The following is a 43,342-nucleotide window of genomic DNA, read 5'->3' as shown; positions in this document are numbered from 1 at the left end:
GGCGGGAGGAAGGGGGGACAAGGAGAGGGGGGGACAAGGGGAGAGAGTTGTTTGTTTTTCCTGGCTCCGACTTTTCCTGTAACTCATCAAGTCCACTCACATTGCTAGCAGCTAGCCAAAGAATTTGTTCGGCATGATCTAAAATGGCAAAACAATCGGGTTCGTACCAAAAAGCTACAGGAAACGGTAAGCGATCGCATTTATTTTGGGGTAGTTGTTCAATTTCCCACGCTACGTCGTAACCCAACCATCCCAACCAACCACCAGTAAAAGGAAGGTGGGGAGGAGATGAGGGAGAAATGATTCCCCCTTGTCCCCCCTCTCCTCTACTTCGCAGCAACTCCTCCAAAAACGGAAAAACCTTTCCTAGCTGCGGTGTCCACATTTGAGGAACACCATCAACTATGCGGGGAGCACCAGCACAAATAGAATAACGATTGAGTTGTGAATGTTCTTTTGGCGTTGGGTAGGTGCTTTCTAATAAGGTAGCGATTCCAGATGGGGTAGTGGGGCGAAATAGAGCAGCGAAAATTTCAGAACCAGTACGATGTTCTAAAGGAAGCGCTCGCCAGTACCAACCTTGGGTCATAATTCATCCAAAATCTCTATTCCAAAATCTTCACACATCAGTACCAATTGCCAGCCGCACGCCCCAAAATAGAGTTAATGTGCCAATAGCCAGCCAGTCCCACCTTTTTAACCGTAAGTCATGCCAAGGCACTCTATGCTCATTTGGACTGGTAAAACCGCGCACCATCATTGCACTCGCCATCTGTGCTGCTCTTAGTAGCAGATTTTCTAACAGTCGCTCTGCTACAATCATCCAAACTTTAACTGCTCCTTTGAGTCCCAGCTTTTTCCAATTAATTGCCCTAGTCATTACCGATCGGATTAAATTCTGTACTTCTTCTAAGACTAGAGGTATAAACCGCAAAGATAAAGTTAAAGTTAGAGCAATTTCTGTAACAGGTAACTTGAGCCGCCGCAATGGTTGCATCAAGCTTTCCATCCCGGCTGTAATTTCTTCTGGTGCTGTGGTCAGCAGATAAAGGTTGGTGCTGTAAATGACAGTAAACAAAATCGTACTCAGCCGCACTGCCAAATCTAAGGAACGACGACTGACTTTAACAGGCCCTTTGTGAAATAGTACGTATCTATATTCTTTATTACCAAATGCTGCTTGTTGATCAATATTGGCAGTATTTGTAGTTGTTTGGGGGCTAAAAACTTGTTCGTTGGCTGGTAAGCGTGGCTGATAATTGATCCCCAATCCATCCGGACTGATAGCTGCAATTGCAAAGACAAAAAAGGCCAAGATCAACAACCAGCCCATTTGCTGCTGCCATACTCTTTTGGGAATTCTCGCAATTAACGTCACAATAATTAATAGCGTTACTAATAGTAAACGCCATTCGTTCCTGGCAAAAGTGTAACTTGTGAGAAAGCTCATCAACCAAGCAAACTTGACTCTGGGATCAATTTTATGCAGCCAAGTTTGAGGTTCTTCTAGGTAAAGTCCTAGTGGTAGCGATCGCAGTAAATCCATTTCTAAGTGCTGAGTGCTGAGTGATAGAAAGTTTCGATAGAGCAACTAAGAAGTTAAGGCTTTGTCAGCTCCAAAATCAAGATTTTGTTCTACCTACTGATTCTTGACTATTGTGCCTTGACATTAGAGACTTAGCACAATCTACTTCTCCTTACTCAGAACTCAGCAATATCACACGCGGGTAGCACGATTGAGATTACCACTTTCGACATCACGGACTTTCTTACTGCGCCACAATAATCGAATCGGGGTGCCTTTAAATCCTAATTGTTGCCGAAATTGCCGTTCAACATAGCGGCGGTAGTTTTCATTAAAGCGTTTGGCATCGTTGACAAACAGAGCGATCGTTGGCGGTTGAGTACTAACTTGTGTCCCATAATAAATTTTGCCCTGACGTCCGCCACGTGATGTTGGTGGAGAATGCCAACTCACCGCATCTTCTAGAACTTCGTTAATTACAGCTGTACTTACACGGCGTTTGTGTGACTCAGCTGCTTGATTCACCAATTCTAAAATTTTCTCTACCCGCTGTCCTGTTAAAGCACTAACAAAAATAGTGTCTGCCCATTCGGTAAAATGCAGCCGTGCTTGCATATTTTTTTCGTAGTCGTAGATTGTGTAAGAGTCTTTTTCGACTGCATCCCACTTATTGACTACAACTATACAAGCGCGACCTTCTTCAAGAATCCGCCCTGCTAATTTTTGGTCTTGTTCGGTGACTCCATCTAAGGCGTCTATGACCATTAACACCACATCGGCGCGGCGAATCGCTTTAAAAGCACGGTTAATACTAAAGAATTCTGTGCCGTAGTCTATGCTTTTCTTTTTACGAATACCGGCGGTATCAATCAAGCGATAGGTTTGCCCATCCCGCTCGACCACTGTATCAATCGCATCGCGTGTTGTGCCTGAGATAGGACTGACGATCGCCCTTTCTTCCCCAACGAAAGCATTCAATAAACTAGACTTACCCACATTTGGTCGTCCGATTATTGCTACTTTGATCTCGTTAGTTTCCGGTACTTCGGTTACATGGGGAATGTGCGTAATTAACTCATCAAGGAGTTCTCCCGTACCGCCGCCATGAATTGCAGAAATGGCGTAAGGTTCACCTAATCCTAATTGCCAAAATTCCGCCGCTTGGATTAAGCCTTGTTCTGGGGATTCACATTTATTTACAGCCAACAGGACAGGTACAGGTTGTTGGCGTAACCACTCAGCAATTTCTTCATCAGCGTGTGTGGGGCCTGTTTGACCATCGACAACAAAAATAGCAGCACTAGCTTCGGTGAGTGCTGTCATCGCCTGTTGACGAATCAGGGGTAAAAATTCGGTGTCATCATTAAAGACTAAGCCACCTGTATCCACCACCAAAAACTCGCGATCGCTCCAGTAAGATGGCAGATAAGTGCGATCGCGTGTCACTCCCGGTTCATCGTGGACAATCGCCGTTTGTGCCCCGGCGAGACGATTAACCAGGGTGGATTTGCCCACATTTGGGCGTCCGATAATAGCAACAATTGGCAGTCCCATAAACTCAGGGTAACGTAGAGACGTAATATATCATGATCATGTCTCTACATTTTAGCTACTTTAAGTCTTTCTTTAATTTATATATCGCCAAGATAACCGTCAGCCAAATTTGGAAATAGCCGCCCATGAGCCAGAGTTTGCTTATATCAGCGCTATGACAAAGCGCTTTAATTTGCCACTATCAGGAAATTCTCACGGTGGACAGGTGCGCCTACATTCTTTCAAAGCTTTGATTCTACCACCTCTAGGTGAAAAGTATTATTTACGGCGCTATCAAGTAGGGGAGATGATTCAATACACTAATCGCGGAGTAAGTATGAGTGGATTGCATCTGCGATTAGGTGCGTGTCTTGAGATTGCTGTATTCACTTTGGTTGCACTTAGAAAGTAATATCATGTCCGAATGAACATTTGTAATTAAGACTGACGCGGAGAGTCGAATTCTAATTTAGTCTTCATGAGAGGACTTTAGCTATTAGCCTTGGAATTTATTTCAAGGCGGGTAAGCTACAAAAATATTACACAATCAAATCAATTCTGCTTCTGAAAAAATCTGCCTAACTGTTAATTCCAAACCAGGAAATAACTCATCAATAATAGGCATATCATCTGTATAAACTTGACGTTTATCCACAGATAAAAATACCCTCATGCTCATTGCTTCGGGATCTACAACCCAAACTCGTGACACTCCCGCCTCAAAGTAATCTTTCGCCTTTTCTTCAAATTCCTTCATCATTTGGTCTGGAGAAATAATTTCAATTACTAACTCTGGAGGAACAGGACAAGCTTCATTACGCTGCCAACTTTTGGGTAGACGTTCATAGGAAATATAAGTCAAATCTGGTACAGGTGCCCAATCTTTTCCTTGACGTTTTAAAAGGATTGCCCATTCCGCAACGGTGCGACCTTTGCCTTTAGACCAGGCATAAATTAGGAATAGTAAAGCTCTTTGTAAAGCTGAATGAAAAAATTTTGGTGACACCTTGGCTACTGCAAAACCATCCACAAACTCATAGTTTATATCTCCCTCTGGCAGCGCTAAAAATTCTTCTAAGGTGAGTTTGTTTCCTGTGGTTGCCTTAACCATAAAAATTCACACAATTACCTGATGCTATTATTTTAAGCTACCAATAAGCTTACTGATTAGCTGGAATTAAGACTGGACCGTTATCAATCACTTGATATCTAGCTTCTCTAGTGAAAATTACTCGACAATTGACACCGCCAAAATTATGGCAGGTTTGAATTGCATAACGTGCAGCAATCGACCTACCTTGACCAGGATGATTGGTATCATATCCCCAGCCTGTACCATAAGCACCGTTAGAACCAACTGCTAAAGCTCCCCAAGAATTTTTAAACCATAGTGGAACTGAGCAATCTTTGGCTTGAGATTGTTGCTGACAATTATAAATAGCGCTACGCTCAGCTTCTTGGCGTGATAAACCTGTTGCTCCCGTGGTAACTCTGGTAGAGGGAGAATAAGCGATCGCACCAAATAAATCTGGTTTAGACTGAGCTTGGGCAACTTGTGCTAACCCAGGCAAAATTGATAATGCTGTAGCTACTGCTAATAAACTTTTTTTAATTGTATTTGCCAACATAATTTTTGATTGAACTCTAGTAAAGAACTACAGTTCTATATGTAGGCATTACATAAATTATGCAGTTTGTTCTGGCTCTGTCGTTACCTGCTGTCCGATTCTTGGCTCAGTTCCTGCAAGCAGCCGTTCAATATTACTGCGGTGGCGGAAAATCACATACAACCCACCGAGAAAGGCATACAGAATGCAAGGTAAAGGTTGATGGAAAACTACCATGAAAATTGTTACAGCGATCGCGCCTGCAATGGAGCTTAAAGAGACAATCCGCGATAGAGCTATGACAATGGCAAATACACCTGCTGTTGCTAAACCTACCTGCCAACTAATTGCCAACAAAGTTCCTAAACCAGTAGCGACAGATTTACCACCGCTAAAGCCTAAAAAAATTGATTTGCTGTGTCCGAGGACGACTGCAAACCCTGCTAAAGTTACTAACCAAGGTTGCCACAGCTTAGCATCTACTGTAGGGGGGATGAAATCGTGAACTGGGACAAAGTTGAATAACTGGTAAATTAGAGCGATCGCTAATACTCCCTTCAAGCAATCAATTAATAACACAAATGCCCCAGGCCCTTTACCCAAGGTTCTAAGAACATTGGTTGCTCCAGTTGAACCAGAACCAACTTCTCTGATATCAATACCCTTTAACTGCTTCACGGCAATGTAGCCAGTCGGGAAAGAACCTAGTAGGTAGGCTACAACTAAAACTACACCGCACAAACTTAACCAAATAGCCATAAAAAAGTCAAAAGTTAAAACAGCCAAAAGTCAGTAGTCAATAGTCTATAGTCCAAGATTCTTTAACCAATGACAAATGACTAATGACTAATGACGAATAACTAATTAAAAATCATCATCATAGTTTCTCATCATTTTGGGGTCAGGAGCAAAGGCTAACCACAGAGGAAATTGCAGTAGTGCTAGGCTAATTTGGTCTTCAGAATCGTCGATGATAATTAAAGGCAGTTGATTTGCTTTTACTAATCGATCTGCTTTCTGAGCCAAAGCTTCCGGTGCCTCAAATAATACTACGCCTCTATCAGGACCGAAATCTGGGCGACCTATACCTAGGCAGTCTTGCAAGCCGCGCCGCCATTCACCTAAACGTTCCGGTGTATTAGCTAATACTAGAGTGCGAACGCGATCGCCATACAGCTTGTTGAGTATAGAAATCACTGCCGAAGAAATCAAGATATTCTGCAAGCGGCTACCCATTGTCCGCAAAGCACCTCTTCCACCTTGGCTGAAAAACCAGTTAGCAACTCTTTCCGCGTGCACTGGTTCAAAGGTACGGCGCAATTGCCATGCGGGACCATAGTAATCTGGTTTGCTGCGATATTGGTCAATTAGGCGGCGAATTTGCTTTGTAGTATCTTGAAACTGCTGTTGGGCAAATTGTGGGATACCTGGCTGTGATTCAGCTGGCTTCACCTCTTTCACCACTGCTGGTTTTTCTCGTTCGATGACAGGCGGCACTAGTTGTAACTGCTCTGCTGCTGCGGCTAAATCCTGTAAGCTGCCTGTGAGATAATCTTTAAAACCCTGTACCCGAATTGCCAAGTCTTGGGATGTGCCGGCAAAAGTGGTACGCATTTCATTACGGATGCGTTCTTGGCGACGTTCTAACTGTTCTACAGAAATTTGCAGCGCTTGTTTGCGTTGCTCTAACTGTGTTAGCGACTCTTGCACGAGTCGTCCCAGCGTCAATTGAGTTTCTCCAACTTGCGCCTGAAGAGTTTTGTAAGTTCCTTGCAGATTGGCTATTTCTGCTTCTAGAGCTTCTTTGGCGCTTTGTAAATCTGCAACTTGTTGTGCTGCTTGTGCGTATAGGGAATTATCTTGTGATTCTGAGTTTATTTGTGACCTTGGTGACACAGTTAAGGCTGCTAATGGCGTAAATAACTCAGCAGTTGCATCTGCTTTTGACTCAACTGTAGAACTTTCTTCCTCTGCATGAGGAATGGGCAATTCAACAGTTGCATCATTTTGTGGCGTGTCATCTAATAAACTCTGAGCTTCTGTTTCTACCTCTGACTCAATAGATGAGTGTTCTGAATCTTCTACTTTAGGATTTTGTTCTTGTATTTGCGCCAACCACTCATCAATCGATTCTGGGGTTTGAGATTCCTCTGGGTTCATAAACAATAGTGTAATTCCTATGACGCGAATAAATAGCTTTCAGAAATATACAATTGACCTGTGCTAAAAGTCCTGGGTAGTTTGTACTGTTTTCTGAGTCTGTATCTAAAGCAATCAATGCTAAATCCGTGGGCAACGTTCTTCCAGGCAGGCTTTCAGGGTGTTGGGGTCAAATAAAATCGGCAAAAAGTGAATACTTTTGATTTCTTTAAAGTAAAACAGTATAGGAATTCGATCCCAAAAGATCCGCCAATTTTGCCACTCCTGATAAGGAAACCGCCGAATTAGTTTTTCGCCTCTGTAAATATCTAAGTCAGTGGCAGTAAATAGCAACCGCAATGTGCCTGCCTGAAACATGAGAAATAAACCAAACAATCCGATAACTCCTCCTACCACAGGTTGAGCTAACAGCAATGGAATAGAGGCAATTACCAAAACTACAGGGATATTGTAGTTAGGTTTGAGTTCCACCGTAGATGTGGTGTGGGGTGCAAATGAACTAGTCACAGTCTCAAATCCTGCTTTGTTAATAGACACATTTCCTATTTTAGGATTTTGGGGGTTAGGAGGCGGGCAATTAAGAGTTATGGCGAGGATTGTTGATAGTAGCTTTAGGGCTACATGCCTTTGAGCAATGCACTGCCAGTACCTTGAAACATTAACCAAGAAAGGAAAAAGTTACTCACAAATATAATCAGCAAGGCTGTGACAACAGCAGTTGTGGTTGATTGTCCAACTCCTTTGGCTCCTCCTGTTGTCGTTAGACCCCAGCTACAACCAATTACAGCAATTAAAATTCCAAAGCAAAATGCTTTAATCATGGCACTACAAATATCCCAGATACCAAGCAGGTTACGGGCTGAGTCTAGAAATGTAGTATCGGAGATGCTGTATAAGTTCGATGCAATTACCAACCCCCCCAGCATCCCTGTTACCAAAGACAAGAGAGTTAAAATTGGCAGCATTAAGCAGCAAGCTAAGACGCGGGGAATAACTAGGTAATCAATTGGATCAGTTTTTAACATCAACAGAGCATCAATTTGTTCTGTTACCCGCATAGTACCAATTTCAGCTGCAAAAGCAGAACCAACTCGTCCTGCCAAAATCACTGCTGTCAGTACGGGCGAGAGTTCTCTTGTTAAGGCTACCGCCAGCACGCCGCCGACGAGATTTCCTGCCCCAAAGTTAATAAATTCTCGCGCTACTTGAATGGTAAACACTGCGCCCACAAAAATAGCCGTCAATAGAGCAATAAACAGAGAATCTGGCCCAACTGCTGCCATTTGCTCTTTAGTATTTCGCCAATGAATTTTGACTCTCAGTAGGTGAACTAGTACTTGTCCACCCAGGAAAATCGCCGCCAGCAAACGCTGACTCCATGCTCCTAAACTGGATTTGGATGTAGTCTCACTCAATGTTTTGTAGCTAACTCGGTAACTGCCTTAAGAATAGCGAAAGTCAATGGGCAATAGTCAAGAGTCAAGAGGCAATAGACAATAGTTGTTTCTTTCTTCTTTTCATCCCCTGCTCCTATGCCTCTGGTTTGGGTGAAACATTAACTTAGTTTAAAGCTCTTCTCAGAAAATGAAGGCTAATGCCACCAAGCTTTATATTAATTTATCAGGAAAGCTGTTGAGCCAGTACTTTATTTAGCAAAGGTTTTGCCGATTACAAAGCTTACTTTTGTTTCAAGCATCTAATGTAACCAAAAGCAGATTTTTTTAATGAAAACTTAAGATTTTTGACATCTTCACTGCTCTGGAGCGATCGCACGTATTGTAGAAAATGACATATTGCGTTTCGGCTATTGTCCACTTTCACCACGGAGTGTCGTCTAAATGACTATTTTCACCAACTTTCTCCGTTCTCTGCTGCTCACGATTATTTTCAGCTTTGTTGTGCCGATGTTTTTAGTCGGTGGCTTCTTGCTCCTCCTATCTCTGGTCGGACACATTCCCGGTTTAGATGGGATAACTGAAGCGATCGCTACTCAAATTATACATTTTCTTGCTACTTTTGGTAGTGGTACTCCCCTGCATGGCTTAGTTGTAATCAGTTTGACTTGTAGTTTTGTTGGGGCGCTGTTTGATATTTACGTTTATTATCGGTGTCAAATTTTGCGAATTGATTCCTGAGTAGCTTAAAAAATTTATCTTCCAAAATTAGAGGATCTTGCTATTTCTAACTAAGATATAGGAATTGGCATTGCTGAATTTTGATCAATTAAATTTGAGTAGATCAATTAAGATTGGTTAAAAATAATTACGTCTTACTCAGTCCTCAGGCCTAAACTTGCTGAGGTTAGGTTCTTGTATTTATAATTTTAGGTTCTGCACAGCAGTATTATTTACTCTGCTAGTAAAATATAGATTGCTACAGCCAAAAGCACCATCAGTGCCTGTAAGAATTGAGATATTCAAAAAGCTACAGTCTTGCTTCAGCCTAAATTGGGTTAAAAAGAGCAAATAAACATCCAGATCAATATAAAAATTTCCTTAAAATTCTTCCTAGCGCCAGGCCTGTACACTTTTTGTGTGGACAAAGCAGGTCGTCTGACCTCTTGAGATCTTATATTGAGTTTATTACGAGGTTTTATGAGCGCATATGGTTTGGCCCTTTAAGCCCAGGTTTAGTAAACAAATTGCTCGGATTGAAATTACTGGTGCAATATCCACCGGTACTCGCAAACGTGTGCTAGAAGCACTAAAAACAGTAGAGGAAAAAAAGTTTCCAGCATTACTGCTACGAATCGATAGTCCTGGCGGTACAGTGGGGGATTCTCAAGAAATTTACAGCGCCCTGAAACGTCTACGGGATAAAATGAAAATTGTTGCCAGCTTTGGCAATATTTCGGCTTCTGGAGGTGTCTACATTGGCATGGGAGCTGAACACATCATGGCAAACCCAGGTACAATTACGGGCAGTATTGGTGTAATTCTTCGGGGGAATAACTTAGAACGTTTGCTGGATAAAATCGGAATTTCCTTTAAGGTAATTAAATCTGGCCCTTACAAAGATATTTTGGCATTCGACCGAGAACTGACGGAACCAGAACAAAACATTCTGCAAGAGTTGATTGACATAAGTTATCAGCAGTTTGTGCAAACAGTTGCTGAAGCCCGTTCTTTAGCGGTAGATACTGTGAAAAGTTTTGCAGATGGTCGAATTTTTACTGGTCAGCAAGCCTTAGAGTTAGGAGTGATAGATCGTCTGGGAACAGAAGAAGATGCGCGGCGCTGGACAGCAGAACTAGCCGGACTCGATCCTGAAAAAACACCATGCTTCACCCTAGAAGAACGTAAACCCTTGTTAAGTCGATTTTTACCAGGAAATCGTCAGGTTTCATCAGGAATTGGGGCTGGTATTGACTGGCTGGAATTTGAAATGTCTACCAGTGGATTACCCCTGTGGTTATATCGACCATAAATAATCAATAGTCAGAGGTAAATCAACAGTGGTAAAAACTAGAAAGTGAGAAATCACAGTTGAGCTAATTTAAGGAGGATTGGGCGTGGAGTGGCAAATGCGGGCTATTCGTGGAGCAACAACCGTTTCAGAAAACACAACTGAGGCGATTCGAGAAGCGGTAACAGAACTACTAGATGAACTGGAAAAACGGAATCATCTCCAGCCAAAGGATATTATTAGTGTTACATTCTCGGTAACACGGGATTTGGATGCTATTTTTCCAGCTGCGATCGCCAGAACTCGTCCTGCTTGGGATGGTGTAGCAATGTTAGATGTGCAGCAAATGCATGTAGAGGGTAGTTTACAGCGCTGTATCCGCTTCTTAATCCACGTCTACCTGCCAACCTCCGCACCAATTTACCATACATATTTACGTAATGCTGCCAACCTGCGTCCTGACTGGAGTTTACCCCAGCCTTTACCAGGATCGCCGCAAGTAGTAGAGTCAAAAGTCTAAAATATGTGCGTAAATTAGTCGATAAAATAATCTACGCTAAAAACCCAGGGACTGAAATTAGAAATAAAAAGATAAAAGACTGAAGATAGTAGTTAGTGATACATGGAAAGACAAAGATTTTTAATTATCTTCAATTCCATTTCATAATTTACCACTCAGCACTTTTAAAACAGCTTTAATTTAAAACGACTGATTTAAATAACAAAAGAAGTTTTGAATTCATCAACCAAAGCTTTTATTCTTTTATGAGGTACTGCAAGATTCCCGACTTTTTGAAAGAGTCGGGAATCTGATCGTTACAGTTCAAAGTTCCTAGACAATAGACTTCTTGCAGAAGTCGGTAAAAGGGAAAGGGGAAAAGGGGAAAGGAACTCAAAACCCTTTCCCTTTAACCTTTTCCCTTTCCCCCCTCTTGCAAAAATATATTTTTGCAAGAGTTTTATTTTCAAGGCAGGTCTAATCTATGCAGCTAGTTCCAGTTACCAATTACAGTAAAGGCCGACCAAAAATAAGGATGAGATAGATTTATATTTTCTGCTACATCTAATTCTGGAGGTAGCGGCACAAGATTGTTTTCCGAAAGGCGTAAATTGCCATTTTGTATCCGAACTTCTCCTTTGAGCATTCCTAATTGAGCCTGTCTAAGTGCCAGCGATCGCAAGGAAGTAGTCTTTAAGTCATTATAAAATTTAGTCATTAGTGCTAAAGAGCCTTCATCGCTGACATACCAGAGGCTACCAAGTGCTGTTTTTACCCCTGCTTGCACAGCTAAACCAGCAAATCCTAATTCTGCCTCGTTGTTACCTAAAGCAGTTGTACAAGCACTCAAAACTAACATTTCTACTTTAGGATTGGCACTCCATTTTAATTCCTGAGATAAAGTTCTTAGCTGATTTAAACGAATTTTTTCATTCCATAGCTGAATATAAGACTTAGTCAGTTCTCCAGGATTAAATTGTCCATGAGTTGCTAGATGAATAATTCCAAAACGTTGTTTGCTGCTGACAGATTTGAGATTTTCTATTGTAGATGCTTTGTTCAACAATGCCTGAGCCTGACCTGGCCAAATTTTGCTAGTTAACGTATTTACTTCTACACCTGCAAATGGTAACGGTACTTGGTCTTCTGTACTTTCTGAGACTCCCATTGCCAAGACTTCAGATTTAGCAATCGGGGCATAACGAGTATCTGTGAGGCTGAAACTAGGTATAAGTGCAACACCATATTTTTCAATGATGAACTGTTTGCCATCATGTAAAGCAGCAATAGGAATAGATCGCAAACCGCTATCCATTGAGAAAATTAAAGTGTTGATTTTGTTAGCTTGTAAAGCAGGTTCAAAAGGAGTAACTATCCATTGATAAAGTTTTTGAGAAGCCACAAGATAATTATTTTTCTCATTTCTGTAATTAGTAATTTTCGAGCGAAATTCTTGGGCAACTTTTTGGACAGTGCTGTGTTTTGCTTCTAGGATATCTTTGCGTATAGGTTGAATGTTATCCGATGCACTGTTGAGACATTTAGAATTGCTAGAAGGGCTTTGTTGCGCTCCACTAGGAAGGATGAGAATGAGGTTCAGTTTGTCTTTTAAAGAAGCTACATAAAGAAGAGCAGCATTTTGCCCAGTTTGCTGACAAAGATTTTTTAAAGTTTGGGCAATATCTGAAGTTGAAGCAATTTCTCCAAAGAAGGATGTACCAAATCTTTCCCCAATTTCTACTGCTTGTAACTCTTCAAATTGCTCAACAGCTTGCTCAACTGGTGCTGATTCAAAACTCTTATCAAATGCAGTACGATCTATTTCAACGTTAGTGCCCCCTGTAGTATTATCATTATTTGTTACACCCTCTTGCGGATCGGGACCAGTTACATCCGAAGGATTTACAATTTCTTGAGGATCAGAACCACCATTATCTGATTGATTTGCTGATTGCGCATAAACAGATTTAAAAAAAATTAAAACCAAAGCCACTGATAATACAATTACCAAAAATGAACGAGGTAATTTCATAAAATAGATTCCCCATGTTGAGATAGATATAAATTAAAAAGAAATGCCATAACCAATACCAAAGATAAAGCGGCTACCATCACCCGCATTGCCAGTAATATCAGTAACAGCTGGCGTGATGACTAAAGGAGTTTTCTTAAATGGTGTGATAGATAATCCTAGAGTTAAATCTTGTCCAGTCCATTCTGCGATCGCATTCACTGGTTGAGCGACTCGTAAAGCTAAACTACCAAAAACACCGATAGAATCAACTTTATTTCTAATATCTGATTCTGAACGAAACTGACCGCCACCGATACCAGCAGAAACGTAAAGGCGACTAAAAGATTTGCTATCACTATCTTGTAGGCGAAACATTTTTGTAACTACACCGTAAGCACTTGTACCACCGTCAGTCTCACCAAAAGTCACAAAATTCTTCACACCGAAAGCTACAGCAAAATCATCTGGAAGTCTGCGATGTAGTTTAAAGCTTAGCGTACCATCCTGGAGATTATCTAGATCCACAATGCCTAAACTTACATCTAAACCAACTGACTTTTGAGCATCACCTAAACCAATACCAAACCCGATCACTCCATCGGCTGTGTCAGTAAAGCGAGTTCGAGATTGTAGCCCCAAGCCTACAGAAGCACTGCCCCAAGATTTACCATAACCAGATGGCGTTTGGATAGTAATACCAGGAGATGGAACCGAACTCGACCGCTTTTTCCTAAAGACTGCGGGTATTCTTTGTGGTTGAAACGGCTTTTGTTCTGGGTAGGCTGGTTCTATTTGTAAAGGTTGTTGTCCAACTGGCTTTGATGTTTGATCGCTTGTGATTCCAGTATCCTGAGCTACGGAAAAAGGCGATATCTCTATCATTGTGGGAGGAGAAATTGTAGGATTTACAGACTCTCTACTAAGTTGTTCTGTAGTATTAAATGCTTTTAAATCCTTTGAGCCTGAAGACTCATCAGTAACAAATTCATCTGCATAAATAATTCCATTAGAGAAATTAGTACTATCCGTTTGGATAATGGGATATTCTCCTAAAAAGTAAACCATATTTATCCTATTTAATTAATAATTGTGTTCGCGATAATAGCATTACCTACCGTTTAAAAGGTGAAGAATTCGATGCTTGTAACAATTTGATATATGCAAAATTTAATATTTAATTGAATATTTACTATCTAGTAAATAACTAAATATTTTATAAGTCTTTACACTTGAGGTTTACTTGCACATAAAAAGAAACTAGGCAGCGATGTCTGGCGACAAGACGCGAAGCGCCTACGCTTAACGCAAAACTCAAGTTAGTGGTGGGAATGAATTAGTCATTTAGCCTTGTTGGGTGATGTTCTAAAATTACGTTTCCTGTCAAGCTAGAAAAGTACAATTGCTGCAAGAACTGTTCTTGGATGAATCAAATTAACCTCTGGACTTCTGCTGACCATGCCTTGAAATATCTAGCTCAGGCAGACTCTATACCCCACCGTACTGAAGGTGAAGCAGTCTTACTAGAACAAGTCCCAAAGACTGTAAAGCGCATTCTGGATTTAGGTACTGGTGATGGTCGTTTACTAGCACTACTCAAGCTTGACCGTCCCCAAGTGCAAAGCATAGCCATTGATTTTTCTGCAACTATGTTAGAGGCGGTAAAAACGCGGTTTGCTGGTGATACGACAGTGCAAGTAATTGCTCACAACTTAGATCAACCTCTGCTAGAATTAGGTTTTTTTGACGCAGTAGTTTCCAGCTTTGCTATTCACCACCTCACCCACGATCGCAAACTTTCCCTATACACAGAAATTTTTCAAATATTGGAACCAGGTGGTATTTTTTGCAATTTAGAGCATGTTGCCTCACCCACACCAGCATTGCACGAGCATTTTTTACAAAAACTCGGTATTGCACCAGAAAATGACGACCCATCCAATAAACTTTTAGACGTAGAAACACAGCTGAGTTGGCTGCGAAATATTGGCTTCATTGATGTAGATTGTTATTGGAAGTGGCTAGAACTTGCACTGTTAATTGGCGTAAAACCTAACTCAATTAATGTTTGAGTTAGGATGTGAAATGATGAGAGCGATAAAAAAGCGATCGCGATGGTTGTAACTACAGCTAAGTGGACAATAGATGATTACCACCGCATGATTGCAGCCGGGATCTTGGATGATCGGCGTGTGGAACTATTGAAGGGAGAGATTGTAGAGATGTCACCCGAAGGCGAACCCCACGCCTATTTTAGTAGTGAAGCAGGGGAATATCTTACTCGCTTATTGGGCGAACGAGCTACAATTCGTCCAGCAAAACCGATTACACTTTCTAATAACTCTGAACCAGAACCAGATATTGCCATTGTGCAACGCTTGGGGCGTGAATACTTAAATCATCATCCTTATCCTGAAAATATTTTCTGGTTGATTGAATACTCCGATTCCAGCTTAGACAAAGATTTTGAGATTAAAACTAAAATCTATGCTGAAGCTGAAATCCCTGAATACTGGGTGGTGAACCTCAAAAAAAGGCAGCTTGTAGTATTTCGAGAGCCGCAAGATGGTGAGTACGCTTCTAAATCTACACTCACAGACGGAACTATGTATCCAATATCATTTCCAGATATAGCTGTTGCAGTAAATTTGATTGTCAGTACTTAAATCTCACATTCCGTTTTGAGATTAAGGTAATGAATATGTGTAAGTAGCTAAATTTTTCACCAGATATTTTATGGATGTTCTTCATCCGCTTTCAGATTTTCTTGACTGGAATTGTACACTCAACAACACAGCCCCGAACTATTACTATGAAGGGTATTGTCCTCAAAGCGGTAATTTGCTGAGACTACCACGCACTCCTGTAGTAGAAGCGATCGCTCAAAGTTTAATGCAAAAACTTGCCAGCGATGAGCTTTATTCTCAAGAAGGCAAGATGTATGGAGTATTGCTAGTTGAACTACCTACTGGTGAACAGCGAGTTATCAAAGCTTTCTCCGGTTTGTTGAATGGTTGCAATGTAGTTGAGGGTTGGGTTCCGCCCATTCCGGGACGAGAGGAAGTTGCTTTAGACGAAGCTAGAACTTTGGCGGAATTGGAAGCTATCAAGCAAGAATTAATTACCTTGAACAAACTTCCCCAAAGACAACAATACGAAACTCTATCTCGTGAATTTGAACAGCAATTGCAAGCAACGCGCGATCGCCATCGTAATTGCAAACATCAACGTCAAGAAAAACGTCAGCAAATCTGCACGATACTCACAGGTGAAGCACTTACTATTGCTCTTGAACAACTTGATGAAGCAAGCCGCCAGCAGGGAATCGAACAACGCCAACTTAAACGCCAACAAAATGAAGTGTTGCAGCCGCTTAAGCAAGTAATTGCAGCAGCAGATAGGCGGATGCAGGAACTGAAACAACAACGTAAACAACTTTCTCGCCAACTGCAAGCGCAGATGCACGCGGCTTACACCCTGATCAATTTTTTCGGAAAATCGCGATCGCTACAACAATTGATGCCAAAAGGCTTACCCACAGGCACAGGTGACTGTTGCGCCCCCAAACTGTTGCAATATGCGGCAACACATCATTTAAAACCATTAGCAATGGCAGAGTTTTGGTGGGGATCTGCCACCGCCGATAAAATTCCCGGAAGATTTTACGGTGCTTGTGCAGAACGCTGTCAGCCATTGATGGGGTTTTTGCTGTCAGGGTTCTCAGAAATTAATTTAATTAATCACAACGCAGAACCCCACCCCCAACCCCTCCCCGCAAGCGAGGAGGGGAGCAAAAGCGCAAGTTTTAATATGAGCAATTCAACGAATATCATATTGCTTTTTGAACAAGAAAAAGCAGAAACACTATCGATTATTTACGAAGACAAATGGTTGATTGCCATTAACAAACCCCCAGGATTATTATCCGTTCCCGGTCGTTATTTTGATACCCAAGACAGCGTTCTTAGTCGTTTGCGGAATTTATTACCGGAGGGTATGTCACTCAATGCCGTGCATCGGCTAGATCAAGACACTTCTGGAATTTTGCTGTTGGCACGCGATCGCCAAACCTATCGCCAACTGAGTCTACAATTTCAACAACAGCAAGTTCACAAAGTTTATGAAGCCCTACTTTCTGGGATTGTAACCGCCGATCAAGGTCTAATTGAATTGCCACTTTGGGGAAATCCCGATAACCGCCCCTATCAGCAAGTTGATTGCCGCTATGGTAAACCCAGCATCACCCATTTTCAAGTCCTAGTCATAGAGGGAAACTATACTCGTGTTGAGTTTACACCGCTAACAGGACGCACTCATCAGTTAAGAGTTCATGCTGCTGATGTGCAAGGTCTAGGGGTAGCTATTTTGGGCGATCGCCTTTATGGTTATAGTGCAGTTGCCAGTCGCTTATATTTGCACGCGAGGCAACTTCGCTTCCTGCATCCGCACTTGGGAGAAACCCTGCAAATATGGGCAAAGACGCCATTTTGAAGATGTTGCTAACGTTTGTATACTACGACCATTGGTGTCACTTCTGGCCGATTGGGATTGGTCAGTCTTAATCGATAATAAGTTCTTAAAATATTTTGATTTTTATCTCCTCGTATTGTCACTATATAAGTAGCTTTTTGAGAAGAGTCCTTTTCAACTTTTTCAATTAGCTTATCTTGAATAAGTTGAGCTTGTGTTAATCTTTGCGGTATTCGTGAATTAGTTCGCCAAAGACAAAAAACACCTCTAGAATTGGGAAATTTTAGTACTTGTAAAATGTATTTTTGATTATCAACCTCAAAGCCAGATGTCAAAAATACTGTTCCTTGGCTCTGTGGTGGTATTTTCTTAAAAATTTCTTGTGTTCTCTCATGAAACTGACAGTTCTTATCAATAATTGGTTCACCAGCAGCAACGGGTTTTGATAGTATTTCTATGTTGACAGTAAATAAACTTAAACCTGTTAAACTCCAAGCAATAGGTTTTAACCAACAGAACATATATTTTACTCCTAATTCAATCTATTGTGACGGAGTAAAATTTTAGGTAGTTCCTATAAGGTTTTGGATAATTCAGATAATATCCGATTGCAGTACCGGAAAGCTATATAAAATTTTGTATTTACTAAAATTATCCTTATAAAATATTTTTGTATGGGATAAAAATATTATGTCAAAAAAAGATTGGTACAGCGTTAAATACTACTATGAAGAGGATTCTAGTAGGAAGCAACCACCATCATTTGACAAAATGCTTTGGTTAGTTGACGAAATCATTGAATCTAAGTATTCAGAGTTATTCTTCCCAGTGCTGTCATGTGGAACTCTCGTGATCAATCTATCTGATAATTGGCGTGACAACAGTAAACTGCCGAGGATTGCTATATATCCAAAATGGAACTGGTTCACATTTCACTTAAGCCACTTCAATGAGGCTGACGAGTATATATTTGATGAGTATAAAGTTCCGATTGATCAATCGGAGAATGTAAGAGCAACTATCTTCGAGCTTCTCGAACGTCTTGATAATTGGCGTAAGTCTCACGGTAACTAGTACAGAATAAGAATTTTGACTTCCGCCTAACAGTACTAGTGGGTTTCTGAGAGCGATCACAAAACCCACAAACTTATCAAGTTCCACATTTATCTGTGTCTATCCGTGGTTCTATTAATCTATCCGACAACGCCCCTCAGTATTACAAGCCAGTCGCTCTTGACGCTGAGCTACAATATCTTCTAACTTCGGTCGTCCTGTGATCGCGAGTCGCCATTTTGCCCAAACTCCATAGAGAAAATCTGCGATCGCACCAATAATAGGTAACTGGGTTATGGCATAAACCCAACCCATTCCCAGAATTTCGTAAACGCGCCGAAACACCTCAACATTTTGTACCACTGTTCCATTTGGTAAAACTGCATGGATGCGCCCCATTGCTGTTTCAAAGTCTACTCCGCCATGTGCTTCGGGGTTATAGTCATCGTCTGCAATATCGACAAATTTTACCAACCCTCGACCTGCATCTCGTTTTTGCAGAAAATTGACCTCGCGCATACACAAAGGACATTCACTGTCATACAACAGCTCGATTTTCCATACAGGTGCAGTAGATACAGGTGGAGTTAGCACTTTATCGGAACTATAGGATTGTGAATTTGATAAAGACATAAATGATTGTTAATTAAGTTTCTGGTACTTAACATTGTAGAAAATTTAAGATATATAAACAAATGTTTCAATTTAAATATTTTTTTCTGAGATACGCATTTTATATGTACTTTCACATAGCCCTAAAGATATAGATTTTTCTATGTCTACTGAAGTAAATACTTATTCACAATTGTTTACAAACTCTAGTAGAATAGCTTTATTCACAGATAAGTATTTATTCTCATTGACATGATAGCGGATCGATTTCCTTGGCTTACCGCGATTGTTCTACTGCCACTGGTTGCTTCCCTGCTCATCCCTGTGCTGCCTGATAAAGATGGCAAGCGCGTGCGGTGGTATGCCCTAGGTGTAGGTATCGCAGATTTTATTTTGATGTGCTACGCCTTTTGGAAGCATTACGATGCAAGCAGTGCTAGTTTTCAACTCGTGGATAATTATGCCTGGGTGCCTCAGTTAGGTTTAAGCTGGGCATTATCGGTCGATGGGCTATCAGCCCCACTTGTGCTGCTGGCAGGATTTGTAACGACACTCTCGATGTTTTCCGCATGGCAAGTTGACCGCAGACCCCGGCTATTCTACTTTTTAATGCTCGTGCTGTATTCAGCACAGATAGGGGTTTTTGTGGCCAAAGACTTGCTGCTGTTTTTCATCATGTGGGAAGTCGAGCTGATTCCTGTTTACCTCCTCGTCTGCATTTGGGGCGGACAAAAGCGTCGCTACGCAGCCACAAAATTCTTGTTATATACAGCAGCCGCTTCTATATTTATTCTCGTGGCAGCCTTGGCAATGGCGCTTTATGGAGGTGGCAACATAACATTTGATATGGTCGCTTTGGGGATGAAAGAGTACCCCCTTGGTTTAGAACTGCTGCTATATGCAGGATTGCTAATTGCCTTTGGTGTCAAGCTTGCTATTTTCCCCTTACACACTTGGTTGCCAGATGCCCACGGTGAAGCATCTGCTCCCGTATCGATGATTTTGGCGGGTGTGCTCCTGAAAATGGGCGGTTACGGGCTAATCCGCCTAAACCTTGAACTTTTACCTGACGCACACGTTTATTTCGCACCTGTTTTAGCCATTCTGGGTGTTGTCAACATTATTTATGGTGCATTGAACTCTTTTGCCCAGACGAACATGAAGCGTCGCTTGGCGTATTCGTCAATTTCCCACATGGGATTTGTACTGCTGGGGATTGCGTCCTTCACCGATTTGGGAATCAACGGCGCAATGTTACAGATGATTTCCCACGGTCTGATTGCATCGGTGCTGTTCTTCTTGGCAGGGGTGACTTATGACCGTACCCATACAATGGCAATGGAAAATATGGGTGGTATTGGTCAAGCAATGCCCAAAGTATTTGCTCTGTTTACAATAGGTGCAATGGCTTCGCTGGCTCTCCCTGGTATGAGTGGCTTTGCTGGCGAACTTTCAGTCTTCGTTGGTTTGACAACTAGTGATGTTTACAGTTCAACTTTCTGCATAGTCACAGTTTTCCTCGCTGCTGTAGGAGTCATTCTTACACCAATCTATTTACTTTCCATGCTGCGACAAGTATTTTACGGTACTGGTAAAGCACCTAACTGTGACCTTGTAGATGCAAGCTGGAAGTATCAAGAAGCTGAAGAAGCAGTTTGTTTTGGTACAGATTGCGTCGTACCCACCGAAGCAGTATATAGAGATGCTAGTCCGCGGGAAGTATTTATTGCTGCCTGTTTTATCGTGCTGATTATCGGCATCGGCTTCTACCCCAAAGTAGCTATGCAGATGTACGATGTGAAGACTGTGGCAGTGAATGCTCAGGTTCGCCAATCATATACCGTCATCTCGCAAGCAAATCCCCATATTTATGCCAGTGGATTCTTAGCGCCTAAGATTGCAGAGGCTGAGGTGGCACCAGTTTTGGCAACAATAAAGTAAGCTTTTCGACCTCTATTATCTGTTGAAAATTAAGCGATCGCTCTTTTTTTGGGGCGATCGTTTTTTATTAGTGAGTCGCGTGTCAGTATGAAATAAAAAGCGCTGAAGTCAACGGAGGTAAAAAGATGAGCGTAACCATTCCCATTCAAGCCATTGAACTCACCCCCGGTAGCCAGATTATTATCTCTAACCTATCCTGGCAGGACTTTGAGCAAATTCTTACCGACTTAGGAGAAAAGCGCAGTAGTCGCTTCACTTACTACCGAGGAACTTTAGAAATCATGTCCCCGCTAGCATTACATGAACGTCCTCACCGGATTATTGCCGATATCGTCAAAGCCATGTTAGACATTCAAGGACGAGATTGGGAAGATTTTGGCTCAACCACCCTAAAACGTCCAGAAATTGCTGGCATTGAACCAGATACCTGCTTTTACATCCAAAATGCTGACCGAGTGCAAGGGTGTACGAACTTGAATTTAAAAGAGTATCCACCCCCAGATTTAGCTATAGAATCTGATGTTACCTCTAAAACCACCCTTGATGCCTACGAAGCAATGGGTGTTCCCGAAGTTTGGATTTACCGCAACAAACAGTTAAAAATATATCTTCTCTCTGATGAAGGCTACGTGGAAACATCAGTCAGTCTAATCTTTCCCGACTTATCTTTAATTGAACTAATTCCTCAAATGGTGCAAAAAGCGATTGACCAAGGAACAAGTAAAATGTTACGCGACCTGAAAATTCAATTTCGCCAGTCATAAAAAATTCCCCCAGAAATTCTGAGGGAGGTTGGAGAAAGAGTATTTTAGATGAGAGAACTATGCAGGGTTGAATTGAGATCTGCGTTGCAGTAGTTGGATAATCGCAGCCTTCTCTAGAATTCCTACTAGCACGCCGTTTTCACGAATTACAGTCAGTGCAGATAGTTGTTGTTGTTCGAGTAGCTGAACTACTTCCACTAAAGGTTTGTCCGATTGAACTGTGGTAGATTCTGCAATTGTTCGCATTACTTCTTTGACTTGAGTCTCTGACCACTGTGTTGTTGGAATAGTTCGCAAATCATTAGCAGCGATCGCACCTACTAATTGTCCCTCATCGTCGGTCACTAAGAACCGATGCCAGCTTTCTCCACCCAAGATGCGCTCATCAGCAAACTCTCTGATGGTTTGATTAACAGAAACAATTGGGCTGTTAGGGGTTACAGCATCCGCAGCTGTTAAACCTGTGAGTTTTTCTTGTACTCTGGCAAATTGCGCCGCATTACCTGCATTTTGCAGCAAGAAGAAACCGATTAACAAGTTCCAAATATTAGCAAAGCTGCCAAAGTATAGTATTGGAATTAAACCAGAGGCGATCGCTACCCAACCAAATATTTGTCCAACTCGGCTGGCAAACCTTACACCTTTGTAGGGGTTACCTGTAATCTTCCAAACTAAAGCTTTCAGTATATTCCCGCCATCTAAAGGTAAGCCAGGAATTAAGTTAAATAGCGCTAACGCCAGATTAACAGACGCCAGAACACCAAGAATAGCTGCGAGTGGACCTGTTGCCGCAGTAGCATAACCAATGCCTGTAACCCCAGCGCATATTAGTAAGCTAACTAAAGGTCCCGCGATCGCTACCCAGAAAGCTTCGCCTGGGGTTTTCGATTCCTTTTCTAAGCTGGCTAAACCGCCGAATATAAATAGTGTGATTGATTTGACATCAATTCCTTGACGAATAGCTACGAAGCTATGTCCTAATTCGTGGGCGACGACAGAGGCAAATAACAACAGCGCTGTCATCAATCCTAGTAGCAAAGCTAGTCCCCCAGATAATAGAGGAAATTGCCCCATCAGTCCGCTGCTATAGGTCCAAGTTACCAAACCAAGCACTAAAAACCACGACGGATGGATGTAGAAGGGAATCCCGAAGAGATTACCAACGCGTATTGTGCCATTCATGTCGTTCACCTTTGATTTCTGCTTCTAGAGGTTTGCTTTCATTCCTCTTGATGTTTCTAGTGTAACGAAATGTAAATGGTTATTAATCTTTCTGCTGGTAGTGGTGTCCGTCAGTTGAGGTGCGGTTATTTGGATGTGGATGTTTTGATAGATGCTGGCAAAGCGTAAAAACCTAAGTGATTACCAACTGGACGTTCTCGCATAGGCAGTTTGGTATGAATCGGAGCATTTAAAACCTTTGCGCCATTAGGCTTTCCAATAACTAATGTGGCAGAACCGCCGCCATCCATGTTGAGTGCAGCATCAGCGCCTAAATCTATTGCAGCCTTTGCCAACTCAGTCAGAGTCAGTCCTTCACTGTAGAAGGGTTGTTTCCCATCTACAACAATTAGCCATAGTTTATTACCCTCCCGGTTGATAGCGGCTGCTACACGTGGGTACGGTTTATTTTCGCGAATCTGAGAAATAACAGCCTTACCATTAGCAACTAACATTTCTTGCCCTGCAACGCCTTGAACTGTATTTAGAGGACATTTGCCACTGGCGAAGATATGGGCAAGATTATTTTTAGAAAAGCAAACGACTGCCCTATTTGATTCTGGTTTGGAATAATGATATCCATTAGAGATGACCTCTCCTAAAGGATAGGAAGGATCTCCACTATGGGGATAGTAGTCCCAAGGTGTTTTTTCATAAAAATGATGGAAGTAGCTAGCATTGACTGCCAATTGCAGCTTAAATTCCCGAAGAAATTCTGAGGTAGTTCGGGCGTTAGTTTTTCTACCACTGCTAATTGGCATTCCTGGAGTTACCAGAGGTTTTATTCCCGGTGCTGTCAAGTCAACAGTGACGATATGGATCGTGACAGGACGTGGTTTAGAAATAGCACGAAGTTGATAAACAATGCCTGTAAACAATGTTTGCTGTCGATTCGCCCGGAACGGACGTAAAACACACAACCATCCGTAGAAGATTGCGGGAGATAACAGCAGAGTTAAAAAAGCTGCGATCAAAAATCGTCGGATGTAAACTTGGTAGCGATGATGCATAACTTTTTAGAGGACAGTCTTTTTAGTGTTCGTGCACCCTAATGCCAAGTAGCTGTCTATGTAATTATGGCGAATAAATCAATTCAATACACTTAATAAAATGGTTACTTGCAAACCATGTGATTTGATTCCAGATAGGAAAACCGTACTTGGGGATATTTTTCTAGAAATTCCTACCTAAGGCACTATCTAGATTTGTTAGTGTAGGGATAATGAAAATAGTGCTGATAGTGCTGGGGTAACTGGACAACTTCTGTCGAGCGGTAAGTCTTTATGAGAATTAATAGTCAGAGAAAGAATTATGACAGCATTTGAACCAAAAAGCATCCGTTCTTATAGCCAAGAAGATGTACAGCAAATTCTCCAATTGGCGATCGCTAGTCATGCTGACAACATAGATAGAGAATTTTCTTACGAAGAGTTGTTAGAAATTGCTGCTGAGTTAGAAATTGCTCCAGATTCCTTAAAGCTAGCAGAACGCGACTGGCAGATGCAACAGAGCGAAGTGCAACAGCGCCGAGTTTTTCAGATCTACCGCCGAGGTAGATTTAAGAAGCGTTTGGGTAATTACGCGATCGCTAATGCTTTTTTTGTTCTCGTAGATTTGATTAGTGGTGGCGGTCTTTCTTGGTCGCTGTATATATTGCTATTCTGCGGTTCTGTTGTCGGGTGGGATCTTTGGAATACTTTCTTGATGAAAGGTGAAGAGTACGAAAGGGCTTTTCAAAGGTGGAATCGCAAACATCAGATTAAACAAACCATCAACTCAGTTTTGAATAGATGGTTTAGAGCGTTGCAAGCTTAGGCTAAAAATGCGATCGCCCTGCTAGCAAACGAGGCGGGAATAGACAAGTCAGTCACGCATGAAAATGGGCATGGGGCATTTTTCATTTGTCCCCAATCCCTAATCCTTATTTTCAAGACAGCAATTTAAAGTTTATTTGGATCAATTCCCCTCTGTTGTAACTTAATTAAAAGTTCTTGAAGCTGTTGTTGGGTTTGCGCTAATTGTTGCTCTTGCTCCTCTAAGACTTCTTCTGGTGTTGAGTATCTGTTACCATTCTCGTTATACCAATACAGCCATTCTCTGGTCATGCCTTGATAGGTTCCTCTTTCGCGTCCAATGCCTAAACCCACTTCCGGCATCCAGACTTTATCTCCTGCTTGTAAAATATATTTATCTTCAACTAAACGATAAACTTCTAAACGTTGGCGCTTACGCCGCAGGCGTGTTGGTGCATAAATGACATAATACAAAACACCCAACTCAGCATAATCTAATTTCTTTTGTTCATATTCGTAATTATAAGTTTGAGAAACAATTTCTAAAGCTACAATTGGCGCAATCCCGTCTTCTTCCCAAAGTACATAGCTAGAACGTCCATTCTCTCCTACAAAACGTTCTACGCCCAAACTTAAAAATCCATCAGGTACAATTGCAGGCTTACTGGTTGTATAGTAAATTCCCATGTTAATACCAAAAAACCAGTCATCACGGTTTTGCCAAATTGCGCCTAAGATGGCTAACAATAAACTAGGAATTAGTATTTGCAGCTCGTTATCCACGGGTATTTCATTAGAATCTGGCAATTCTGCCGAGGAAGGTAGGCACTCTAACGGATTGTAGTTGAACATAAGCAGTCCTCAATCCTCAAATTCCAAATTTCAACTCATTTACCCATAACTCAAGGTTAACTCAGCCTGCTAATCAGAGACGTTCACTTTAGATTTAATCCATTGCTAACCGTAAAGCTGGAAACTAGCGCTGAAATTTATCAGTATCCAGTTCCTAAGCATAGGGGAACTTTCGTAGTTGATACTCTGCTGACTCCACCAAGTCATAAGTATCTCCCAAAGCTGCGGCAAACTTTTGTTCAACAGCCTCTAATTCTTCTGGAGGTATAGCTTGCCAATGCTCTCTTGTTGCCCAACGAATGACAAATATAATTTCTGTAGGGTCGTTGGGATTGATCCAAACTTCTTTACCTAGAAACCCAGGATACTTAGCAAGGGCGGTTGTCCAAATTTCCGCATCCTTTTGGATATAAGTTTCCCGCATCTCGGCAGCAATTTTAAACTTTAGCAGTTCTATAACCACACCTTGCCATTCCTTGTATTTGTCAATTTGCCAAAATAGAGTTGTAGGCTAGAATAACTACGCTTTTAGCATAGCTTGATTGCATACACTCAAGAGCAAGGGTTGGCTGGTTTGAAATAAGTAAGAGGAAGGGAGTATGGATAACAACAATTGGATGCAGCAGTTATTGATGCTTGGTATTGGCACAACATCCTTAGTAGCAGACAAACTGCGGCAAGTCAGCGATGAATTGGTTAAGGATGGCAAGCTTAACCCTGAGCAAGCAAAAGCTGTGATGGATGATATTGTACAGCAGTTGCGATCGGAGCAGGGCACTTGGGAAACTCAAATGCAACGGCAAATGCGTAATATGATGCAGGATTTGGGAGTTGCTCGTCAGTCAGAAGTAGATGAACTGCGGGGTAGAATTGACCGTTTAGAGCGTCAAGTGCGGGATTTAGAAAATAAGCTTTGGCGTTAGGATATCATTTGTGATTTAAACTAATTGTGTCCTGTTGGTCATACTGTTCCAAACTACCTAAGTAGGGAGGGTTAATTTTGAAAGCAATTTTACTCAGCTTCGGGTTAATGCTGGTATGTGTTGGGGTTTTGGTATTAGCGCAAGTTGGTAGTAAACAGGACTCTGCCATTGCTGCTAATTTCACTCAAGCTACACCAGCGCCCACTACTGTTACTGAAAACAATACCTTGATTGCGAGCAATACTATGTCTGATGCCAATGCCGTAACTACCCCCTCTGGATTGAAATATATTGAATTACAAGAGGGGACTGGGGCGACTCCTCAAACCGGACAAAAGGTTGTAGTTCACTACACCGGCACTCTGGAAGATGGTACAAAGTTTGATAGTTCACGCGATCGCAACCGTCCTTTCGACTTTAAACTTGGCGTTGGACAGGTAATTAAAGGTTGGGACGAAGGACTTAGCACCATGAAAGTAGGCGGTCGTCGTCAGTTAATTATCCCACCAGAATTAGGTTATGGCTCTCGTGGTGCTGGTGGTGTGATTCCACCCAACGCCACCTTAATTTTTGATGTAGAATTGCTAGACATTAAATAGCAATTACTATTAGTCAGTTATCAGTGAACAGTTATTAGTTATCAGGTTTAGAAACATTCTCAAAGCTAATAAATTTATTGGTGGAGAAAAAGAATTTTTTCTGTGTTTAAATCACCGAAATTTAGTTATGGTATTTAACTGGTAATTGCTAACTGATAACTGACAAATTTAATATCAATAATTATTTGGTCTAGCTAAATTCTTAAACTTTGTAAACTGCGGATCGAATAAAAGTTTTACCGTACCTGTCGGACCGTTACGGTGTTTAGCTACTATTACTTCCGCGATCCCGCGATCGGGACTGTCATTATTGTAGTAATCATCCCGGTACAACATTATTACTAAATCCGCATCTTGTTCAATTGACCCAGATTCTCTTAAATCTGACAACATTGGGCGTTTATTAGTACGTGCTTCTACTCCTCGGCTTAACTGAGATAAAGCAATAACTGGAACTGATAATTCCCGCGCTAATCCCTTCAAAGAGCGGGTAATTTTAGATAATTCTTGTACTCGGTTATCACCGCCTCCTTCCATTAGTTGTAAGTAATCTATGACAATTAATCCCAATTCCATACCTTGTTCTGCTTGCAGTCGCCGCGCCTGACTACGCATTTGAGTAACGGTAATATTGGGCGTGTCATCAATAAAAATTGGCATCTCCGAAAGCATACCAATAGCACGGCTTAAAGGTTCCCACTGTGCTTGACTTAGACGTCCACTTCGCAGATAACCACTTTCAATTCCGGCTTCGCTGGCTAATAGACGTTGCACTAGCTGTTCTTTAGACATTTCTAAACTGAAAACAGCCACGGGAAATCTATGAGAAGCAGCAATATTATAAGCAAGGTTCAGGCAAAATGCCGTTTTTCCCATTGATGGCCTGCCAGCGACAATAATCAAATCAGAACGCTGAAAGCCACTGGTCATGGCATCTAAATCGTAGAAACTGCACGTAATTCCAGGTAAGGCAATCCCTTGATTTCGCTCCTCAATATCCTGAAAATTACTAATCAGCGTATCAGAAATGTGAACTAAACCTGATTGGGGACGTTCTTGAGTAATACCAAAAACTTTCTGTTCTGCCTGATCTAAGACAATTGGTAACTCTTTCTCAGTCTCGTACCCAAGATGCACAATTTCATTGCCAGCTTTAATTAACTGTCGCCGCAGGAATTTGTCCATAACTAACCCTGCTAAGGCGTCGATATTGACTGCTGACACTGTGCGATCTACAAGGGTGGCTAATTTATTTCTCCCGCCAATGCGGGTAAGTATATCGTTATCAGCCAGCCAACTAGTCACTGAGAGCAAGTCTGTGGGTTTACCCTGCGCGTGGAGTCTTAGCGCTGCTTGATAAATATCTTTGTGGGCGCTAATGTAAAAAGCTTCTGAAATTAAGCGATCGCTAACTCGACCAATCGCTTCTGGATCTAGCAAAATTCCCCCCAAAATCGCTTCTTCTGCCTCAATGTTTTGGGGTGGGAGGCGGTCGCTACCACTGCCTTGAAAACTTAGTACTTCAGCCATAAGCGATTTTAAATTGGCGATCGAGGTTTAGCTATTACCCTTATAATCCAAAATTTACCCAACAACGATATTTTTGTTACTTGTTAACAACAATTTCTGTGCTCTTAAAATAAGAGTTTGATCACCACAGATAAACACAGAATCATTACACCTGTGGGCATCTGTGGTAAAAACTCAAAAATTAGTTAGCTAGCAACAACTTCAATATCGACTTGCGCTGTTACTTCCGAATGCAGTTTAATGTCAGCTTTGTAAGTGCCAAGATGGTTAATATCGGGGAGGGCAATACCGCGACGATCAATTTCTTGACCTGTAGCTGCTTTAATTGCATCTGCAACGTCTTGGCTAGTAACAGTACCGAAAATAGCTTCGCTTTCACCAACTTGCTTGGCAATTTTTAAGCTGCTAACTTGTTCCAGCGCTGCTTTTTGTTCCAAAGCTTGTTGTCTAAGTTCTAATTGCCGTTGACGCTCTTGTTCGCGACGGCGTTCTACTTGCTTGAGAATACCAGGAGTAGCATGAGTTGCCAATTTTTGGGGAATCAAATAATTACGAGCATAGCCAGGAGCTACATCCACTAAATCGCCTAATTTTCCCAGCTTACTAACATCCTGAGTTAAAACTAACTGTACGCGTTTCGCCATTGTTTTTCGTTTTCCTGTAGAATCTCATTAACTTGGGTTGCAGCCGGATAGCTCACAGATGTGTAGCTGTATCCCAAGTGGCTTGGCTTATACCCCAAAGCTTAAAGATCCTAGCGAATCGCAGGGTGCGATCGCAACTATTATTCTGCAAAAAGATTGTGTTGGCTCACAATACTGCGATCGCTCGTTCTACCAAATCCAGTCCTTGAGAGACAACCGCATCTCGCCAATCCTCATCCGCAGGTGCAAAAACCTCCATTAATCGCTGGCGTGTCCAATCTTTTGATGGGTGATTTGGTGGTGAAAAAAAGTGGGCACGATTCTCTGCCCGCAATGCCTCAACTACGTCAATAATCGGATAAGTGCCAAACTCTGCGGTGAGAAACTTGTAATTACATTGCGGAAATCTTGCTTTACACCAACTTCCCAATCCCCCACGAAATGTATAAGTAACCTTCCTTGTCTGATAAGCTTCCACGAAATCGGCTCCAAACTTCTCACTTAGCCACTGAGTAGACTCGGACTCAGGTGGATCGTCAATGAAAAGTTTATAGCTTGCCTTTTTACCTAGTCCTGTATGGAAGTCAATGTGCAGTACGTCTGTAGCATTCCCAATCCACCGGGAAAGGTTGGCATCCAAAATTTGATAAGTTTTTGAGGAACCAGATCCACCAAAGAATAGCCCTTGCGGAAAATCGTGTTGTCCTACTGGGAGGGTGGCTGTTAAAGAAGTAATGCCGTAGCGGAGAATAGTCGCGATCGCTTTGGCAACAAACGGCTCAAACCGCGATGGCGGTGAAGTTGGGTTGAAGAAAACATTTAAATCACCATATTTTGCCGGACTACCCCTGTATTCTTCATCTGGTAGCAGGAAATTACGGTTGAGATCGATATTTTCCTCATTCCATCGCCTACACCAAGCGAACCCATAAGGATTCAAGGCATGTAATAGTAATAAAGTAGTATCCTGGCTTTGGTTCCAACTTCCAAGACTCTCCTCAAGCAAAGCACACTGCACAGCAGAACCGAAGAATCCCTCCACCCCATGCAATCCACTGGAGACAACCACAATCTTTTGAGAATTAGGGTTTCTCAGAATAGCCACATCAATAGTTAAATCTTCCCCATCTGGCCCAGTTTGCTCGATGGAGTATGCTTCTAGACGACACCCCAATGCCAATGCTGAGGTACGGAAGCGATTCCGTGCTGTAGTGTAGTTGGGACAAAAGGTGCTATAGGGCATATCAATAATTCATCACAAATGACCAATCACTTATGACTAAAATTTATCTTTCATCCCTCGGATACGTGCAAAGGTTTGCACAGGATCGTTACTCTTAGCAGCTGATTGTAGTGTTGGCTGCTCCCAGCGTAAAAAAGGATTGGTGCGTTTCTCCACTCCCAGCAGTGAAGGAATGGTAGCTTCCCCGCGGCTACGGTATGCCTTAACTTCATCAAAGCGTTTTTGTAAATCGGCGTTTTCACCATCGACGGTGAGGGCAAATTGCAAATTTTTTAAGGTGTATTCATGAGCGCACCAGACACGCGTATTATCGGGTAGACAGCGGAGTTTATTTAAAGAGTTCACCATTTGTGTAGGCGTTCCTTCAAATAAACGACCGCAACCCCCAGCAAATAGGGTATCGCCACAGAATAAGTCGCCTGGTTCGTCGGCTATTTTAGGAGAAAAGTAATAAGCAATGTGAGCACGAGTATGTCCGGGAACGAAGATAACTTCAGCTACTTGGTCAGCAAACTGAACATGGGAGCCGTCTTCTAGAAATACCTGCTGTCCCGGGATTCTCCCGCGATCTTCGATTCCACCATAGACTGTCACCCCAGGAAATTGTTGCATTAGCTGCTGATTGCCACCCACATGGTCTTGATGATGGTGCGTGTTAAAAATCGCTACTAACTCAGCTTTCAGTTGTGCCAGTTGCTTTAATACTGGTTCTGCCTCTGCCGGGTCGACTACCGCCGCAATATTTTGTGTGCAATCGTACAGCAAGAATATATAGTTATCGAAAAGTGCGTTGAGACGGATGACCTGCATAACTTCACTCTAGTAAATGTTGGTTGGTATTAATTGGCGTCTTAAATACAGTGAACAACAGGATTATCTATACTAGCTATACGAAGTGTTCATATTCTGTTTATTTTAGCTGCAAAAATCATATAATCACAAATTGCACAACCGTATTTACCCTGTAATAGTATTAAAAATTAGGAATGAATAGCTTGATTAATCAGTACAATTTCTCTGGGGAGAAGTGTAAATACGAAGTTAGATTGATTTTATTCTTTTTGTTAACACATAAAGAAATTTCGTCATCAGGAATCTGCAATATTTGTTCTATTCAGTAAAAATTTAATATATTTTAGATTTTTCTCTGGCTCCTTTTTAATTATTAAAGGTTGAGCAAATATTGTCATGTTTGATTGCATCTGTAGGAGATTTATGAATTATCAAACATTGATTTATAAAACTGTCAATAGTGAAGCAGAAATAGGAGTTAAGCAAATTGTAGATCGAATTCTTACCTCAGGAAGTATGAGCCGTCAAGATCATACTTTACTTACCTCCACTGTCTTTGCTAATGGCGATATTAAGGATGAAGACCGCCGCCAAATTAACCGCATAGTTGACCATATGCAAACTGGAAGGCTAAAGTTACTCGACTGGTAGTATTTATATCTTACTTAGTAACAACTAGTGCGTACACTTGGGCATAGCGAGACGCGCTAGTTTTATTCATGATAGATTTTCATCAATAACTCCACCTATAAAAGACTGAAGCTTTTGCCAGAGGCAAAGATGTTTTCAAATCGACCATCAAGAAGTCATTAAACTAGATTAAAAATAACAGATGAACTCAGCTTCTACAAATGTATGCCCAATAGGATTTTAGCAATGATAAACTACTATAAATGAAACAGAAAACACTAGAAAATGTTTATAACCATAAAACTACTGATTTTAAGTTTAATTTCAAAATTATTTATATATTTTTTCAGTAAAATCTCCCTAGTTAAAGTAACTATACTTAAATTATATTGAATCAGGTTGACAGACGATCAAAGCTAGGATCAATTTTTCAAAAATTTAACATTCATTCATACAAATACTATAAATATATTTATGAACAATCAATTACGCCAACAAGTAATTTCAGCAATTCGGGAGACGATCAATAACATTCGTTATCCCAAGCGTATCCTTGTTGTACGGCAACGCGATCATCAGTCTACATATAATGACTACTTTCTTTATTGGGTTAGGCAAAATGTTCCAGAAGCCGCACACCTATTTGAAGTTCATTATCTTCCTTATGAAATAACTAACTGGGACAAATATGCTCTATTTTTACCTTGGTTACAAGACCCACTTAAAGAAAGATTTCCTCACATTTATCAATATGTCAAAGAAATAGAGGCACAATGCCACTTACATAATATTCCTATTGTTAATCCTGTAGATAATCTCTCAAATTCCATCAAATCAATTGCATCTAAGTTAATTAGCAATGTAGGGATTCGTACTGCTAAAACAATCCCTATCACTGACATAGAGAATTTTAAAAAGACACAAGGAGGGTTATCAACTCCCTTTTTTATCCGGGAAGACTGGGTACATGGTAGCGACATTTTTTTCATAGAACATCTTCAAGAAATAGAGAATGTTCCTTTTGACAAATTCATTGCTCCCATAGCCGTGGAATTTTTAGATACGAAGGGAGAGGACGGACTGTATCGTAAATATCGCTACTTTGCTATGGGAGATGAAGGTATTCCCGGCCCGTTAATGGTTTCAAAATCTTGGGAAGTTCGTGATAACGACAACCGCGTAACTAACGAATCAATCATAGCTGAAGAGATTGCTTACTTCAGTGGAGAAGACCCTAATCATTATAAGTTACAACAGGCAAGAAAGATTTTAGGTTTCGACTTCATGGCTTTTGATTATAGCTATGATCAGCGAGGAAATTTAATGGTATGGGAACCAAATCCTTTTCCAGTAATTTGGGGTTCACATGACGCTGAACCGGAAAAAAGTTATCAAATGCCCTCAATGGATCGCATCTATACAGCACTACTCAAGTATTATTTACATCGTGCTAATATCTCCATCAAAGTTCCCGCTATTTCTAAGTTTTAAATAATAAATTTAGTATTATATCTTGCTACCACATCTACAAAAAAGTTTAGTAGTTGTGTGTTTAACAAAATAACATATGAAGCTTTTCCATTAGAAGAGTGTTTACTAAATGACTCCATTTATTTCAATCATTGTTACCTGTTTTAATCAAGCTAGCTACCTAGAATGCTCAGTTAAAAGCGTTTTAGCACAAACATTTACTGACCTTGAATGCATTATTGTAGATGATGGTTCTACTGATAACACTCAAGAAATTGCCAAGCAATTGATGAACCTTGATCGACGAGTAAGTTACTTCTACAAAGAAAATGGAGGAGTATCTTCAACTCGCAATTTTGGTTTTAGGCAAGCCAAGGGTAAATGGATTCAATTTTTAGATGGTGATGATTGGATTCATGAGGATAAAATTAGATTTCAATTAACTCATGTAACTCCGGAAATAAATGAGAATAATACTGTTTTTTATACAAATTATGAACGAGTATTTATAAATGAAGACCAAGAAGTTATCGACAGACAAGAAAATATTGTCGGTTCTTTGACAAGAGAGCAATTAATTGAGCGATTGCTAATTCCGGATTTTCTAACTGATTCTGCATTTCCTGTACTTCAGCAATGTCTACTGATGAATAGACATGTGCTAGAAAAAAAAATCTTTGATGAGCGACTTAAAGCTCTGCAAGATAGAGATTTTCCACTAGACCTTTTACTTGCTGGTGTAGATTTTGTTTACACACCAATGATCGGGGCATTTTATACAAAACACCAGTTTAATAGAACAAATAATTGGTCTTACATGAAAGATTATTACATTATGTTCTATGAAACAGTTTATAGCAAGTATAAGGATTTATTACCTTTGTGCCAAACAGGTATTAGTTTTTTAATTAAAGAAGCAATTAGAGAAAAAGAAGCAAATAATTTTACTAGGTTGGTAACAATGTTTTACCCACCTTTTTACTTACTCAATCAGAGAATTAAAATTACTTCCAAATATGTCTTAAAACTGATTTACCAAATCAGATTAATTATTCCTAGCTTCTTATTATATGAAAAATATCGAGGTCCGCGATCGCAAAAAATCATAGCTATTTGGTTGAAAATAACTACAATATTCAAAAGCTATAATACCAGCAATTTTATTAGTAGTGAATAAATATAGTTATGAGCAAAGCTAAAGTTTCTTTAGTAGTTAGTGATTTTGCTGGTGGCGGAATAGTTCGAGCATTTTTACTAGCGCAAATTCTCAAAAAAATAGATTATGAAGTAGAAGTAGTAGGCTTTTTATTTGGTAAAGAAATTTACGCTATCCCTCCTTCAGGAATACCTATTAATTATGTTGCTGGTAAAAACTATCCTGATTTTTTCATATCAGCTAAAAAACTGTTAGAAAAAATAGATGGGGATATTATATATGCAGTTAAGCCCAAACCGACAAGTTTTGGGTTATCTCTAGTTCGCAAACTTAGCCATCGTCGTCCTTTATTTTTAGATATAGATGACTGGGAACTGAGTTGGTATGGTGGGTTTGAATGGAAATATAACCCTAACCCGAAGCAATTATATCGAGATATTTTCAAACAAAATGGAGCATTAAAATTTCCCGATCATCCACTGTATTTACAGTGGATAGAACGTTTAGTGCCAAAAGCAGAAGTAGTGACTATAGATACTAACTTTCTACAAAAACGCTTTGGTGGAGTTTATGTACCTAATGGCAAAGATACGGCAATGTTTGACCCCCAGAAGTATAACCCTGAAGTTAGTAGAGAGCGTTATGGTCTGTCTCAATATAAAATTCTCATGTTTCCGGGAGCGCCACGCCCTCATAAGGGAGTTGAAGATGTCTTAATAGCTTTAGATTTATTGAATCAACAAGATTTAAGACTAGTGATTGTTGGTGGTAGTCCTTACGATGATTATGACGACCAACTCATTCAAAAGTGGGGTCGTTGGATTATCAAGTTGCCAAAATGCCCTGTAGAGGCAATGCCTGAGGTAGTCGCCGCTGCTCACATTGTAGTTGTTCCCCAACGAGATACTCTAACTGCTCACGCTCAATTTCCTCTCAAATTGACAGATGGAATGGCTATGGCTAAACCAGTTTTATCAACGCGGGTAGGAGATATTCCCGAAATTTTAGATGACACTGGTTATCTAGTTGATCCTGGTTGTCCTGAACAAATTGCTGAACAAATCAAATTAATATTTGAGGATTTAGAAGCAGCAAATGCAAAAGGGATCAAAGCAAGAAAAAAATGTGTAGAAAAATATAGTTTGGAAACAATGTCATCTACTTTGGCAGAAGTGATGAGCAGATTATAAAAAGTTAGATACCTTAACTATATATTGCCACATATAAATTTATACTTAAATTTTCTATGTCTAACATTCAGTTTTTAGCAAAATTTCTTAAACCTTATCCGTGGCGAATATTGGCAACAATTGTTCTGGGATTTTCTGGCGCTTTATTTAATGGTATTGGTACAACATTAATTGTACCAATAATTCTTAAAATTGTTGGTCAAGAAGTTAATTTAACAGGCGCTCCCCCGATTTTAAAAATAATTATATATCCTTTCGATAAGGTTCCAGATAATTACCGCTTAGCGGTGATGGCTAGCTCTATTATATTCATAATTTTTTTAAAAAATTTAGCCACCTATCTGAGTACCCTTGTTTCTAGTTCTTTAACAAGAACATTAACCTCAGATATGAGAGAAGCTGGGGTGGCATTATTACTAGAAGTAGATTTAAGTTATTACGCTAAGATGCGCGTCGGTGACTTAATTAACAGTCTTGGTGGAGAAATTAGTCGTACTGCTAGTGCTATAGGTAGTTTTATTAAATTAGTAATTCTCGTAATTACTATTTTAGTTTTTGTAGTTTTGTTATTGTCAATTTCTTGGCAATTGACTATTGTTACTACAATTTTATTGGTTTTCATTACTTTAGTAAATCAGTACGCAATCACTCGTTCCAAATATTTTGGTACAGAACTTTCGGAAATGTCTAAAACTTATTCTATTACTGTACTAGAAGTCCTAAATGGAATTCGCTTAGTTAAGGCGACTGGAAATGAAGAAAAAGAATATAAACGAATTAAAAAATTAATTCGATATCGAGAAAAAGCAGATTTTGAATCTCAGGTTAATTCTGAAGCTATAATGCCAGCCAGCGAGGTAACTGGGATGATAGCTTTAATAGTTATTGTTTTAATAGGTCGTGCCTTATTTGCACAACAAATTACTTCAGTTTCCGCTGTTCTATTGACATATTTATTAGTCCTGCTACGTCTTTTGCCCTTAATTTCTCAATTAAATGTTCTACGCAGTACCTTTGCTAACACTTCTGCAAGTGTAGATATTGTGGCTGACTTTTTACGAACAGATAATAAGCCATTGATGAATCGGGGGACGATTCTCTATCAATCATTACAGAAGGGAATATATTTCAATCAAGTTTGTTTTTCCTACCCTCAACATCAAAACTTAGTACTTAACAACGTAGATTTATATTTGCCCAAAGGAACAACATTAGCTTTAGTAGGTGGTTCTGGTGCAGGTAAATCAACAATAGCTGACCTTTTAAGTAGATTTTATGATCCTACCTCTGGCTGTATTACCTTAGATGGTACCGACTTGCGGGAATTCGAGATGAAATCACTACGCAAGGCTATGGGAATTGTCAGTCAAGATACATTTCTCTTTAATGACTCAGTGCGCAACAACATTTGCTATGGGCGATCTGATGTTAACGATGAGGAAATTATCATGGCAGCAAAGCGGGCTAATGCCTATGAGTTTATTAGCAAATTGCCCCAAGGATTTGATACTTTAATTGGCGATCGCGGCGTTCTGTTATCCGGTGGACAAAGACAAAGATTAGCAATCGCCCGCGCCCTACTCCAAAACCCAGAAATACTGATTCTTGATGAAGCCACTAGTGCTTTAGATACAGTTTCGGAACGATTAGTACAAGTTGCACTCGATGATCTCAGCCGCGATCGCACCACACTAGTCATTGCTCACCGACTTTCTACAGTACAAAAAGCCAATCAAATTGCCGTATTAGATCATGGCCATGTAGTAGAAGTAGGAACCCACAAAGAACTTTTAGAAAAAGGTGGTTATTACTCACGCCTTTACTCAATGCAATTTGCCGAGCAAGCCGAAGATTCTCCTAAGCCCCGTTCTATGTTACTGGGAATTTCTCACGATATGCGGACCCAGCTTAACTCAATAATTGGCATTCTGAACTTATTAATTGATGGTATAGTAGACAATTCTCAAGAAAAGCAAGAATTAATCGAGCAATCCTATTATTCAGCGTTAAAAACTCTCGATATGATTAATATGCTAAATGATATTGATAGCACAAAAGCTAGTCAGCAATTCGTTTTAGATTCAGCCGAAAAAATAGAATGTAATTCATATATGGAAAAACATAGTGATTTTTCCGAAAAATTACATATCAGTATCAATGTATTGATTAGATCTTTACATTTGTTATTGGGTAATTTTGATGCTGATTCTCAGCAGCAAAATCAATTAATCAGCGAGAATTATGATTCTGCTATTTCTCTACTGGATACATTACAAATATTGGAGAAAAATTTTTCTCTATAATCTAGAACTAAAACATACAACATATATTACTTATAAATTAAAAAAATGAGCAATTCATCTAAAAAAAGCCAGTATGTTTTTTATAGTGGGGAAATCTCACTAAAACCTGATACAGCACACGAAATTCATGATGTTCTTTGTGCTAATGCCGCCGCTAACTTAGGATACTCCTCTGTTTTAGCTTATCCAGATAAATTCAATAATTCTTTTAATCCCTTATTGTTACTTTATCCTTATCGCCCAAGAAGGCCAAATCCAGAGTTTATTGAATTTTATGATATTGATGAAAAGCTGAAAGTTGCTCCCTTACCCATGCCTTGGCCTATTGATCAAGTAGGTAGTAAATTCACTAACTCTAGTACGCTCGTATCTAAATACTATTTACCTATCCATATCCTACCCTATACTAAAGTTGTACATACTAGAGATTGGAATTTTGCCAAAGCCGCAGTCAAAAATCAGATTGTTACTATCTACGAACGTCATTATTATCAAGATAAGAAATTTGAGCTAGAAATTGTCCACAACCCATATTTTAAAATTGCTATAACTCAGTCGGAACCTATCAGAGAAAGCCTCATAGAATCTGGTATGCCTCCAGAAAAGGTTGTTTGGCTACATAACGGATTCAACCATTCATTCTTACTGAGACAACCTGAAGAAGCTCAAGCATGGCGACAAGAATTACTTAAAGAACAACGTAAGTATTTAGTTGTTTATTCCGGTGCTTTGTATCCTTTTAAAGGAATTGATGTTTTAATTGACGCAGCCAAAGAACTACCTCAAATTCAGTTTGTCATAACAGGTGGGACAGAATCACAAGTACAAGATTATCAGCAAATAGCCAAAAATAAAAATATAGAAAACGTGAAATTTTTAGGCTGGATACTTCCACGGGAACGGTTAGTGAGTTTGTTTCAAGCAGCTGATCTTTTAGCTCATCCTCACTGCTCTGGACAATCAGCGAATTTCACTAATCCAGTTAAGTTTTTTCAGTATATGGCTTCGGGAACACCAATAGTCGCTACGGAAATTCCACCTTTAATGGAATTCAAGCAATCGCCTTTGGTAGCTGTTTGGAGTGAACCAGATAATCCATATAAATTTGCTGAAGCTATTCAACATGCTTTAGAGGCATATCCGAGGAAGAGCGAAGGTTATGCCGCTAGTATCGATTTTGCCCATCAATTTTCTTGGGAGAATAGAATTACCAAAATATTAAGTTTTTTAGAATATTCTATGCGCCCACCATTATCTGGTGATGGTGAAATACTGAGTGAAAAACTACAAATTATTAATACTTAAATGACTATCAAGACTATCGGTATGATTAGCAGCTATTCATCACTTAATACAAGTGCTGATTGGATGTGGCAACAAACCCCTAATCATTTTGGCTTATGGGACAATATCCAAATATTGACAACCGCACCAAAGCCAGATTTTTTGTTACTCTATCAATTTGATTTTCCCCAACCATCCCCACCACAATCTTGGTTAGATCGTTTGCGTAATCAGCAACAAAAACTAGAAGTTAATATCGAATCTTTATTGCGTGGTGTCTCTAAAGAGCGAATTATTTATTTTCTCCGCGAACCACCCTTAGATGAAATTGTAGAAATCAATAAAAATAATTATCAGACAGCACAGCAGTATTGTGGCTATGTTACTGGCCCAGATGATTTTGCGCCTGTTCCTGACTATATGCCTGCTATTTGGTATCATGCCAAATCATTTGATGATTTAAATGAAATGCCAATACCGAAAAAGGTTGCACCATGCAGTTGGATTACCTCTGGAATTAACCGTACAGCTAACCATCGTCAGCGGTTAAATTTTCTGCGTTCTCTCCAAGAAAGTGGGATTAAGTTTGATTTGTATGGTCGTAACTTATCTGAATGGTCGCAGACCAAGGGAGAACTAGGTCACAAGTGGCATGGGATGGCACCGTACTACTATAATTTGGCAATTGAAAATTATGCCGACAATAGTTGGTATGTAAGTGAAAAAATGTGGGATTCTTTGTTGGCATGGTGTCTACCAATTTATTATGGTGGATCTGCTGCTGATAAATTATTACCACCAGGCAGTTTTTTAAGATTACCTAGCTTAGACGAAAAAGGTAGTGCTTATATTCAAGAAGTGACTGCTACCCCCGATGCTTGGTATGCAGCTAAAGATGCGATCGCGGAAGCGCGTCAAATCATTTTACACAAACTAAATTTAGGGAATTGGTTGTCAAATTTTGTTGCTCAACACTCATAAAATATGAATGGTATTTGTACCCTTGGCAATGACTATGTTTATGATCAACTGATTGCTTTGCTCAATAGTATTGATGTGATACTAGGTTCGGATATCCCTGTCTGTATCTATCCTTTTGATGAGCAAACCCAACGGATTGCTGACGCAATAGCTAAGCGTCCTAATGTATTCTTGTACGATAATCAACAATCAATTCAACGCTGGGATGAATTTATGTTGAAGGCTAGTCCTGCTAGCATGAATAGAAACAAATATAGAATTTATGGTGGTCATCGCAGGTTTTGTGCATTTGATGGACCCTTTGAGCGATTTGTTTATTTGGATGCCGACACTCTAGTGATGAATTCACTAGATTTTGTGTTTGATAAATTAGATGAATATGATTGTGTAGTGTATGATTTCCAGTTTAAACATCCAGACAAAGTTTATAATATTAAATCAAATAAATTGTATGAAATCTTTGATGAAAATCGCCTGGTGGAAGAAATATTTTGTTCGGGATTTTATGCTTCAAAAAAAGGATTATTTAATCAAGAAAAATTAGCAGAGTTATTATCTTATCTTCAGTCAGGAGAAAGAGAAATACTTTACCCTACAGGCGATCAACCAGTTCTCAATTATATGTTTATGAGGTCTGGTATACCTGTTTATAACTTTGCGAATCACTTACCTGATAACCAAGTTACAGGCTGTACTGTTACTTCCAAGCATTTTGAAGAGAAAGATAAAATTTTATACGACAAGGGCAATCGGTTAACATACTTACATTATATTGGCGTTCCTCCTCACATCAATCAAGCAGTATGTGCTGGAGAAAATATTGAGTTTCCCTATCGAGAATTATTTCTTTATTACCGCTACTTACACGAATCTGATAAGCGTCCAGCATTCCAAAATATTTCTAAACCTTATGATGCACGATCACCCAATTTATTCACCAGAGCTTTGAGAAAATTTAAGTTAACTCACCAAGGATAATTTATGAGTCGGGGAATTTATATAGTTGCTAACGATTATGTCATAGATAATGCCATTGCCTTACTCAATAGCATTCGTTATTATGACCAGGAAGTACTAATTTATCTTATACCTTTTAATGATAGTTATCAAAAAGTTGCAGATAAACTGAGTACATTACACAATGTGCAAATTTTTCCAAATTTAGAATTGATTGAGCAATTTACTAAACGTATAGGCGAAATCTTTGATCGGGATTTCCTCGCCTTACCAAACAAAATGCGTAAATTGGTAGCATGGTTTGGACCTTTAGACGAGTTTATTTATATTGATACAGATATTGTTGTTTTTGAAAAAATTGCCGAAAATTTAGAGAAGCTTGCTGAAGTTGATTTTTTCTGTTGTGATTATCATCATGCCAATGACAAACTGCGCAATATTTTTTCTTCAGTAATTAAAGAGCAGCAGATTTTTTCAGATAATCAACTCGAAGATGTTTTCAACAGTGGTTTTTGGGCTTCGAGAAAAGGCGCTATTACTGAGCAGCAGATGGATGAGACTTTGCGCGAATGTGCTGCGCATCGCGAATATTTTGATTTTTCTGAAGGAGTTACAGACCAACCGCTTCTCAATTATCTCGTTCTCAAATTAATTGCTAAACGCGGTAATCTTGTCAAAATTCCTGGGGGAGGGCCTGGTAGTTGGGCTGGTTCACGAAATTTCCAACAACAAGACTACGCTCTTTATGACCGAGGACAAAGGCTTAAATATCTCCATTGGGCTGGAATCAAGATGAAAAGCAATAGTCCCTATTGGGAATTGTGGAATCACTATCGCTACCTTCATGAGGGTAAACTTGCTTTTATCCCAAAACTAACTCGTCGTTTATTCCCCTTTGTTACTGCCCATACTTGATATCAGGAGTATTTTTATGAGTGATGGGATTTACACTCTAGCTAATGATGTAGTTTATGACCAACTGGTTGCTTTACTCAATAGTATAGAAGCTAATGCTGGCAGAAAAATTCCGGTTTGTGTCATTCCATATAATGAGCAGTTAGATAAGGTAAAGGCAGAGGTCGCAGCAAGGGATAATGTCACCTTATTTGAGGACTATGCTTCCATAGCTCGCTGGGAAGACTTTGGCTCTCGTATCTGGAAAGCTCACCCAAGAGCATTAAATCTATGGAAAGAATATGGTTTAGGAGAGAATTTCCGTATAGAAAGACATCGAAAACTTTGCTGTCTAGATGGCCCATTTGACAAGTTTATTTTCTTTGATGGAGATACGCTGTTGATGAAACCACTAGATGATGTCTATCAAAAATTGGATGAGTATGATTGGATTGCAAATGACTATCAATATAAATCGGATTTAAACTATATTTTTAACTGGACAGAAGATAAACTCGATAATATTTTTAACAAAAAAAACGTCAGTCATCTAATTTTTTGCTCTGGTTGGTTCGCTTCTAAAAAGAAGATTTTTGATGATAGTATGTTAGCCAAGCTGCTAGAAAATTTAGAAGCAGGCGAAGCTGATGCACTAGCTTGGGCTGATTCTGATCAAACAGTTATAAACTACTTAGTGTTACGCAGTGGGATTTCTTACTATAACTACGCTTATCATGGCACTGCTACTGGTTGTCATTGGAATTCTCAATTTGATACCGTAGATAATATATTGTATGACCAAGGGGAACGTCTGACATATATTCACTATATGAGTGTAGCTTCTTCATATTTTACGCGGCTTTGTTCTGGTGAATATGTTGATATTCCTTACCGCGATGTTTTCTTACATTATCGCTATTTAAAATGTCCTGAGCAGCGTCCGCAAAGATTTATTCGTCTAACTGCACTCATGCAGTTGCAAAAGTTTATTAGGATTTTTATAAAGCAAAAAATTAACAATATTAAACTTAAATATCGCAATTTTAGGAATAGAGTTCCTCAATAAGTTTTAGGCAAAAATTAAGGAGTAAAAATGCTTGCTTCAACAAATTATTGGTAAGAGATGATTTATAAAGTAAACCTTAAATTGTAGTGGATTGACACAGCTAATTTTGTGCATTAGAGAGGATAAAATAAACCGCCGATAAACGCCGATAAGACGGATTTTTTGAATGCAACATCTGAAGGGGTGACAAAGGGGCTGAAACGAAGGAAAGAAGGGAGTGTGACCGTTTTGAGG

The 43,342-nt window shown here is 40.0% G+C and carries 43 protein-coding genes and 1 pseudogene; 23 read left to right on the top strand and 21 right to left on the bottom strand.

What is annotated here, in order from left to right:
- The 3 genes and pseudogenes from BV372_RS31320 to der all read right to left on the bottom strand — a co-directional run.
- A pseudogene (locus tag BV372_RS31320) lies at positions 1-589 on the bottom strand (aminodeoxychorismate synthase component I); the annotation flags it as partial.
- A 30-nt stretch (positions 590-619) separates the two neighbouring features.
- Complete coding sequence (locus BV372_RS31315; RefSeq protein ID WP_086690886.1) at positions 620-1,546, bottom strand: energy-coupling factor transporter transmembrane protein EcfT; 927 nt, start codon at positions 1,544-1,546, stop codon at positions 620-622.
- A gap of 171 nt (positions 1,547-1,717) precedes the next feature.
- A complete protein-coding gene (gene der, locus BV372_RS31310) occupies positions 1,718-3,079 on the bottom strand; it encodes a ribosome biogenesis GTPase Der (protein WP_086690885.1) in 1,362 nt (453 codons plus the stop codon).
- A gap of 109 nt (positions 3,080-3,188) precedes the next feature.
- Here der and BV372_RS31305 point away from each other — a divergent pair, with 109 nt between their 5' ends.
- Positions 3,189-3,470 carry a hypothetical protein gene (locus BV372_RS31305; protein ID WP_218776792.1) on the top strand — a complete coding sequence of 94 codons (282 nt, stop codon included), beginning with the start codon at positions 3,189-3,191 and terminating at the stop codon, positions 3,468-3,470.
- A 135-nt stretch (positions 3,471-3,605) separates the two neighbouring features.
- Here the strand turns inward: BV372_RS31305 and BV372_RS31300 are convergent, their stop codons facing one another.
- The 6 genes from BV372_RS31300 to BV372_RS31275 all read right to left on the bottom strand — a co-directional run bounded on the left by BV372_RS31300 (position 3,606) and on the right by BV372_RS31275 (position 8,240).
- Positions 3,606-4,169: a Uma2 family endonuclease gene (locus tag BV372_RS31300; protein ID WP_086690883.1), complete on the bottom strand. Its 564-nt coding sequence runs from the start codon at positions 4,167-4,169 to the stop codon at positions 3,606-3,608.
- A 49-nt stretch (positions 4,170-4,218) separates the two neighbouring features.
- Entirely contained in the window at positions 4,219-4,686 is a 468-nt protein-coding gene (locus tag BV372_RS31295; protein WP_086690881.1) for a DUF4189 domain-containing protein, read from the bottom strand.
- A gap of 57 nt (positions 4,687-4,743) precedes the next feature.
- Positions 4,744-5,424, bottom strand: a complete 681-nt coding sequence (gene plsY / locus BV372_RS31290) for a glycerol-3-phosphate 1-O-acyltransferase PlsY (protein WP_086690879.1) — start codon at positions 5,422-5,424, stop codon at positions 4,744-4,746.
- A 105-nt stretch (positions 5,425-5,529) separates the two neighbouring features.
- Positions 5,530-6,825 carry a DUF3086 domain-containing protein gene (locus BV372_RS31285; protein ID WP_086690877.1) on the bottom strand — a complete coding sequence of 432 codons (1,296 nt, stop codon included), beginning with the start codon at positions 6,823-6,825 and terminating at the stop codon, positions 5,530-5,532.
- A 120-nt stretch (positions 6,826-6,945) separates the two neighbouring features.
- Positions 6,946-7,362 carry a DUF3119 family protein gene (locus BV372_RS31280; RefSeq protein ID WP_086690875.1) on the bottom strand — a complete coding sequence of 139 codons (417 nt, stop codon included), beginning with the start codon at positions 7,360-7,362 and terminating at the stop codon, positions 6,946-6,948.
- An 80-nt stretch (positions 7,363-7,442) separates the two neighbouring features.
- On the bottom strand, positions 7,443-8,240 hold the full coding sequence (locus BV372_RS31275; protein WP_086690873.1) for an MlaE family lipid ABC transporter permease subunit: 798 nt from the start codon (positions 8,238-8,240) through the stop codon (positions 7,443-7,445).
- Between the two features lie 423 nt (positions 8,241-8,663).
- On the opposite strand from BV372_RS31275, the gene BV372_RS31270 reads away from it, so the two are divergent.
- The 3 genes from BV372_RS31270 (at position 8,664) to aroH (ending at position 10,750) form a co-directional block, all read left to right on the top strand.
- Entirely contained in the window at positions 8,664-8,960 is a 297-nt protein-coding gene (locus BV372_RS31270) for a hypothetical protein (RefSeq protein ID WP_086690871.1), read from the top strand.
- Positions 8,961-9,429: 469 nt separating this feature from the next.
- Complete coding sequence (gene sppA, locus BV372_RS31265) at positions 9,430-10,251, top strand: signal peptide peptidase SppA (RefSeq protein ID WP_086690869.1); 822 nt, start codon at positions 9,430-9,432, stop codon at positions 10,249-10,251.
- Between the two features lie 85 nt (positions 10,252-10,336).
- On the top strand, positions 10,337-10,750 hold the full coding sequence (gene aroH / locus BV372_RS31260) for a chorismate mutase (protein WP_086690867.1): 414 nt from the start codon (positions 10,337-10,339) through the stop codon (positions 10,748-10,750).
- Between the two features lie 469 nt (positions 10,751-11,219).
- Here the strand turns inward: aroH and BV372_RS31255 are convergent, their stop codons facing one another.
- Complete coding sequence (locus BV372_RS31255; RefSeq protein ID WP_086690865.1) at positions 11,220-12,761, bottom strand: CHAT domain-containing protein; 1,542 nt, start codon at positions 12,759-12,761, stop codon at positions 11,220-11,222.
- A gap of 33 nt (positions 12,762-12,794) precedes the next feature.
- Positions 12,795-13,808, bottom strand: a complete 1,014-nt coding sequence (locus tag BV372_RS31250) for a hypothetical protein (RefSeq protein WP_179198297.1) — start codon at positions 13,806-13,808, stop codon at positions 12,795-12,797.
- Positions 13,809-14,164: 356 nt separating this feature from the next.
- On the opposite strand from BV372_RS31250, the gene BV372_RS31245 reads away from it, so the two are divergent.
- The 3 genes from BV372_RS31245 to BV372_RS31235 all read left to right on the top strand — a co-directional run bounded on the left by BV372_RS31245 (position 14,165) and on the right by BV372_RS31235 (position 17,231).
- Positions 14,165-14,812 carry a class I SAM-dependent methyltransferase gene (locus BV372_RS31245; RefSeq protein WP_086690864.1) on the top strand — a complete coding sequence of 216 codons (648 nt, stop codon included), beginning with the start codon at positions 14,165-14,167 and terminating at the stop codon, positions 14,810-14,812.
- A gap of 42 nt (positions 14,813-14,854) precedes the next feature.
- On the top strand, positions 14,855-15,406 hold the full coding sequence (locus BV372_RS31240) for a Uma2 family endonuclease (RefSeq protein ID WP_086690862.1): 552 nt from the start codon (positions 14,855-14,857) through the stop codon (positions 15,404-15,406).
- 70 nt (positions 15,407-15,476) lie between these two features.
- On the top strand, positions 15,477-17,231 hold the full coding sequence (locus BV372_RS31235; RefSeq protein ID WP_086690860.1) for an RluA family pseudouridine synthase: 1,755 nt from the start codon (positions 15,477-15,479) through the stop codon (positions 17,229-17,231).
- 8 nt (positions 17,232-17,239) lie between these two features.
- Here the strand turns inward: BV372_RS31235 and BV372_RS31230 are convergent, their stop codons facing one another.
- Entirely contained in the window at positions 17,240-17,731 is a 492-nt protein-coding gene (locus BV372_RS31230) for a hypothetical protein (protein ID WP_086690859.1), read from the bottom strand.
- A 169-nt stretch (positions 17,732-17,900) separates the two neighbouring features.
- Between BV372_RS31230 and BV372_RS31225 the strand changes: the two genes are divergently transcribed.
- A complete protein-coding gene (locus BV372_RS31225; protein ID WP_086690856.1) occupies positions 17,901-18,284 on the top strand; it encodes a hypothetical protein in 384 nt (127 codons plus the stop codon).
- Between the two features lie 114 nt (positions 18,285-18,398).
- On the opposite strand, the gene BV372_RS31220 is transcribed toward BV372_RS31225, so the two are convergent.
- Positions 18,399-18,896 carry a thiol-disulfide oxidoreductase DCC family protein gene (locus BV372_RS31220; RefSeq protein ID WP_086690854.1) on the bottom strand — a complete coding sequence of 166 codons (498 nt, stop codon included), beginning with the start codon at positions 18,894-18,896 and terminating at the stop codon, positions 18,399-18,401.
- A gap of 231 nt (positions 18,897-19,127) precedes the next feature.
- Between BV372_RS31220 and BV372_RS31215 the strand changes: the two genes are divergently transcribed.
- A complete protein-coding gene (locus BV372_RS31215) occupies positions 19,128-20,816 on the top strand; it encodes an NAD(P)H-quinone oxidoreductase subunit 4 (RefSeq protein WP_086690852.1) in 1,689 nt (562 codons plus the stop codon).
- 125 nt (positions 20,817-20,941) lie between these two features.
- Positions 20,942-21,580 carry a Uma2 family endonuclease gene (locus tag BV372_RS31210; RefSeq protein WP_086690850.1) on the top strand — a complete coding sequence of 213 codons (639 nt, stop codon included), beginning with the start codon at positions 20,942-20,944 and terminating at the stop codon, positions 21,578-21,580.
- Between the two features lie 57 nt (positions 21,581-21,637).
- Here BV372_RS31210 and BV372_RS31205 read toward each other — a convergent pair whose 3' ends face one another.
- Both BV372_RS31205 and BV372_RS31200 read right to left on the bottom strand, forming a co-directional pair.
- The gene (locus tag BV372_RS31205; RefSeq protein WP_086690848.1) at positions 21,638-22,762 is read right to left on the bottom strand and encodes a site-2 protease family protein; all 1,125 of its coding nucleotides are present in this window, start codon (positions 22,760-22,762) and stop codon (positions 21,638-21,640) included.
- 125 nt (positions 22,763-22,887) lie between these two features.
- On the bottom strand, positions 22,888-23,811 hold the full coding sequence (locus BV372_RS31200) for a phosphodiester glycosidase family protein (RefSeq protein ID WP_179198296.1): 924 nt from the start codon (positions 23,809-23,811) through the stop codon (positions 22,888-22,890).
- Between the two features lie 301 nt (positions 23,812-24,112).
- On the opposite strand from BV372_RS31200, the gene BV372_RS31195 reads away from it, so the two are divergent.
- Positions 24,113-24,616 carry a 2TM domain-containing protein gene (locus tag BV372_RS31195; protein ID WP_086690846.1) on the top strand — a complete coding sequence of 168 codons (504 nt, stop codon included), beginning with the start codon at positions 24,113-24,115 and terminating at the stop codon, positions 24,614-24,616.
- 125 nt (positions 24,617-24,741) lie between these two features.
- On the opposite strand, the gene BV372_RS31190 is transcribed toward BV372_RS31195, so the two are convergent.
- Positions 24,742-25,446 carry a Uma2 family endonuclease gene (locus tag BV372_RS31190; RefSeq protein WP_086690845.1) on the bottom strand — a complete coding sequence of 235 codons (705 nt, stop codon included), beginning with the start codon at positions 25,444-25,446 and terminating at the stop codon, positions 24,742-24,744.
- Positions 25,447-25,600: 154 nt separating this feature from the next.
- Complete coding sequence (locus BV372_RS31185) at positions 25,601-25,909, bottom strand: TIGR03792 family protein (RefSeq protein ID WP_086690843.1); 309 nt, start codon at positions 25,907-25,909, stop codon at positions 25,601-25,603.
- 136 nt (positions 25,910-26,045) lie between these two features.
- On the opposite strand from BV372_RS31185, the gene BV372_RS31180 reads away from it, so the two are divergent.
- Complete coding sequence (locus tag BV372_RS31180) at positions 26,046-26,369, top strand: phasin family protein (protein ID WP_086690842.1); 324 nt, start codon at positions 26,046-26,048, stop codon at positions 26,367-26,369.
- A 77-nt stretch (positions 26,370-26,446) separates the two neighbouring features.
- Positions 26,447-26,968, top strand: coding sequence for an FKBP-type peptidyl-prolyl cis-trans isomerase (locus BV372_RS31175; protein ID WP_086690840.1), 522 nt, complete (start codon positions 26,447-26,449; stop codon positions 26,966-26,968).
- Positions 26,969-27,142: 174 nt separating this feature from the next.
- Here the strand turns inward: BV372_RS31175 and dnaB are convergent, their stop codons facing one another.
- From dnaB to gloB, 4 genes are all read right to left on the bottom strand, one after another.
- On the bottom strand, positions 27,143-28,498 hold the full coding sequence (gene dnaB / locus BV372_RS31170; protein ID WP_086690839.1) for a replicative DNA helicase: 1,356 nt from the start codon (positions 28,496-28,498) through the stop codon (positions 27,143-27,145).
- 185 nt (positions 28,499-28,683) lie between these two features.
- Complete coding sequence (rplI, locus tag BV372_RS31165; protein ID WP_086690838.1) at positions 28,684-29,142, bottom strand: 50S ribosomal protein L9; 459 nt, start codon at positions 29,140-29,142, stop codon at positions 28,684-28,686.
- 166 nt (positions 29,143-29,308) lie between these two features.
- Complete coding sequence (locus BV372_RS31160) at positions 29,309-30,385, bottom strand: DUF2817 domain-containing protein (protein WP_086690836.1); 1,077 nt, start codon at positions 30,383-30,385, stop codon at positions 29,309-29,311.
- Positions 30,386-30,421: 36 nt separating this feature from the next.
- A complete protein-coding gene (gene gloB, locus BV372_RS31155; RefSeq protein ID WP_086690834.1) occupies positions 30,422-31,195 on the bottom strand; it encodes a hydroxyacylglutathione hydrolase in 774 nt (257 codons plus the stop codon).
- Positions 31,196-31,600: 405 nt separating this feature from the next.
- On the opposite strand from gloB, the gene BV372_RS31150 reads away from it, so the two are divergent.
- The 10 genes from BV372_RS31150 (at position 31,601) to BV372_RS31105 (ending at position 43,108) form a co-directional block, all read left to right on the top strand.
- Complete coding sequence (locus tag BV372_RS31150; protein ID WP_086690833.1) at positions 31,601-31,828, top strand: hypothetical protein; 228 nt, start codon at positions 31,601-31,603, stop codon at positions 31,826-31,828.
- A 453-nt stretch (positions 31,829-32,281) separates the two neighbouring features.
- Positions 32,282-33,298, top strand: coding sequence for a hypothetical protein (locus BV372_RS31145; protein ID WP_086690831.1), 1,017 nt, complete (start codon positions 32,282-32,284; stop codon positions 33,296-33,298).
- A 109-nt stretch (positions 33,299-33,407) separates the two neighbouring features.
- Positions 33,408-34,454, top strand: coding sequence for a glycosyltransferase family 2 protein (locus BV372_RS31140; protein WP_086690830.1), 1,047 nt, complete (start codon positions 33,408-33,410; stop codon positions 34,452-34,454).
- 8 nt (positions 34,455-34,462) lie between these two features.
- Positions 34,463-35,623, top strand: coding sequence for a glycosyltransferase family 4 protein (locus BV372_RS31135; RefSeq protein ID WP_086690828.1), 1,161 nt, complete (start codon positions 34,463-34,465; stop codon positions 35,621-35,623).
- A gap of 56 nt (positions 35,624-35,679) precedes the next feature.
- Complete coding sequence (locus tag BV372_RS31130; RefSeq protein ID WP_086690826.1) at positions 35,680-37,926, top strand: ABC transporter ATP-binding protein; 2,247 nt, start codon at positions 35,680-35,682, stop codon at positions 37,924-37,926.
- A 45-nt stretch (positions 37,927-37,971) separates the two neighbouring features.
- The gene (locus BV372_RS31125) at positions 37,972-39,231 is read left to right on the top strand and encodes a glycosyltransferase (protein ID WP_086690824.1); all 1,260 of its coding nucleotides are present in this window, start codon (positions 37,972-37,974) and stop codon (positions 39,229-39,231) included.
- The gene (locus BV372_RS31120) at positions 39,232-40,191 is read left to right on the top strand and encodes a glycosyltransferase family 10 domain-containing protein (RefSeq protein ID WP_086690822.1); all 960 of its coding nucleotides are present in this window, start codon (positions 39,232-39,234) and stop codon (positions 40,189-40,191) included. It abuts the gene before it with no gap.
- Between the two features lie 3 nt (positions 40,192-40,194).
- On the top strand, positions 40,195-41,169 hold the full coding sequence (locus tag BV372_RS31115) for an Npun_R2821/Npun_R2822 family protein (RefSeq protein ID WP_086690820.1): 975 nt from the start codon (positions 40,195-40,197) through the stop codon (positions 41,167-41,169).
- 3 nt (positions 41,170-41,172) lie between these two features.
- A complete protein-coding gene (locus tag BV372_RS31110; protein WP_086690819.1) occupies positions 41,173-42,063 on the top strand; it encodes an Npun_R2821/Npun_R2822 family protein in 891 nt (296 codons plus the stop codon).
- 16 nt (positions 42,064-42,079) lie between these two features.
- Complete coding sequence (locus BV372_RS31105) at positions 42,080-43,108, top strand: Npun_R2821/Npun_R2822 family protein (protein ID WP_086690816.1); 1,029 nt, start codon at positions 42,080-42,082, stop codon at positions 43,106-43,108.
- Positions 43,109-43,342: the final 234 nt, after the last annotated feature.

The organism is Nostoc sp. T09, from assembly GCF_002154695.1.
Classification (GTDB): domain Bacteria; phylum Cyanobacteriota; class Cyanobacteriia; order Cyanobacteriales; family Nostocaceae; genus Aulosira.
The sequence above is the reverse complement of the archived record's forward strand: the minus strand, read 5'-3'. Positions and strand labels throughout refer to the sequence as shown.

Bases quoted from the DNA above. Each gene is read 5' to 3' on its own strand.
- BV372_RS31315 (WP_086690886.1), bottom strand. From the start codon at position 1,546: ATGGATTTACTGCGATCGCTACCACTAGGACTTTACCTAGAAGAACCT.
- der (WP_086690885.1), bottom strand. From the start codon at position 3,079: ATGGGACTGCCAATTGTTGCTATTATCGGACGCCCAAATGTGGGCAAA.
- BV372_RS31300 (WP_086690883.1), bottom strand. From the start codon at position 4,169: ATGGTTAAGGCAACCACAGGAAACAAACTCACCTTAGAAGAATTTTTA.
- BV372_RS31295 (WP_086690881.1), bottom strand. From the start codon at position 4,686: ATGTTGGCAAATACAATTAAAAAAAGTTTATTAGCAGTAGCTACAGCA.
- plsY (WP_086690879.1), bottom strand. From the start codon at position 5,424: ATGGCTATTTGGTTAAGTTTGTGCGGTGTAGTTTTAGTTGTAGCCTAC.
- BV372_RS31285 (WP_086690877.1), bottom strand. From the start codon at position 6,825: ATGAACCCAGAGGAATCTCAAACCCCAGAATCGATTGATGAGTGGTTG.
- BV372_RS31270 (WP_086690871.1), top strand. From the start codon at position 8,664: ATGACTATTTTCACCAACTTTCTCCGTTCTCTGCTGCTCACGATTATT.
- sppA (WP_086690869.1), top strand. From the start codon at position 9,430: ATGGTTTGGCCCTTTAAGCCCAGGTTTAGTAAACAAATTGCTCGGATT.
- BV372_RS31255 (WP_086690865.1), bottom strand. From the start codon at position 12,761: ATGAAATTACCTCGTTCATTTTTGGTAATTGTATTATCAGTGGCTTTG.
- BV372_RS31250 (WP_179198297.1), bottom strand. From the start codon at position 13,808: ATGGTTTACTTTTTAGGAGAATATCCCATTATCCAAACGGATAGTACT.
- BV372_RS31245 (WP_086690864.1), top strand. From the start codon at position 14,165: ATGAATCAAATTAACCTCTGGACTTCTGCTGACCATGCCTTGAAATAT.
- BV372_RS31240 (WP_086690862.1), top strand. From the start codon at position 14,855: ATGGTTGTAACTACAGCTAAGTGGACAATAGATGATTACCACCGCATG.
- BV372_RS31235 (WP_086690860.1), top strand. From the start codon at position 15,477: ATGGATGTTCTTCATCCGCTTTCAGATTTTCTTGACTGGAATTGTACA.
- BV372_RS31230 (WP_086690859.1), bottom strand. From the start codon at position 17,731: ATGTTCTGTTGGTTAAAACCTATTGCTTGGAGTTTAACAGGTTTAAGT.
- BV372_RS31225 (WP_086690856.1), top strand. From the start codon at position 17,901: ATGTCAAAAAAAGATTGGTACAGCGTTAAATACTACTATGAAGAGGAT.
- BV372_RS31220 (WP_086690854.1), bottom strand. From the start codon at position 18,896: ATGTCTTTATCAAATTCACAATCCTATAGTTCCGATAAAGTGCTAACT.
- BV372_RS31215 (WP_086690852.1), top strand. From the start codon at position 19,128: ATGATAGCGGATCGATTTCCTTGGCTTACCGCGATTGTTCTACTGCCA.
- BV372_RS31210 (WP_086690850.1), top strand. From the start codon at position 20,942: ATGAGCGTAACCATTCCCATTCAAGCCATTGAACTCACCCCCGGTAGC.
- BV372_RS31205 (WP_086690848.1), bottom strand. From the start codon at position 22,762: ATGAATGGCACAATACGCGTTGGTAATCTCTTCGGGATTCCCTTCTAC.
- BV372_RS31200 (WP_179198296.1), bottom strand. From the start codon at position 23,811: ATGCATCATCGCTACCAAGTTTACATCCGACGATTTTTGATCGCAGCT.
- BV372_RS31195 (WP_086690846.1), top strand. From the start codon at position 24,113: ATGACAGCATTTGAACCAAAAAGCATCCGTTCTTATAGCCAAGAAGAT.
- BV372_RS31190 (WP_086690845.1), bottom strand. From the start codon at position 25,446: ATGTTCAACTACAATCCGTTAGAGTGCCTACCTTCCTCGGCAGAATTG.
- BV372_RS31180 (WP_086690842.1), top strand. From the start codon at position 26,046: ATGGATAACAACAATTGGATGCAGCAGTTATTGATGCTTGGTATTGGC.
- dnaB (WP_086690839.1), bottom strand. From the start codon at position 28,498: ATGGCTGAAGTACTAAGTTTTCAAGGCAGTGGTAGCGACCGCCTCCCA.
- rplI (WP_086690838.1), bottom strand. From the start codon at position 29,142: ATGGCGAAACGCGTACAGTTAGTTTTAACTCAGGATGTTAGTAAGCTG.
- BV372_RS31160 (WP_086690836.1), bottom strand. From the start codon at position 30,385: ATGCCCTATAGCACCTTTTGTCCCAACTACACTACAGCACGGAATCGC.
- gloB (WP_086690834.1), bottom strand. From the start codon at position 31,195: ATGCAGGTCATCCGTCTCAACGCACTTTTCGATAACTATATATTCTTG.
- BV372_RS31150 (WP_086690833.1), top strand. From the start codon at position 31,601: ATGAATTATCAAACATTGATTTATAAAACTGTCAATAGTGAAGCAGAA.
- BV372_RS31145 (WP_086690831.1), top strand. From the start codon at position 32,282: ATGAACAATCAATTACGCCAACAAGTAATTTCAGCAATTCGGGAGACG.
- BV372_RS31140 (WP_086690830.1), top strand. From the start codon at position 33,408: ATGACTCCATTTATTTCAATCATTGTTACCTGTTTTAATCAAGCTAGC.
- BV372_RS31135 (WP_086690828.1), top strand. From the start codon at position 34,463: ATGAGCAAAGCTAAAGTTTCTTTAGTAGTTAGTGATTTTGCTGGTGGC.
- BV372_RS31130 (WP_086690826.1), top strand. From the start codon at position 35,680: ATGTCTAACATTCAGTTTTTAGCAAAATTTCTTAAACCTTATCCGTGG.
- BV372_RS31125 (WP_086690824.1), top strand. From the start codon at position 37,972: ATGAGCAATTCATCTAAAAAAAGCCAGTATGTTTTTTATAGTGGGGAA.
- BV372_RS31120 (WP_086690822.1), top strand. From the start codon at position 39,232: ATGACTATCAAGACTATCGGTATGATTAGCAGCTATTCATCACTTAAT.
- BV372_RS31115 (WP_086690820.1), top strand. From the start codon at position 40,195: ATGAATGGTATTTGTACCCTTGGCAATGACTATGTTTATGATCAACTG.
- BV372_RS31110 (WP_086690819.1), top strand. From the start codon at position 41,173: ATGAGTCGGGGAATTTATATAGTTGCTAACGATTATGTCATAGATAAT.
- BV372_RS31105 (WP_086690816.1), top strand. From the start codon at position 42,080: ATGAGTGATGGGATTTACACTCTAGCTAATGATGTAGTTTATGACCAA.